Consider the following 55,943-nt stretch of genomic DNA (forward strand, 5'->3'; position numbering starts at 1 on the left):
CGCCGACCCGAACACCGCCTCCTACTGGATCAGCACCGAGCACCTCGCCGACTGGATCGCCACCCGCGGCTACGCCACCAGCTGACCCCACACACCACCCGCACACCAGCACACGCTGAAGGGCCGGACCCCACCACGGGGCCCGGCCCTTCGTCGTGACCTCAGTCGGTGGCGAGGACGGTCAGGATCTGCTCGCCGTACTTGGCGAGTTTGTTCTCGCCGACTCCGCTGACCCGGGACAGGTCGGCCAGCGTGCTGGGCGCGTCGCTGGCGATCTGTCGCAGCGTGGCGTCGTGGAAGATGACGTACGCCGGGACGCCCTGCTCCTTGGCGGTGGTCGCGCGCCAGGCTCGCAGCCGCTCGAACAGTGACGCGGCGGCCGGGGTCAGCTCGGCCACGACGGTGGACGCGCCGCGCGGCTTCGATGAGCGGCTCGATGCCGGCTTCTCCGGCTCGCGGCGCATGGTGACCGTACGGCGGCGAGCGAGGACGTCGGCGCTCGCCTCGGTCAGCGCCAGCGTGCCGTAGTCGCCCTCCACGGCGAGGAGCCCTTCGGCGAGCAGTTGCCGGACCACGCCCCGCCACTCGGCCTCGCTGAGCTCGGAGCCGATGCCGAAGACGGTCAGCGAGTCGTGACCGTACTGGCTGATCTTGTCGTTCTGCTTGCCGAGCAGGATGTCGATGCAGTGCCCGGCGCCGAAGCGCTGGTTGCGTTCGCGGTCGAGGCGAAAGACGGTGGAGAGCAACTTCTGGGCGGCGACGGTGCCGTCCCAGGACTCTGGTGGGGTGAGGCAGGTGTCGCAGTTGCCGCAGGCGGCCGTCGTCGTCTCGCCGAAGTATTCGAGCAGTTGGACCCGCCGGCAGCGAACCGTCTCGCAGAGGGCGAGCATCGCATCCAGGTGGGCGGCCAGGTTCCGGCGGTGGGCGAGGTCCCCGTCGGACGTCTCGATCATCTTGCGTTGCTGGACCACGTCCTGAAGCCCGTACGCCAGCCAGGCGGTGGACGGAAGGCCGTCACGGCCGGCGCGGCCGGTCTCCTGGTAGTAGCCCTCGACGGACTTGGGCAGGTCGAGGTGGGCGACGAACCGGACGTCGGGCTTGTCGATGCCCATGCCGAAGGCGATGGTGGCCACCATGACCAGGCCGTCTTCCCGCAGGAAGCGCTGCTGGTTGCGAGCGCGGGTGCCCGCGTCCAGCCCTGCGTGGTACGGCAGTGCGGCGACCCCGTTGGCGGTGAGGAACTCCGCCGTCTTGTCGACCGAGGCCCGGGACAGGCAGTAGACGATGCCGGCGTCGCCGGGGTGCTCGTCGCGCAGCAGGGTCAGCAACTGCTTGCGGGGCTCCCGCTTGGGCACGATCCGGTACTGGATGTTGGGCCGGTCGAAACTGGCCACGAAGTGCCGGGCGTCGTCGAGTTTGAGCCGGGTCGCGATCTCGGTGCGGGTGGCGCTGGTCGCGGTCGCGGTCAGGGCGATGCGGGGGACCTGCGGCCAGCGTTCGTGCAGCATCGAGAGCGCGAGATAGTCGGGGCGGAAGTCGTGCCCCCACTGGGACACGCAGTGCGCCTCGTCGATCGCGAACAGGGAGATGCGGCCCCGGTCGAGCAGGGCGAGGGTGGATCGGACGCCGAGCGCCTCCGGGGCCAGGTAGAGCAGGTCCAGTTCGCCGGCGACGAAGGCGGCCTCCACCCGCCGCCGCGCGTCCAGGGTCTGGGTCGAGTTGAGGAACCCGGCGCGTACGCCGACCGCGGTGAGGGCGTCCACCTGGTCCTGCATGAGCGCGATCAGTGGGGACACGACGACGGCGACCCCGTCGCGGACCAGGGCCGGGATCTGGTAGCAGAGGGACTTGCCGCCACCGGTGGGCATCAACACCAGCGCGTCGCCGCCGGCGACCACATGGTCGATCACGTCCTGCTGGAAACCGCGGAAGGCGTCGTAGCCGAACACCCGGCGCAGCACCGGCAGCGCGTCCTCGGCCCGCAGGTCGGTGGGAGAAGCCATCCGGGGAGTCTACGAGCCCACCCCGACAGCACCCGCCCGGCGCACCCGGGTCGGGTGGGCCGGACGGGCGACGCGGTCAGCCGGGCTGGCTGGACCGGTTGGCCAGGCCGCGCGGCGGGGCTTCATCCCCACCACGATGTCGACGATCTCGATGTAGCGGGCCTTGTTGCCCATGCGGAAGGCGGTGGCCGCCGCGTTGATCTCCTCGAGGGTGTCGGCCTCGACCATGGTGACCTGGTCGTACTTGCCGTTCACTCCGGTGCAGACGACGTGGGTGAGCTGCTTGGCGAAGCGGCCCAGGTCTCGGGCGTGCTCTGCGGAGATCTCGTGGATGCCCTCGCGACCGAGGGCGAAGTACTCGGGGCTGATTCGCATGAACAGGAAGCCGACGTACTTGTTCTTGTCCGCCAGGTCGTGCATCGCACCCTCCAGATGTCGGTCTGACCTGCGACGATCACGCTGAGCGTATTGACAACTACTGATCGTCATCAAGCGTGCGGGCTGTCGGGAGGACGACCCTCGAAGCGGTCTGCGGCCGCCGCCCGGCCACGGGTGCCGGGTCTCGACCCGGCGGCGGGATAGAGTCGCTGATTGACCAATCGCGGCCGAGGGCGGCCGCGGCGCCACGGCTTGGGGGTACGGGTGAGCGAGGCGCGCACAGCCGGTGACCGGATCGACGGCCCGGATGCCGGTGACGAGCAGATGGCGGCTGAGTCGGAGACCACTCTCGTGGTGGTCACCGGCGTCTCCGGGGGTGGCCGCAGCACGGTGGCCCGGGCGTTGGAGAACGTCGGCTACTACGTCGTGGACAACCTGCCGCAGGCCCTGATGCTGGACATGGCCGAGCTGGCGTTCAAGGCGGGCGGCGCGGCCCGGCGTACCGCAATGGTGCTGGACGTGCGGTCGCGGGCCTTCTCCACCGACCTGGCCGGGGCGATCCGGGAGCTCAAGGAGCGCGGATTCTCGCCCCGGGTGGTCTTCGTCGACGCCGACGACGAGGTGCTGATCCGGCGGTTCGAGAGCGTTCGGCGTTCGCATCCGTTGCAGGGTGACGGGCGGCTGGCCGACGGCATCGCCGTGGAGCGCGGCCTGCTGGAGGAGGCCCGCGACCAGGCCGACGTGATCATCGACACCAGCCACCTGAACGTCAACCAGCTCCGGCGCCGCATCGAGGAGCTGTTCGGCGGCGAGGACGCCCGCCGGCTGCGGGTCACGGTGTTGTCGTTCGGCTTCAAGTACGGCCTGCCACCGGACGCCGATTTCGTGTTGGACGCCCGCTTCCTGCCGAACCCGTACTGGGTTCCGGAGCTGCGTGAGCACACCGGGCGCGAGGAGGCGGTCAGCGCGTACGTGCTGGGTCAGGAGGGCGCGGACGCCTTCGTCGCCTCGTACGCCGACCTGGTCAACGCCACCACGACCGGCTTCGAGCGGGAAGGCAAGCGGTACCTCACGGTCGCCGTGGGCTGCACCGGCGGCAAGCACCGCAGCGTGGCCATCGCCGAGGAGTTGGCCAGCCGACTGCGTCACTCCGGGTTGGCGGCGAACGCCCAGCACCGCGACCTGGGGCGGGAATGACGGCCCGGCGGGTGGTGGCGTTCGGCGGCGGGCACGGCCTGTCCGCCTCGTTGCGTGCGCTGCGCCACTGTGCTCCCGAACTCGACCTCGACATCACCGCGGTGGTCACGGTGGGTGACGACGGCGGCTCCAGTGGCCGGCTGCGGGCCGAGCGGGGTGGCCTGCCGCCGGGAGATCTGCGCCAGGCGCTGGTGGCGTTGGCCGGGGACCACCCGGCCACCCGGCGCAGCGCCGGGCTGTTCCAGCACCGCTTCGCCGCCGTACCGGTGGGCGTACCCGGATCCGGCGCGACCGGCTCGGGCCCGGCGGCGGGCGACGACCCGGACCGGGACGGCGCTGCTCCGCGCGGCACGAACACAGCCCCGCGTGGCACCGACGCGGTCCTGCGCGGCACCGACGGGGCGTCGGCCGGGAACGACGGTCTGACCGGGCACGCGGTGGGCAACCTGGTGCTCTGCGGCCTCATGGAGCTGCTCGGCGACCCGGTGGCCGCGCTGGAGCACGCCGGCGCGATGCTCGGCGCGGTCGGCCGGGTGTTGCCGATGTCGCGCCAACCGGTCGGCATCGAGGCCCGGGTACGCGGTGCCGACCCGGCCGCCCCCGACGAGGTGCGCACTGTGAGTGGCCAGCACCAGGTGGCCGTCACCACGGGGCGGGTCGAGTCGCTGCGTCTCAGCCCGAGCGCCCCACCGGCCTGCGCCGAGGCCATCGAGGCGATCCGGGCGGCCGACTGGTTGATCTTCGGGCCGGGCAGTTGGTACACCAGCGTGCTTCCGCACCTGCTGGTGCCGCAGTTGGCCGACGCGATCGTGTCCACCTCGGCCCGGCGGCTGGTCACGCTGAACCTCGCCGCGGAGAAGGAGACCCTCGGGCTCTCCGTCGCCGACCATCTCGCGGCGCTGCACTGGTACCTGCCCGAGCTCAAGGTGGATCTTGTGCTCGCCGATGCCAAGGCGGTGGGTGACCCCGAACCGGTCGAACGTGCGGCAGAATCGCTGGGTGCCCGCCTGGTCCTCGCCCCCGTCGCCGTTGTCGACGGGACTCCCCGCCATGATCCGGCTGCCCTGGGCGCCGCGCTGGTGCCTGTCCTGGGCGCCGATCGTTAGACACGTACGTAATCTCCGGCGACACGCCGGAACAGGTCCGTGAGGGGACGCACAATGGCGATGACGGCCGCGGTCAAGGACGAGCTGAGTCGGGTCGACGTGCCCAAGCCCTGCTGCCGACGGGCGGAGATGGCCGCGCTGCTGCGCTTCGCTGGCGGGCTGCACATCGTCTCCGGCCGCGTGGTGGTGGAGGCTGAACTGGACACCGGGGCGGTGGCCCGGCGGCTGCGCCGGGAGATCGCCGAGGTCTACGGCTACCCCAGCGAGATCCACGTGCTGGCCTCCGGTGGGCTGCGCAAGGGCAGCCACTTCATCGTGCGGGTGGTCAAGGACGGCGAGGCCCTGGCGCGGCAGACCGGTCTGCTCGACGTGCGGGGTCGCCCCGTGCGCGGGCTGCCCCCGCACGTGGTGGCGGCCAACGTCTGCTGCGCCGTCTCCGCGTGGCGGGGCGCGTTCATGGCCCACGGCTCGCTCACCGAGCCGGGCCGCTCCAGCGCGCTGGAGATCACCTGCCCGGGGCCGGAGTCGGCGTTGGCGCTGGTCGGCGCGGCCCGCCGGATCGGCATCACCGCGAAGAACCGTGAGGTACGCGGGGTGGACCGGGTGGTCGTCAAGGACGGTGACGCGATCGCCGCGCTGCTCACCCGGATCGGCGCGCACTCCAGCGTGCTGGCCTGGGAGGAGCGTCGGGTACGCCGCGAGGTGCGGGCCACCGCCAACCGGCTCGCCAACTTCGACGACGCCAACCTGCGCCGTTCGGCGCGGGCGGCGGTCGCCGCCGCCGCCCGGGTCACCCGTGCGCTGGAGATCCTCGCCGACGAGGCGCCCAACCACCTGACCGACGCCGGTCGGCTGCGCCTGGAGCACCGGCAGGCGTCGCTGGAGGAGTTGGGGGCCCTGGCCGACCCCCCGCTGACCAAGGACGCCATCGCGGGGCGGATCCGCCGGCTCCTGGCGCTGGCCGACAAGCGGGCCCGCGACCTTGGCATCCCGGATACGGAAGCAGCCGTCACGCCCGACATGCTCGTGGTCTGATAGGACGGTGGGGCCGCACGGTGCGCCCGGGAGCACGACCCGGCGCAGCGTGGTCTCGCACGCTCGGATAGGGTCGCTGCGTACGGCAAGGGGGCCGACACCCGGCACTCCTCGTCGTGCCCCACCGCCTCGGGCGGTCAGGTCCTCAGACCGCGCGGCGGGGTGGCCGAGATGAACCGTCGACGGCCGGCTCCAACGGTCGGCGCACACCATTCCCGCCGGCCCGTTGTCTGAAGCCGGCGGACCAGAACGCGAGGAGATGGGACCTGTGACCATCCGGGTTGGCATCAACGGCTTCGGCCGAATCGGCCGTAACTTCTTCCGGGCAGTGCTGGCGTCTGACGCCGACATCGAGGTCGTGGCGGTGAACGACCTGACCGACAACGCCACGCTCGCCCACCTGCTCAAGTACGACAGCATCCTCGGTCGCCTGCCCTACGAGGTCAAGGCCACCGCCGACGAGATCACCGTCGGTGGCAAGACCATCAAGGCGTACGCCGAGAAGGACCCGTCGAAGCTGCCGTGGGGCGAGGTCGGCGCCGACGTCGTCATCGAGTCGACCGGCTTCTTCACCGACGCCACCAAGGCCAAGGCGCACGTCGACGGTGGGGCCAAGAAGGTCATCATCTCCGCCCCGGCGAAGAACGAGGACGTCACCGTCGTCATGGGTGTCAACCACGACACCTACGACCCGGCGAAGCACACCATCATCTCCAACGCCTCGTGCACCACCAACTGCCTCGCCCCGATGGCGAAGGTCCTGCACGACACGTTCGGCATCCAGCACGGTCTGATGACGACGATCCACGCGTACACCCAGGACCAGAACCTCCAGGACGCGCCGCACTCTGACCTGCGTCGCGCCCGGGCCGCCGCGCTGAACATCGTCCCGACCTCGACCGGCGCCGCCAAGGCGATCGGCCTGGTCCTGCCGGACCTCAAGGGCAAGCTCGACGGGTACGCCCTGCGGGTGCCGATCCCGACCGGCTCGGTCACCGACCTCACCGTCAACGTGGGTCGCGAGACCACCGTGGACGATGTCAACGCCGCGCTGAAGGCCGCCGCGGACGGCCCGCTCAAGGGCATCCTGGTCTACAACGAGGACCCGATCGTCTCCACCGACATCGTGACCGACCCGGCGTCGTGCATCTTCGACGCGCCGCTGACCAAGGTCGTCGGCAACCAGGTCAAGGTCGTCGGCTGGTACGACAACGAGTGGGGCTACTCCAACCGCCTGGTCGACCTCGTCAAGCTGGTCGGTTCGTCGCTGTGAGCATCCGGACCCTCGACGACCTGCTCGCCGAGGGGGTGTCGGGTCGGCGCGTGCTGGTGCGCGCCGACCTGAACGTCCCGCTCGACAAGCAGACCGGTGCCATCACAGATGACGGCCGGATCCGCGCGGTGCTGCCGACTCTCGGCGCGCTGGTCGAGGCCGGTGCGAAGGTGGTCGTCTGCTCGCACCTGGGTCGCCCGAAGGGCGCTCCGGACCCGCAGTTCAGCCTGGGTCCGGTCGCCGGGCGGCTCGGTGAGCTGCTCGGCGCGCCGGTGCACTTCGCCACCGACACCGTCGGTGATTCCGCCCGCTCCACCGTCGCCGACCTGGCCGACGGTCAGGTCGCCCTTCTGGAGAACCTGCGTTTCAACGCCGGTGAGACCAGCAAGGACGAGGCCGAGCGGGGCGCCTTCGCCGACCAGCTCGCCGCGTTCGGCGACGCGTACGTGGACGACGCGTTCGGTGCCGTGCACCGCAAGCACGCCAGTGTCTTCGACGTGCCGGCCCGGTTGCCGCACGTCGCGGGCCGGCTGGTGCTGCGTGAGGTCGAGGTGCTCTCCAAGCTCACCGGTGACCCCGAACGCCCGTACGTGGTGGTGCTCGGTGGGTCGAAGGTGTCCGACAAGCTCGCCGTGATCGAGGCTCTGCTGCCGACGGTCGACCGGCTGCTCATCGGTGGCGGGATGTGCTTCACCTTCCTCAAGGCCCAGGGCCTGGAGGTGGGCACCTCGCTGCTGGAGAAGGACATGGTCGACACCTGCCGCAACCTGCTGGAGCGGTCCGGCGGCAAGATCATGCTGCCGGTCGACGTGGTGGTCGCGGACGCGTTCGCTCCGGACGCGGCGCACGACACGGTCCGGGTCGACGGCATCCCGAGCCACCGGCTCGGCCTGGATGTCGGCCCGGAGACGGTGGCCGGCTTCAGCGCCGCGCTGTCCCAGGCGAAGACGATCTTCTGGAACGGCCCGATGGGCGTGTTCGAGATGCCGGCCTTCGCGGCGGGCACCCGGGGGATCGCCGAGGCGATCACCAAGGCCGACGCGTTCAGCGTCGTCGGCGGCGGTGACAGTGCAGCCGCGGTCCGTGCGTTGGGGCTGGACGAGTCGTCCTTCGGGCACATCTCCACCGGTGGTGGCGCCTCCCTGGAATACCTCGAGGGCAAGACCCTCCCCGGCATCGCGGCCCTGGAGAACTGAATGTCGAGCACCACCCGCCGGCCGCTGATGGCCGGCAACTGGAAGATGAACCTCAACCACCTCGAGGCCAACCTGCTGGTGCAGAAGCTGGCGGCGAGCCTCACCGAGAAGCAGCTCACCGACGTCGAGACGGTCGTGCTGCCGCCCTTCACCGACCTGCGCACCGTGCAGACCGCTGTGGACGGGGACAAGCTGCTGATCGGCTACGGCGGGCAGGACCTCTCCCCGCACGCGTCCGGCGCGTACACCGGGGACATCTCCGGGCCGCTGCTGGCCAAGCTCGGCTGCACGTACGTGGTGGTCGGGCACTCCGAGCGGCGGGCCTACCACCACGAGGACGACGTGCTGGTCAACGCCAAGGTCAAGGCGGCGCTGACGCACGGCCTGACGCCGATCCTGTGCGTGGGGGAGGGGCTGGACGTCCGCGAGCAGGGCACCCACGTGGCGCACTGCTCCGACCAGCTCGACGGGGGCCTCGCCGGGCTCACCCCCGAGCAGGTGCGGCAGGTCGTGATCGCGTACGAGCCGGTCTGGGCGATCGGCACGGGCAAGACCGCGACCCCGGACGACGCGCAGGAGGTCTGCGGGGCGGTACGTCAGCGACTGGCGGAACGCTTCGACCAGGAGACCGCCGACCAGGTTCGGGTTCTCTACGGCGGCTCGGTCAAGGCGTCCAACATCGCCTCGATCATGGCCCAACCGGACGTGGACGGGGGCCTGGTGGGGGGCGCCAGCCTGGACGCCGAGGAATTCGCTCAGATCTGCCGGTTCCCGGAGCACCTCGCCCGCTGATCGCTCGGTATCCTTGACACCGCCCGTCCGCCGGTCGGTGCCGCCGTGCCCGATCAGACCGGGCGAGGATCGCTACGAGAGGAACTGACCCCAGCCATGCCGATCTGGTTCGCATACACGTTGATCGTGTTGCTGGTCATCACGAGCATTCTGCTCACCCTGCTGATCCTGCTGCACCGCGGCAAGGGTGGCGGTCTGTCGAGCATGTTCGGCGGTGGCGTCAGCTCCAGCCTCGCCGGCTCCTCGGTCGCGGAGAAGAACCTGGACCGCTACACCGTTCTGGTGAGCGTCGTCTGGTTCGCCGCGATCGTCGGCCTCGGGCTCTGGCTGCGCCTCCAAATGAACAGCGGCGCCTGAGCAGGTTCAGTAAGTCGTACAATCTGCGCGCGGTTCGTCACTCGACGGGCCGCGCGCAGGCTTTTCTCCGCTGCACCGCGTCGCCCGCCGCTCCACCCCCGAAGACGGCGGGTCCCCTCCGACGACAGGAGCGAGCAGCCGTGCCGAATGGCAACGTTATCCGGGGAGCCCGGGTCGGGTCCGCACCGATGCGCCCGGACGAGCGGCACCAACCCGCCCCCCGACAGGACGTCAGCTACTGGTGCCGTAACGACCACCGGGTCGACATCCGGATCGCCGCGGACGTCGAACCGCCACCCCTGTGGGACTGTCCCCGCTGTGGCCTACCCGCCGGTCGGGACGCCCAGAACCCGCCGGGTCGGGTCCGCGCCGAGCCGTACAAGAGCCACCTGGCGTACGTGAAGGAGCGGCGCACCGCCGAGGAGGGGGAGGCCCTGCTCGCCGAGGCGCTCGCCGCCCTACGCCGTCGACGCGGCGAGTAGCGGGCTCCTCCCCGCGCTCAGCGCAGGCTGCGCAGTCGGACGGGTACGTCGGCTGCGGCCGCCCGGTCCAGCAGCCAGCGGGTGCGGTTCACGCCGTGCACGCCGGCCGCCGGCAACTGCACCGGGCCGGCGCCGGCCAACGCCATACCCACCGCGCGAGCCTTGTCGGCGCCGGCGGCCACCAGCCAGACCTCCTCGGCGGTGTTGATCGCCGCCAGGGTGAGGGTGGTCCGCGTCGGCGGCGGCTTGGGGCTGCCCCGCACCGCGCTGACCGGCCGGGTCTCGTAGCCCACCGGGTGCTCGGGGAAGACCGAGGCCACGTGGCCGTCCTCGCCGACGCCCAGCATCAGCACGTCGAAGTGCGGCACTGTGGCGTGCCCGGGTCGGGCGGCGCGGGCCAGCTCCTCCGCGTACGCGGCAGCCGCCGCCTCGGGGTCGTTTCCGGCCGGGCCGTCCGAGGCCGGCATCGCGTGCACCCGGGCCGGATCCAGTGGCACCACGTCCAGCAGGGCCGCCCGGGCCTGCGTCTCGTTGCGGTCCGGGTCACCGGCGGGCAGGAACCTTTCGTCGCCCCACCACACGTCGACCCGGGACCAGTCCACCGCGTCGCGGGCGGGCAGCGTCGCCACCGCCCGGTACACGGCCGCGGCGACCCGACCTCCGGTGAGCACCACCGAGGCTTCGCCCCGGTCGGCCTGGGCGTCGAGCAGCTTCACCAGCAACCGGGCCGCCACGGCCTGCGCCAGCAGGTCGGCGTCGGCGTGGACGGCGACACTCGCCTCACTCATGGTTACGCCTTCGTTTCCCGACCGCGGGGCGGTCGCTGTCGTGCCCGGGGCGGTGTGCCCGAGGTGGTGGGGCGAAAACCCCGGAGATTGCGGGGCAGGGCCGGTGCGTACCGGCCCTGCCCGACGTTGTGCCCCGGCTGGGCTCAGCCCTCGCCGCTCGTGCCGACGTGCGCGGTCACGCCGGCCTCGGCGCGCTGCGCGGTGGCCGGATCCTTCCAGACGTGAACCCGCTGCGCGGGGCGCTGCTCCAGCCCCCGCAGCCCGACCGTCGCGCCCAGCGCCTCCGCGTACACCTGGTCGGCGTCCAGCCGGCGCAGCTCCTCGGCCAGCTCGTCGCCGAGCGGGCGGCGCACCAGCGGCAGGGCCCGGTCGTCCTGGCCCGTCCGCCGGAACACGGCCAGGCTGTCCTCGCGGGTCAGCGTCAGCTGGTCGCCGTTGGCGCAGCTGAGCTGCACCTCCCGCATCCGAGGGAACTCGTTGCTGTCCACCCGGCGTGGGGTGATGCCGAGCCGGCTGGACAGCCAACCGGCCATCAGCGCCGCCGTCGGGTCGGCGGGAGGCGCAACGATGGTCGCCTCGGTGACCTGGGCGCTGGTGGTGTCGAACGCCCCGGCGACCAGGGTGCGCCACGGGGTGATCCGGGTCCACGCCAGGTCGGTGTCGCCCGGGGCGTAGTCCCGGGCACGCTGCCGCAGCGCCTCCACCGGGTCGGCGGCCTGCGCCGAGTCGGTGATCCTCCGGTCGGCAACCACCCCGAGGAAGTCGGTGGCGATCTCCGCCGGTGGCTCACCGTGCCACCAGGTGACAACCGGTACGTCGGGAACGAGCAGCGGCATCACGACCGACTCGGCGTGCAGGGACAGCCGGCCGTACATCCGGGTGACCACCGCCTCGCACGGGCCGAGCCGGCCCCCGACCACGATCTCCGCGTCCAGTCGGTTGCGGTCCCGCTCGATCTCCGAGCGGACCACCACCACGAGGCGACACGGGTGCGCGGCGGCGGCGATCGTCGCTGCGGCCTCCGCCTCCCGGACCCGCTTCTCGTCCACGACCACGATGAGGGTGAGCGCCATGCCGCTGGCCACCCCGCCGGCGCTGCGCCGCTCGGCGGCGAGCGCCTTGACCACCTCGTTGCCGGTGGTGTCCCACAACCCGATCATGCTCTTCTCCAGGCGCGGCCCTCGCGGGCCAGCATCTCGTCGGAGGCCCGGGGGCCCCACTCGCCGGCCCGGTACGGCTCCGGGGTGGTGCCCTCCCAGGCGTGCTCCAGGGGGTCGATCACCTGCCAGCTCTGCTCGACCTCGGCCGCGTCCGGGAACAGGGTGCGGTCGCCGATCAGCACGTCCAGCACCAGACGCTCGTACGCCTCGGGGCTGGACTCGGTGAACGCCTCGCCGTACTGGAAGTCCATCGCGATGTCGCGGACCTCCATGGTCGTGCCCGGCACCTTCGAGCCGAACTTGAGCACCACGCCCTCGTCCGGCTGCACGCGGATGACCAGCTGGTTGTTGCCCAGCGACTCCATGTCGGCGTCGTTGAACGGCAGGTGCGGCGCCTTCTTGAAGATGATGGCGACCTCGGTGACCCGCCGGGGCAGCCGCTTGCCGGCCCGGATGTAGAACGGCACCTCCGCCCAGCGGCGGTTCTGGATGCCCAACCGCACCGCCACGTACGTCTCGGTGGTGGAGCCGGCGGGGACGTCCCGCTCATCCAGGTAACCGACCGCGCGTTCGCCGCCGACCCAGCCCGGGAGGTACTGACCGCGCACGGTGTCCCGGGCGACGTCCTTGGGCAGGGTGATGGCCTTGAGCACCTTCAACTTCTCGGCCCGGATCTCGTCGGCGTCGAAGCTGGTCGGCTCCTCCATCGCCACCAGGGCGAGGAGTTGGAGAAGGTGGTTCTGCAGCACGTCGCGGGCGGTGCCGACGGTGTCGTAGAAGCCGGCGCGGGTGCCGATGCCGACGTCCTCCGCCATGGTGATCTGCACCGAGTCGACGTACTTGGAGTTCCACAGCGGCTCGAACAGGTTGTTGGCGAACCGCAGGGCGAGGATGTTCTGAACCGTCTCCTTGCCCAGGTAGTGGTCGATCCGGAAGACGTCCTGCCGAGTGAACACGTCGTCGACGAGCTCGTTGAGCGCCTTCGCCGAGGGCAGGTCGTTGCCGAACGGCTTCTCCACGACGACCCGGCGCCAACCGCCGGACTTGTCGTTGTCGGCCATCCCGGTGCGGGCCAGCTGCTTGAGCACGACGGGGAACGCGGCCGGCGGGATGGAGAAGTAGAACGCCGCGTTGCCGGTGATGCCGTGGGTCTGACGCAGATCGTCCAGCGTCGAGGCGAGGGTGTCGAAGGCGGCGTCGTCGTCGAACGACCCGCCGACGAACTTGATGTTGCCCGCCAGCCGCGCCCACACCTCGTCCCGCCACGGGGTTCGGGCGTGCTTGCGGGCAGCCTCGCAGGCCAACGTCTCGAAGTCGCCGTCACCCCAGTCGCGGCGCGCGAAACCGAGCACCACGAAGCCCGGCGGCAACAGCCCCCGGTTTGCCAGGTCGTAGACCGCGGGGAGCAGCTTCTTGCGGGCCAGGTCGCCGGTCACCCCGAAGATCACCAGAGCGCAGGGCTCCGGGATCCGGGGTAGCCGGCGGTCCTGCTGGTCGCGCAGCGGGTTCACCGAACCGCCTCCTCGCTCCGCTTCAGTCACGTCGTCCATCCTCACGCCCGTAGATCACCGGCCGTGTCCAGTAGTTGGGCGACACCGGCGGCCCGGTCGGTCAGGTGCAACCGCAGCACCGGCCGCTCCCGACCGGCGAGAGCCTGCCGGTCACCGGCGGCCTGCGCCGCCTGCAACTCACCGAAGGTGTACGGCTTGCCCGGCACCGCCAGGTCCTCGGCGACCGCGCCGGTCACCTGGAGGTAGCTGCCCACCTGCGGGCCGCCCTTGTGGTACTGGCCCGTCGAGTGCAGGAAGCGCGGACCCCAGCCGAAGGTGACCGGTCGACCGCCGGCCTGCGCCAGCAGCGACCGCAGCCGGGCCGTGTCGGCGTCGGCGAACCGGTCGAGGTACGCCATCACCGCGAGGTAACCGTCGTCGCCCAGCCCGTCGAGCAGCCAGCGCAGCACACCGGCCAGGTCCCCGGGGGCGCCCTGCGGGGCGTACACCTCGATCGCGCCCTCGGTGAACGACGGCGTCTCCGCCGGCAGGCCCGAGGCCAGGATCTTGTTGGTGTTCTCCTTGGACTCGGTGACGTTCGGCTGGTTGAACGGGTCGATGCCGAGCACCACGGCGGCCACCGCTGTGGCGTACTCCCAGGCCAGGAACTGCGCGCCCAGCGGGCCGTTCACGGCCACGTCCGGGTTGGCCCCGCCGCCCGGCATGTCACCGGGGGCCAGCGCGCCGCCGTAGCTGACGGTCAGCACGTCCGCGCCGGTGGCGCCGGGGCTCTGCGGAGACTCCACGACCACCGGGAGGATGCCCACCCCGGCCTTGCCGGTCGACTCGGCGATCAACTGCTCGGCCCAGTCGCCGAGCCCGTCGATGCCGGTGCCGTCGGAGATCAGGGCGACCTTGTCCCGGGCCAGCGTGGCCGCGGCGCCCAGGGCGGCGCCCAACGCCAGCGCCGGGTTGTTCTGGTCCGCGCCGAGCGACGTGGCCAGCGCGTCGGCCTGGTCGAGCAGTTCCGCGACCTCGACCCCGGCCAGCGCCGAGGGCACCAGACCGAACGCGGTGAGCGCCGAGTACCGGCCGCCGACGTTCGGGTCGGCGATCACGGTGAACGCGCCCATTTCGACCGCGGTGGCCTCCAGTGGCGAACCCGGGTCGGTGACGATGACGAAGTGTCGGCCGGCCTCCGCCTCGGTCATCCCGGCGTCCAGGAACGCCTGCCAGTACGCTCGCCGGTGGCTGTCGGTCTCCACCGTCGAACCGGACTTGCTGGCCACCACCACGACGGTGCGCTCCAGCCGGTCACCGAGTGCCGCCCGGACCTGGCCCGGGTCGGTGGTGTCCAGCACGGTCAACGGGCGACCCAGCGTCCGGGTGATCACCTCGGGCGCGAGCGACGAGCCGCCCATGCCGGCTAGCACCACGTGATCCAGGTCGGCCAGCTCCGCGGTCAGCTCGGCCAACTGGACGAGCAGTTCACGGCTGCGCCGGTGGGTGTCCACCCAGCCCAGCCGGATCTTCGCCTCGGCCTCGGCGTCCGGACCCCACAGGCTCGCGTCCTTGCCCGCCAGCTTGCCCGGGACGCCGGCCTTGACCAGCGCGTCCCGGGTTGAGGCGGGCGCGGCCTTGTCGACCGCGTCCGCGCCGTACACAGCGAGCCCGGCGGCTGCCTCCACCGGCCCTGAAAGTAGATCGCTCATGCCGTCACTCCGCTTCGCTGCGTGCCGTCATGAGGCACCTTGGCACTGAGCTTGCTGATTCGCTCGCTGCGCTCGCTCATGCGCCACCGGCCTTCTCGGCGGCCTTGGCGTTGCCCTTGGCCGCCTTGTTCGGGGCACCCTTGCCCTTGGCCGCCGCCTCCAGGGACTTGCGAACCCCGTCGAGCAGCTCCTGCCAGCTGGCCTCGAACTTCTCCACGCCCTCGCGCTCCAGGGTGACGATCACGTCGTCCATGTCCACCCCGACCGACTCCAGGTCGGCGAAGACCTTCCGGGCCGCGTCGTAGGCGCCGGTGATGGTGTCGCCACGGGTCTCGCCGTGATCGGCGTACGCGTGGATGACCGACTCCGGCATGGTGTTGACCGTGCCGGGAGCGATCAGCTCCTCGACGTAGATGACGTCCCGGTAGTCCGGGTTCTTCGTCGAGGTGGACGCCCACAGCGGCCGCTGCGGGTGCGCACCGGCGGCGGCGAGCGCCTTCCAACGGTCGGAGGAGAAGACCTCGGCGTAGCGCTCGTACGCCAACTGGGCGTTGGCGATAGCGGCCTTGCCCTTGAGGGCCTTCGCCTGGTCGGAGCCGACCTTCTCGAGCCTCTTGTCGACCTCGGAGTCGACCCGGGAGACGAAGAACGACGCGACCGAGCCGATTTTGGACAGGTCGTGGCCGTTCGCCTTGGCCTGCTCCAGACCGGACAGGAACGCCTCCATGACCGCCGAGTAGCGGTCCAGACCGAAGATCAACGTGACGTTGACGCTGATCCCCTCGGCCAGCGTGTCGGTGATCGCCGACAGGCCCTCCTCGGTGGCCGGGATCTTGATGTAGAGGTTGGGCCGGTCGACCAGCCACCACAGGGCCTTCGCCTCGGCCACCGTCCGGTCGCTGTCGTGCGCCACGCGGGGGTCCACCTCGATGGAGACCCGGCCGTCGACACCGTCGCTGCCGTCGTACGACGGGCGCATCACGTCGCAGGCCCATCGCACGTCGTACGTGGTGAGCATGCGCACCGACTCCTCGACCTCGACGCCACGGGTGGCGAGGTCGTGCAGCTGCCAGTTGTACTCGTCGGCGTCGCTCAGCGCCTTGGCGAAGATCGTCGGGTTGGTGGTGACGCCGGCCACGTGCTTCTCGCGGCGGAGCTGGTCCAGCCCGCCGGAGCTCAGTCGTACCCGGGAAAGGTCGTCGAGCCAGACCGCCACGCCCGCGGCGGTCAGCTCATTCAGCTTGTCGGTCATGCCGTCCACGCTCCCTCAGTTGCCGGTCGTGAAACCGGTGATGTCGCCCACCCGGGCCAGCGAGGCGTGTGCCGCCGCCACGATCCGGTCACCGGTGAACCCGAACTGCTCGAAGAGCACGGTGTGCGGGGCACTCGCGCCGTAGTGCTCCAGGCTCACGCTCTCGCCCAGGTCACCGACGATCCCGCGCCAGGACATCGCGATGCCCGCTTCCACGCTCACCCGTGCCTTTACCCCGCGCGGGAGCACCGACTCCCGATATGCCTCGTCCTGCTCGTAGAACCACTCCTGGCAGGGCATCGAGACGACCCGGGTCGGGGTGCCGTCGGCCTCCAGCCGCTCCCGGGCGGTCAGGCAGAGCTGCACCTCGGAACCGGTGCCGACGATGATCACCTGAGGCTTGCCGTTGGACGCCTCGGCCAGCACGTACCCGCCCTTGGCCACGCCCTCGGCGCTGCCCAGGACGTCGCGGTCCAGGGTCGGCAGCGGCTGACGGCTCAGCGCCAGCGCGGTGGGCCGGTCGGTGTGCTCCAGCGCCTGCCGCCAGGCCCAGGCGGTCTCGTTGGCGTCCGCCGGACGGACCACGTCCAGGCCCGGGATGGCGCGCAGCGCGGTCAGGTGCTCCACCGGCTGGTGGGTCGGGCCGTCCTCGCCCAGACCGATCGAGTCGTGCGTCCAGACGTAGGTCACCGGAAGCTTCATCAACGCGGCCAGCCGCACCGACGGACGCATGTAGTCGCTGAAGACCAGGAACGTGCCGCCGTACGGGCGGGTGCCGCCGTGCAGGGCGATGCCGTTGAGGATCGCGCCCATGGCGTGCTCACGGATGCCGAAGTGCAGCGTGCGGCCGTACTCGTGGCCGGGGAAATCCTTGGTGGCGTGCGCGGCCGGGATGAACGACGGCTCGCCCTTCATTGTGGTGTTGTTGCTCTCGGCCAGGTCGGCCGAGCCACCCCACAGCTCCGGGAGCACCGGCGCGAGCGCCTCCAGCACCTTGCCGGAGGCGGCCCGGGTGGCCACCCCCTTGGCGTCCGCGGGGAAGACCGGCAACGCGTCGGTCCAGCCGTCGGGGAGTACGCGACCAGCCAACCGCTCGTAGAGCGCGGTGCGCTCCGGGTTGGCCTTCTTCCAGGCGTCGAACGCGGTGGTCCACTCCTGCTCGGCGGCGTCGCCGCGGCCCATCACCGTGCGGGCGTGGCTGAGCACCTCCTCGTCGACCTGGAAGGTCTGCTCCGGGTCGAAGTCGAGGATCCGCTTGGTGGCCTTCACCTCGTCGGCGCCGAGCGCCGAGCCGTGGATCTTGCCGGTGTTCTGCTTGTTGGGCGCGGGCCAGCCGATGATGGTGCGCAGCGCGATGAAGGAGGGGCGGGCGGTCTCCGCCCGGGCCGCCACCAGCGCCGCGTACAGCGCCTCGGCGTCCTCGTGGTAGTCGCCCTGGTCGGCGTCGCCGCTGCGCCAGTCGACGGTCTGCACGTGCCAGCCGTACGCCTCGTAGCGCGCGGCCACGTCCTCGCTCTTGGCGATCCGGGTGTCGTCCTCGATGGAGATCTCGTTGTCGTCGTAGATCACCGTGAGGTTGCCCAGCTGCTGGTGCCCGGCGAGGGCGCTGGCCTCGTGGCTGATGCCCTCCTCGATGTCACCGTCGGAGACGATGCACCAGATGTTGTGGTCGAAGACCGATGCGCCGAGCTCGGCCTCAGGGTCGAACAGGCCGCGCTCGCGGCGGGCCGCCATGGCCATGCCGACCGCGTTGCCCAGACCCTGCCCGAGCGGGCCGGTGGTGGTTTCCACGCCCGGCGTGTGCCCGTGCTCGGGGTGCCCCGGCGTCTGCGAGCCCCACTGCCGCAGCGACTTGAGGTCGTCCAGGCTCAGCGGGTAACCGGAGAGGAACAGCTGGATGTAGAGCGTCAGGCTGGAGTGCCCGGCGGAGAGCACGAACCGGTCGCGGCCGGGCCAGTTCGGGTCGGCCGGGTTGTGCCGCATGACGCGGTTGAAGAGGAGGTACGCCGCGGGCGCGAGGCTCATCGCGGTGCCCGGGTGACCGTTGCCGGATTTCTCTACGGCGTCCATGGCCAGCACGCGGACGGTGTCTACGGCCCGGCGATCGAGGTCGGACCAGTTGAGTGCGGAGTGCTCGGGTCGTTTAACAGCCACGATGGTTGTGCTCCTCGGCAGATGGGCGGAACCCTCACCGATGACCTTATCGAGCGTCCCTAAACGTGCGCCCGGGGATCTGCGCATGGTGTGCGCCACGTGACCATCCGGATGCTCCGTTCAACCCGGTGGTGTGACGGCCCGCACCGTTGTCGGGTCGGCCGGGCAGCCAAAACGACGACGCGTAGTGTGTGGGGCGGTATGCGGACCCCAGCGGTCCCGACCGATCCGATCTCCCCCGTGCCGATGCCGGAAGGTGGCAATCCGTGAGCATGATCACCGAGCGCCCCGCGAGCAACCCGGCCGGGCCACACCCGGCGCGGGCGGCCGAGGGCCCGGTGGCCCGGCGGGACGTACGCGCGGTCCTCTCGGCGTACGTGGCGCTCACCAAGCCGCGGATCGTCGAGTTGCTGCTGGTCACCACCATCCCGGCGATGATGCTCGCCGAGGGCGGGCTGCCGTCGCTGTGGCTGATGGCCGTCGTGCTGATCGGTGGCTCGCTCGCCGCCGGCGCGGCAAGCGTCCTCAACTGCTACATCGACCGCGACATCGACCAGCTGATGCGGCGCACCAAGCGTCGGCCGCTGCCGGCGCACACCGTGTCGCCGCGAAGCGCGCTGATCTTCGGTCTGGTGCTGGCGGCGGTGTCGGTGGCCCTGATGGCGGCGTTCACCAACCTGCTCGCCGCGGGGCTGACCCTCGCCGCGATCGCCTACTACGACCTCGTCTACACCCTGTGGCTCAAGCGCTCCACCCCGACGAACACCTTCTGGGGCGGCGCCTGCGGGGCGGCGCCGGTGCTGATCGGGTGGGCGGCAGTGACCGGCTCGCTGGCGCCGGCCGCCTGGGGGCTCTTCGCGGTGGTCTTCTTCTGGCAGATGCCGCACTTCTACCCGCTCGCCATGAAGTACAAGGACGACTACGCCCGGGCCGGCATCCCGATGCTCCCGGTGGTGGCCTCGATCCGCCGGGTGAACGCCGAGATCCTGATCTTCGCGTGGCTCACCGTGCTCACCTCCCTGGCCGTCTGGCCGCTGGGGCTCAGCGCGATCTACGGGGTGCCGACACTGGTGGTGGGTGCCATCTTCGTGGTCGAGGCACACCGGCTCTGCCGGCGCGCGACGCGCGGCGAGGCGGTCAAACCGATGCGGCTGTTCCACTGGTCGACGACGTACCTGACGATCGTCTTCGTGGCCGTCGCGCTCGACGCGCTGATCTGACCCGTCCCGCACGGCCCGGCTCCGCGCCCTTCGCGTCCAAGGCAGTGGCCTCCGCCCGCCGTCTTCACTGGCTGTCGGCTTTCCTGGGCACCGGGGCTCCCTTGGCACCGGGGCTCCCTTGCGCGCTGCGGCTCGGCGGCCCTCGCGTCGTCCGTCAGATGTCGCGCCGTGGCCCTGCCTGGCGGCGAATGGCGCCGACGATCTACTGACTAATCATGGACGTGGATGAGTTGTCCGGGTTTAATGTCACATCAGTGTAACTTTCAGCATGAGTCGGATCGGCTCAACCTGGGTTGGTTCGGAGGCGATTTCCCGACGTGGTTTGAGCGCAAAAGTCGGTAAATAAACGGACAGTTAACCTGTGGTCGCCCTTAAACCTGTAGGTAATTGGCATCACAAAAGGTTCATGGTTCTCGCCCCACGGGGTGCAACTCTGCTTAGGCTTCGCGTCATGGCAGATGGTTCCGATACGACGCTGACGGCCGAGCAGACCGCCGGCGAGCAGGCGCCCCAGGGCCTGGTCGCGGGCCTCAAGGCGTTCGCGGCCGGACACGGCGGCGCGAAGGCGGTCATCGAGTACGTCGGCAAGCGTGGCGCGCGGATCGTCCTGGTGGGTTCCGACGGCGAGTGGGGCGACCAGTTCGCCGACGACACCGTCACCGCCCGGGAGGCGTGCGCCAAGGCGGGAGTCACCGTCGAGAACGCCTGGGAGCGTGAACTGATGGACCAGATGCGTCCGAGCAACGACCTCTGGCGGTCGATGGCCCGGCGCACGATGGCCCGCTGAATAGACAGCTGAATTGACCACATATCACCAGTCGACCCGGGGGGAACCCCGGGTCGCTCTCGTCACCTGCTCAGACCTGGCCGACCTCGACCCGGACGACCAACTGGTCCTGGCCCCACTCGCCGCCCGTGGCGTCGCCGTCCAGACCGTCGTCTGGGACGACCCCGACGTCGACTGGTCGTCCTACGACCTGGTCGTGCTCCGCTCACCCTGGGACTACGCGCTACGCCGCGACGAGTTCGTGTCCTGGGCGACCACCGTGCCGAGGCTGGTCAACCCGCCGGACGTGGTCCGCTGGAACACCGACAAGCGCTACCTCACCGAACTGAGCGCCGCCGGGGTGCCAACCGTGCCGACGTCGTGGATCGAGCCGGGGGAGAGCTGGCAGCTGCCCGCCGAGACCGGCGAGTACGTGCTCAAGCCCGCGGTCAGCGCCGGGAGCCAGGACACCGGCCGGTACGACCTGGCCGACCCGGAGCACCGGGACCTGGCCGCCGCACACGTTCGCCGGCTCTCCGAGGCCGGCCGGGTCACCATGGTCCAGCCGTACCTGCGGGCCGTGGACACCGAGGGCGAGACGGCCCTGCTCTTCCTGGCCGGCCCCGAGGGGCTCGCGTTCAGCCATGCGATCCGCAAGGGTCCGATGCTGTCCGGGCCGGACCTCGGCCCGGACGGGCTCTACAAGGCCGAAGAAATCACCGCCCGCACCGCCCGCCCTGAACAGCTGGCGGTGGCCGAGCAGACCCTCGTGACGGTGCCCGGCGGCACCGGCCAGCTGCTCTACGCCCGGGTCGACCTGATCCCCGGCCCAGACGGCGAGCCGGTCCTGGTCGAACTGGAGCTGACCGAGCCGTCACTCTTCATCGGGTACGCGGACGGCGCCCCCGACCGCCTCGCCACCGCGATTACGACCCACCTGGCCCGCACCGCCTGACCCCACCACAACAAACAACCCCAACGGCCGCCCGCGCCGCTGTGCGTCCGTGCTGCCGTGCGCCCGCGCCGCTGTGCGTCCGTGCTGCCGCCAGCAAGATCGCGCAACATTCTGGTTGTAGTGGCTTCCTGGCGTTCCGTGGCCACTACATCCTGGTTCGAGTGCGATCCTGGTGGCCGTGGGCGGCCAAACCCGGGTCCGGGTCTCCTCGTGGGCGGGATTCGTTGTCAAGATCCGCGTAACATCAGGGATGTTGCTGCCTCCCGCGTGTCGGAGCCAGCAACATCGGGGGAGTTGCGCAGATCTTGGCGCGGGGCGCGGGGCGCGGGGCGCGGGGCGCGGGGCGCGGGGCGCGGGGCGCGGGGCGCGGGGCGCGGGGCGCGGGGCGCGGGGCGCGGGGCGGTCAGGCGGTGACTGGTACCGGGGCGGCGGCGTCGGCCGGGGTGGCCTGGGGGGCCGACGTGACCGCGCGGCGTTCCCGGGTGGACCACTGCACCGACAGGGCGGCCAGCAGCACCAGGCAGGAGCCGAGCATGTGCGCGCCGACCAGGATCGCCGGCACGTGGGTGAAGTACTGCACGAAGCCGATCAGGCCCTGACCCAACTCCACGGCGACCAGGATGATCGCGGTGCGGGTGGCTCGCTGCGCACTGACGGCGCGGAACGCGAAGATCAGCGCCACCGACAGCCCGATCAGCAGGAAGACCCCGTCCGCGTGCACCTGCGAGATCGTCTCCGGGTCGAGCCCGTTGCGGGCGGCGCCGTGGTCGCCGGCGTGCGGGCCGCTGCCGGTGACCCAGGTGCCGACGACCAGCACGGCGACGGTGACGCCGGTGGTGACCCGGGCCAGCGCGCGCAGCGGTGCGGGCACCACGGCCACGGTCGGGCCGTCGGGGTCGCCGATGCGTCGCCAGAGGGCGTACGCGGCGGCGATCACGGCCATCGAGGCCAGGAAGTGCAGCCCGACCACCCACGGGTTGAGGTTGGTCAGCACGGTGATGCCACCGATCACCGCCTGGGCGGGGATGCCCAGGAAGACCGCCACGGCCAGTGCGAGGAGCCCGGGTCGGCGGGGTCGGTGGGCCAGTACGGCCAGTACGGTGGCCAGCGCGATCAGACCCACCGCGAAGGTCAGCATGCGGTTGCCGAACTCGATCACCCCGTACACGCCCATTTCCGGCGTGGTGACGTAGGAATCGTCGGTGCACCGGGGCCAGGTGGGGCAGCCGAGGCCCGAGGCGGTCAACCGGACGGCCCCGCCGGTGACGACGATGCCCACGTTCGCGATGATCGAGGCGAGCGCGAGGCGGCGCAGCAGGATGCCGGAGACCGGACGGACGATTCGGTTCACGGCGCAAATCCTACGCACCGTAGTGATCGAGGTTCGTCCGACTCCGTCGGCTCGGTGGTTCGGATCACCGGGGCCCGGGTTTGCGACCCTCCGGGTAATTACGTAACGTTGGCGTTGTGAAAAACGCGGCGGCGCTCTCCGGGCACCAACCGACGGCCGTGCCGGCCCTCGGTACGTCCGCCTCCGCGCCTGCCGTGACCACGTCGGCCGAGCTCGCCGGGCCGGCGGCGGCTGAGGTCTCCACCCGGGATCGGGTCACCCAGTTGCTGCTGGAGCAGGGTGCCACCACCGCCGCGCAGCTTGGCGCGGCGCTCGGGCTCAGCCCGGCGGCGATCCGCCGGCACCTGGACGCGATGCTCGCGGACGGTGACGTGTACGCCCGCGAGCAGACCGTGCAGGGCAGTCGCGGTCGGGGTCGCCCGGCCAAGGTGTTCCTGTTGACCGAGGCCGCCCGGGTCCGTTGTGGCACACACCACTACGACAACATGGCCACCGCCGCGCTGCGCTGGATCGCCCGCAGCGGTGGCTCGGGCGCGGTCGAGGCGTTCGCCACCGAGCAGGTGTCCGCCCTCGAATCACGTTGTCGGACGGCCATGGAGGACGCCGGCGACGACCCTCTGGCCCGAGCCGAGGCACTCGCCGCCGCGCTCACCGCCGAGGGTTACGCTGCCAACGCGTCCACGATCGCCTCCGGCGGCCAGCTGTGTCAGCACCACTGCCCGGTGGCGCACGTGGCCGCCGAGTTTCCCCAGCTGTGCGAGGCCGAGACCGCGGTTATCTCCCGTCTGGTCGGCACCCACGTGCAGCGTCTGGCCACCATCGCGCACGGCGACGGGGTGTGCACCACGCACATCCCGACCCAGTCGGGCCGCGCTCAATCCGGTAATCCCGTAACCACTGTGAGGACAGATAGATGACCGAGCAGATCGTCCAGCCCCTGACCCAGGAAGAGCAGCTCGCCGCCCTGGGCCGGTACGAGTACGGCTGGTCCGACCCGGACGCCGCCGGGGCGGTCGCCCAGCGCGGCATCAACGAGGCGGTGGTGCGGGACATCTCGGCCAAGAAGAACGAGCCGGCGTGGATGCTCGACCTGCGGCTGAAGGGCCTGCGGCTGTTCGGCCGTAAGCCGATGCCGGCCTGGGGCGCGGACCTCAGCGGGATCGACTTCGACAACATCAAGTACTTCGTGCGGTCGACCGAGAAGCAGGCCACCAGCTGGGAGGACCTGCCCGAGGACATCAAGAACACCTACGACCGGCTGGGCATCCCGGAGGCGGAGAAGCAGCGGCTGGTCGCCGGTGTCGCGGCGCAGTACGAGTCGGAGGTCGTCTACCACAAGATCCGCGAGGACCTTGAGGAGCAGGGCGTTCTCTTCCTGGACACCGACACGGCGCTGCGCGAGCACGAGGACGTCTTCAAGGAGTACTTCGGCACGGTGATTCCGGTCGGCGACAACAAGTTCGCCGCCCTGAACACCTCGGTGTGGTCCGGTGGCTCGTTCATCTACGTGCCGAAGGGCGTGCAGGTCGAGATCCCGCTGCAGGCCTACTTCCGGATCAACACGGAGAACATGGGCCAGTTCGAGCGGACGCTGATCATCGTCGACGAGGGTGCGTACGTGCACTACGTCGAGGGCTGCACCGCGCCGCTCTACTCCTCCGACTCGTTGCACAGCGCGGTCGTGGAGATCATCGTCAAGAAGAACGCGCGCTGCCGCTACACGACCATCCAGAACTGGTCGAACAACGTCTACAACCTGGTCACCAAGCGCGCCGTCTGCCACGAGGGCGCGACCATGGAGTGGGTCGACGGCAACATCGGCTCCAAGGTGACCATGAAGTACCCGGCGGTCTACATGACCGGCGAGCACGCCAAGGGCGAGGTGCTCTCGGTGGCGATGGCCGGCGAGGGTCAGCACCAGGACGCCGGCGCCAAGATGGTGCACGCCGCGCCGCACACCTCCTCGACCATCGTGTCGAAGTCGATCGCCCGCGGCGGCGGCCGCACCTCGTACCGGGGTCTGGTGCAGGTGCTGGAGGGTTCGCACCACAGCCGGAGCACTGTCAAGTGCGACGCGCTGCTGGTCGACACGATCTCCCGCTCGGACACCTACCCGTACGTCGACATCCGTGAGGACGACGTGTCGATGGGGCACGAGGCGACCGTCTCCAAGATCAGCGACGACCAGCTCTTCTACCTGATGAGCCGGGGCCTGAGCGAGGACGAGGCGATGGCCATGATCGTGCGCGGCTTCATCGAGCCGATCGCCAAGGAGCTCCCGATGGAGTACGCCCTGGAGCTCAACCGTCTGATCGAGCTTCAGATGGAGGGCGCGGTCGGCTGACGCCGCCCGCCCTACCGAGCACCTGACACCGTCGTCGTAGAACAGACCAAGGAAGAAATGACTACCCAGGCTTCCGCGCCGCCGCCCAGCACCAAGTCGCAGGCGCTGCGCTCGTACGACGTCGCCGACTTCCCGGCCCTCACCGGCCTGGAGGAGGAGTGGCGCTTCACCCCGCTCAAGCGCCTCCGCGGCCTGACCAGTGACGCGCCGGCCGCGACCGGTGCGGTCCGACACGAGTACGGCGACCTGCCCGAGGGCGTCGCCATCACCCGGGTCGGCCGTGACGACGAGCGGGTCGGCAGCGTGCTGACCCCGGTCGACCGGGTCAGCGCGCTGGCCTACGGTGCCGCCGCGGACGCCCTGCTGCTGCGGGTGGCCCCCGACGTGGTGCTCGGTGAGGCGGTGCGGCTGCGGGTGGTCGGCGAGGGCGTCGAGCAGCTGGCGTTCGGTCACACCTTCGTCGAGGTGGGCCGGTTCGCCGAGGCGACACTGGTGTTGGAGCACGTCGGCTCGGCCACCCTGGCCGACAACGTCGAGGTGGCCGTGGCCGACGGCGCGAAGCTGACGCTGGTCACGGTCGCCGACTGGGCCGACGACGCGGTCCAGGCCCAGCACCTGAAGATCAAGCTGGGCCGGGACGCCAAGGTCATCCACATCCAGGTGTCCCTGGGTGGCGACCTGGTCCGGCAGTTCACCAGCGTGGAATACACCGGGCGCGGCGGCGAGGCCGAGCTGTACGGCGTCTACTTCGCCGACTCCGGCCAGCACCTGGAGCACCGGCAGCTGGTCGACCACAGCATCCCGGACTGCCGCAGCTACGTCGGCTACCGGGGCGCTTTGCAGGGCGAGAGCGCGCACACCGTCTGGGTGGGCGACGTGCTCATCCGGGCCGAGGCGACCGGCACCGACACGTACGAGATCAACCGGAACCTGCTGCTCACCGACGGCGCACGGGCGGACTCCGTACCCAATCTGGAGATCGAGACCGGCGAGATCTCCGGCGCCGGCCACGCCAGCGCGACCGGCCGCTTCGATGACGAGCAGTTGTTCTACCTGATGGCCCGGGGCATTCCGGAGAGTGAGGCCCGCCGGCTGGTGGTGCGTGGATTCTTCGCCGAGCTGATCAACAAGATCCCGGTGGAGTCGCTGCGTGAGAGCCTCGGCGACGCGATCGAGGCCCGGCTGACCAAGGCGGGCGCTTGATGATCCGCATCTGCTCCACCGAGGACGTGCCGAAGGGCACCGCGATCAGCGCGGACGTCGACGGCACGCCGATCGCCCTGGTGCACGGCGAGGACGGCGGCTTCTACGCCGCGTACGACGAGTGCTCGCACGCCTCGGTCGCGCTCTCCGAGGGTGAGGTCGATGGCTGCACGCTCGAGTGCTGGCTGCACGGCTCGCGCTTCGACCTGCGCACCGGCGAGCCGACCGGCCTGCCCGCCACCGAACCCGTCCCCGTCTACCCCGTCGAAGTTCGCGACGGCGACATCTACCTCAGCCTGACGCCGAGTAATGGAGTGACCCGATAATGAGCACCCTGGAGATCCGCGACCTGAAGGTGTCGGTCAAGCTGCCCGAGGGTGAGCTCAAGCCGATCCTGGCCGGCGTCGACCTGACCGTGAAGTCGGGCGAGACCCACGCGATCATGGGCCCGAACGGCTCCGGCAAGTCCACCCTGGCGTACTCGATCGCCGGTCACCCCAAGTACGAGATCACCGGCGGCACGGTGACTCTCGACGGCGAGGACGTGCTGGCCATGACGGTCGACGAGCGCGCCCGCGCCGGCCTCTTCCTGGCCATGCAGTACCCGGTCGAGGTGCCCGGCGTCTCGGTGGCGAACTTCCTGCGGACCGCGAAGACCGCCATCGACGGCGAGGCACCGAAGCTCCGTACCTGGGGTGGCGAGCTGCGCGGCGCGATGGAACGCCTCCAGATGGACCCGGCGTTCGCCCAGCGCAACGTCAACGAGGGCTTCTCCGGTGGTGAGAAGAAGCGGCACGAGATCGTCCAGCTGGAGCTGCTCAAGCCGAAGATCGCGATCCTCGACGAGACCGACTCCGGTCTCGACGTGGACGCGCTGCGCGTGGTCAGCGAGGGCGTCAACCGGGTCCGCGACACCGGCGACACCGGCGTGCTGCTGATCACCCACTACACCCGGATCCTGCGCTACATCAAGCCGGACTTCGTGCATGTCTTCGTGGCCGGCCGGATCGTCGAGCAGGGCGGCCCGGAGCTGGCCGACAAGCTCGAGGCCGAGGGCTACGAGCGGTACGCCGCCGGGGCCGGCACGGCCAAGGCCTGAGCGGGAGAGGCGCTGCCGAGATGACCAGCATCGCGATCCCCTCGGGGATGCCGCAGCACGACGACGTGCCGCGTTTCGACGTGGCCCGGGTGCGCGCCGACTTCCCGATCCTCGGTCGGGAAATCAACGGGCACCCGCTGGTCTACCTCGACAGCGCCAACACCTCGCACAAACCCCGCCAGGTGCTCGACGTGCTCGACGAGCACTACGCGCGGCACAACGCCAACGTGTCGCGCTCGGTGCACACCCTGGGCACCGAGGCCACCGAGGCGTACGAGGGGGCGCGGGCGAAGGTTGCCGCGTTCATCAACGCGCCCAGCGTCGACGAGGTGGTGTTCACGAAGAACTCCACCGAGGCGATCAACATCGTGGCGTACGCCTTCTCGAACGCCTCGCTGCGCCCGGACGCCGACAGCCGTTTCCGGCTCGGTCCGGGCGACGAGGTGGTGATCTCCGAGATGGAGCACCACTCGAACATCGTCCCGTGGCAGCTGCTCTGCGAGCGGACCGGCGCGACCCTGCGCTGGTTCCCGGTCACCGACCAGGGGCGGCTGGACGAGTCGGGCCTGGAGGATCTGGTCACCGAACGGACGAAGATCGTCTCGCTGGTGCACATGTCCAACATCCTCGGCACTGTCAACGCCACCTCCCGGATCACCGCGCGGGTCCGCGAGGTGGGTGCGCTGCTGTTGCTGGACTGCTCGCAGTCGGTGCCGCACCTGCCCATCGATGTGGTCGACCTGGACGCCGACTACATCGTCTTCACCGGCCACAAGATGTGCGGTCCGACCGGCATCGGTGTGCTCTGGGGTCGGGGTGAGCTGCTGGCGGCCATGCCGCCGGTCTTCGGCGGCGGCTCGATGATCGAGACGGTCACCATGGCCCGCTCGACCTTCGCCGCGCCGCCGGCCCGCTTCGAGGCGGGCACCCCGCCGATCGCCGAGGCGGTCGCGCTCGGTGCGGCGGTCGATTACCTGACCGGCATCGGGATGCGGGCCATCCAGTGGCACGAGAAGGAGCTGACGGCGTACGCGCTGGACGCTCTCGGCTCGGTGCCCGACCTGCGGATCTTCGGTCCGACCGTGCCGGTGGGCCGGGGTGGCACCATCTCGTTCGCGTTGGGTGACGTGCACCCGCACGACGTGGGTCAGGTGCTCGACTCGCTCGGCGTGCAGGTGCGGGTGGGCCACCACTGTGCCAAGCCGGTGTGCAGCCGGTTCGGCGTTCCGGCCATGACCCGGGCCTCGTTCTACCTCTACACCACCACCGAGGAGATCGACGCTCTGGTGGCCGGTCTGGAGCAGGTGCGGAAGGTGTTCGACTGATGCAGCTCGACCAGCTCTACCAGGAGATCATCCTGGACCACTACAAGCGCCCGCACGGGCGTGGCCTGCGCGATGCCGACGACCCGGGTGACCAGGTCGCGGAGGCGCACCACGTCAACCCCACCTGCGGTGACGAGGTCACCGTCCGGGTGGCCACCGACGGCACGGTGCTGCACGACATCTCGTACGACGGGATGGGCTGCTCGATCAGCCAGGCCTCGGCGAGTGTGCTGCACGAGTTGCTGCGGGGTCGGGGTGCTGGGGAAGCATTCGAGGTGCACGAGGCGTTCGTGGAGTTGATGTCCGGACGTGGCCAGGTCACGCCGGACGAGGACGTGCTCGGTGACGGGGTTGCTTTCGCGGGTGTGGCCCGTTACCCCGCCCGGGTCAAGTGCGCGCTGCTGCCGTGGATGGCGTTCAAGGACGCCGCGGCACGCGCCGGTGTGGGCGTGAGCCCGGAGGTGAAGGCGTGAGCGAGCGTCAGCGAGCGAATGACACGGTGGTGCCTTGCGGCACCACACAGCGATGCGGAGGGACGGCATGAGCGAGCGTCAGCGAGCGAATCAGTGGTTCAGCGCGTTGGTGCCTCATGGCGTCACGGAGCGAAGCGGAGAGACGGCATGAGCGAGAACACCGCTACTGAGGCGACGCCGGAGGCCGGTGACACCGCAGTGGGCCCGCAGACCGACGCCGCGACGACCGATGGCACCGGTGACGCCGCCGCTCCCGCGGGCGGCGTCAGCAAGGCCATGATCGCCGACATCGAGGAGGCGATGAAGGACGTCGTCGACCCGGAGCTCGGCATCAACGTGGTCGACCTGGGCCTCGTGTACGGCGTCCACGTCGACGACGAGAACGTCGCCACCCTGGACATGACGCTCACCTCGGCGGCCTGCCCGCTGACCGACGTCATCGAGGACCAGACCCGGCAGGCCCTGACCACCGGCCCCGGCGGCGGCCTGGTCAACGACATCCGGATCAACTGGGTGTGGCTCCCGCCGTGGGGCCCGGACAAGATCACTGACGAGGGTCGGGACCAGCTCCGCTCCCTCGGCTTCAACGTCTGACCGATCCACTTCGTCGAGCGCGGTACCCGTCCGGGTACCGCGCTCGACGCGTTTCAAGGCCGCCCGAAACTAGTGGAACGGATCGTTCCGGTCTGCTAAGCTGAATTCAGCGAACGGAGCGGAACGTTCCACTCCAAGGGCGAGTGGGGAAGCTCGCAGGGGACCGGCGGAGAGGGGCAGGACGATGAGCGAGATGGCAGCGGCGCAGTGGCGGATCGTGCTCGAGCAGGCGCACGAGGCGCTTCGGACGACCGTCGAGGGGGTTCCGGCCGACGCCTGGGAGCGGCCCACCCCGTGCGAGCGGTGGAACGTCACGCAGGTGCTTCAGCACGCGGCCGGCGATCAGCTCGCTTTTGCGGCGGCGATCGACGGCGGGCCGGGGCCGGCGGAGGACCCGTTCGCACCCTCCGGTCGGATTGACGGCGACAAGCTGGCCGACCTGCGCGCTGCCCTCGACGCGTCCGCCCGGGCCTGGAAGAGCATCGCCGACGACGCCCCGGAGGTGCCCACGCCGCTGCCTCAGGGCAAGCTGCCGGCCGAGGTCGGCGCCGTAGCGTGCGCCCTCGATGCGGCGGTGCACGCCTGGGACATCGCGGTGGCCACCGGCCAGCCGTCCCCGCTCGGCGCCGAACTGGCCCGGCCCCTGCTGGTGGCGGCCCGGCAGATCGTCGAGCCGCTGCGGGCCTACGGCGCGTACGCCCCGGCGATCGACCCCGCTCAGGAGGCCGACGAGGTCGTCGCCCTGCTCTCGTACCTCGGTCGCGACCCCCGGCTGACCGCCTGAAGTTCGGCTCTGCCCGGTCGGCCGACCCCGAACAACCCAAGATCGCGCTCGATCATCGATGTAGTGGCCTCGGTGCGCCGCCGAGGCCACTACATCCTGCTTCGAGCACGATCATGGCGCGGGGCGCGGGGCGCGGGGCGCGAGGCGCGAGGCGCGAGGCGCTGGGAAAATCGGTGGCGAGGGCGCGGGTCCGGCGTGGAGGATGCGCGTGTGATTGAGGCGTACCCGAAGCAGGTTCCTGTCCGTGCGGCCACTGCCGTGCGTCGACAGCGGCCGCTCCGGGGACGAACCTCGAGCCGCCACCGACGTCCATGACCGGGGCGTTCCTCGCCGGTCTCGTGGCCGGCTACGGCGTCGCCATTCCGGTCGGCGCGATCGCGATTCTCATTCTGGGGCTCACCGCCCGTACCTCGTTTCGGGTGGGTGCGGCCGCAGCGCTCGCGGTGGCGACGGCCGACGGGCTCTATGCGGTGGTGGCCGTGCTCGGCGGCGCCGGCCTGGCCGGAATCATCGCGCCGGTCGCCGGGCCACTGAGGGTGGTCGCCGCCGTGGTCCTGCTGGGTCTCGCCGGGCACGGCCTGTTGCGGACGTGGTCCGCGCACCGCTCGCAGCGGCCGCCGACGGCACGCGACGGTGGCGGCATGAGCACTCCGGGGCGGGCCTACGCGGCGCTGCTCGGGTTGACCCTGCTGAACCCGATGACGGTGCTCTACTTCACCGCGCTGGTGCTCGGCCGCCGGGACGCGGCCGACTCGGGCGTGGTCCCGGTGGCGCTCTTCGTGGCCGGGGTGTTCCTGGCGTCGGCGAGTTGGCAACTGGTCATCGCCGGCGGTGGCACTGTGGTCGGCCGGGCGCTGACCGGGCCGCGTGGCCGGCTGATCACCGGCCTGGTCTCCAGCGCGCTGATCGCCGCGCTGGCGGTGGCCGCGCTACTGCCAGGCTGAACGGTCACGGCAACCATCCGACGGGCGAGCCACCCGACCCGGCGCCCGACCGCGCCGGGTCGGCGGTGTCGCCCATTGGTCCGGGCCGGGCCCGGGGCCGCCCGGGGGCCCGGATGGGTCCGCTGTGCCGTACGGTCGGGCGATGACCAGTCGACCCGCAGCCGGCGGAGGCCGGTGGGTCGAGGTCGACCCGGCCCGCGTCGGCCGCTGGGTCGAGGGCTTCGCCGACCGGCACGGCCCGCCCACCACCAGCGCCCAGGAGTACGGCCTACTGCTCGCCGCCCCGGACGGGGCAACCGCTGAGCTGTACGCCCCACCGGGTGCGCCGGCCGGCGTGGATGTGGCCGGGTTCGTGGCCTCCGCCGTCACGCCCCGCCGGATCGGCCTGCTGCTGGCCCGCAAGGGCGCGGTGGCGCTCGGGGTGGCCGAGGGCGCCGACCTCGTGGTCTCCAAGGTGGACACCCGGTACGTGCAGGGACGCACCGCTGCGGGGGGATGGTCGCAGCACCGGTTCGCCCGCCGGCGTGACAACCAGGCGAAGGCTGCGCTGGGTGACGCGGCGGACCTGGCCGTACGGCTGCTGTTGCCGCAGGCGGCGACGCTCGCCGCGCTGGTCTGCGGCGGTGACCGGCGGGCGGTGGACGGAGTGCTGGCCGACCGGCGGTTGGCCCCGCTCGTGCCGTTGCGGGCGGAGCGGCTGCTCGACGTGCCGGAGCCTCGGCACGCGGTGCTGGTGGCGGCGGTGGGTGCGGCCCGGGCGGTACGGATCCTGGTGCGCGACCCCGACTGACCTCGGCCCTCACTGGCGGCGTCGGCGGGGAGACGATCGCCACGCGAAACGGGGTTCGCGGCGTGCTGCCCGGCTGGCCGCCGGAGGATGGGTGCGTGGAGTTTCTGGTTGACATGGTGACGACGGTGCCGCAGGGAACATCGGAGGACGGCGTCGCCGACATGCGCGCGCGCGAGGCGGCGCGTTCGGCCGAGCTGTCGGCCCAGGGCAGTCTCCTGCGGCTGTGGCGGCCGCCGTTGGCGCCGGGGGAGTGGCGTACGTGGGGGCTGTTCCAGGCCGCCGACGCCGATGAGCTGGAAGCCGTGCTCGCGTCGATGCCGCTGCGCGCCTGGCGGCGCGAGACCGTGACGCCGTTGACGCCGCACCCGAACGATCCGGGTCAGCCGCCTCGCTGAGCGTGCGAGGGCACGCCGGCTCGACAGGCACGCCATGGGGGACGTCCGTCCAGCAGGGAGATCATCATGTCCGAGGCGCAGATTCTGCGTACCGTCCTCGACCGGTGGAAATCGGCTGTCGACGCCCACGAGCCCGATCGGGTCGCGGCGTGCTTCACCGACGACGCGATCTTTCAGGGGTTGCAGCCGTACACGGTCGGTCCTGCCGGCGTCGCCGCGTACTACGCCGGACAGCCGCTCGGCCTGACCGCCGCGTACGACATCCGGGAGATCCGCCGTCTCGCCGACGACGTGGTCCTCGGCTACCTGGAGGTGGAGTTCGGCTTCACCGACCGGCCGGCCCTGACGGTCAACCTCGGCGTGCTCCTGCGGCGGGTCGACGACACCTGGTTCATCGGCCACTACCAGGTCTCGCGGCTGACCTGACGCGGGGAGCTTCGGCAGGAATGACGATCGTGGCAGGCCCGCCGAGGGGCCTGCCACGATCTCGGAGCGGATGTCAGAGCTGGTCGGTGCCGAAGGTGTCGCAGGTCTTCGGGTCGCCGCGGTCGTAGCCCTGGTTGAACCAGCGCTTGCGCTGCTCGGACGTGCCGTGGGTGAACTGGTCGGGGTTGACCCGCCCGCCGGAGCGCTCCTGGATGCTGTCGTCGCCGATCGCCTCGGCGGCGTCGATGGCCTGGCTGATGTCGGCCTCGGTGATCGATTTGAACAGCGGCTGCTGGCCGGTCTTGTCCTTGCTCTCGGTGGCGTGCCTGGCCCAGGCGCCGGCGTAGCAGTCGGCCTGGAGCTCCAACCGCACGGAGGCCGAGCGAGGCCCGCTCTGGTCGCCCTGGCCGGCCTTCGCGTTGGTGCCGAGCAGGTTCTGGACGTGGTGGCCGTACTCGTGGGCGAGCACGTACGGCTGGGCGAACTCACCCTTGGCACCGAACCGGGAGGCCAGCTCGTCGTAGAAGCTCAGGTCGATGTACACCTTCCGGTCTGCGGGGCAGTAGAACGGGCCGACACCCGAGTCGGCCTGCCCGCAGCCGGTGTTCACGGCCGCCTGGAAGAAGTTCGTAGTGGTGACCTCGTAGTCGCTTCTGCCCAGTTCGGGGTACGCCTTCTTCCAGTAGTCCTGGATGCTGTTGACGTAGAGCAGGTTGCGGCAGCGCGCGTCGTCGAGACGGTCGGGGTTTGTCGTGCCGCACACCTGATCCAGGTCACCGCCCCCGGCCTGGCCGCCGTCATCGCCGTTGGTCATGGCGTTGAGACCGAACCCGCCGCCGAGCAGGGCGACGAGAACTGCCACCACGATGCCGATGATGCCGCCTCGGCCGCCGCCTCCGGGGATGGGGATGCCGAAGCCGCCGCCCGACCCGCCGCTACCCCGGCCCAGGTCGTTGGCCTGGGAGGTGTCGAGCTCGGCCCGCTCGTTGAGTTCCATGCGTGACCCCGATCGCCGTATGCCGGTGTGTGTCGTTTGTGTGTCGTTTCGTCTCTTTAGTGCCGGACGGGTCCGGACAGGCGTTCCGATACCCGATGATCTTGGTCGGTAATCCGGGCGGGCCGTCCTGCGGCGCCCGGTACACTTGTCAGGTGCTGCGCTGCGAAGGCTGAACCGCCCCGCGCCGTCGGGCCCCTTGAGCCCGCCGGCCGTTTCGCGTGCCCCGAGTCAGCCTTCCAACCCCGAGAGCGAGCCCGCAAACATGATCACTGCCACCGGCCTGGAACTGCGTGCCGGTTCCCGGATCCTGCTGTCCGACACCACCCTGCGCGTGCAGCCCGGTGATCGGATCGGCCTGGTCGGTCGCAACGGCGCCGGCAAGACCACCACGCTGAAGGTGCTCGCCGGCGAGGGGCAGCCGTACGGCGGCCAGATCGACCAGCGCAGCGCCATCGGCTACCTGCCACAGGACCCGCGCACGGGTGACCTGGAGGTCACCGGCCGCGACCGGGTGCTCTCCGCCCGCGGCCTGGACGTGCTGATGGCGCAGATGCAGGAGGTCGAGGCCCGCCTCGCCGAAGACGCCAACGACAAGCTGGTCCGTCGGTACGGCGCGCTGGAGGACCAGTTCGCCGCCCTCGGCGGGTACGCGGCCGAGGCCGAGGCCGCGCGGATCTGCGCCAACCTCGGCCTACCGGACCGGGCACTCGCGCAGACCATCGGCACCCTCTCCGGTGGTCAGCGTCGCCGCATCGAGCTGGCCCGGATCCTGTTCCGCGACGCGGGCGAGAACGGCGGCGGCATCCTGCTGCTCGACGAGCCCACCAACCACCTCGACGCCGACTCGATCACCTGGTTGCGGGGCTTTCTCGCCAACCACAAGGGCGGCCTGATCGTGATCTCACACGACGGCGCGCTGCTGGAGTCGGTGGTCAACAAGGTCTGGTTCCTCGACGCCACCCGGTCGGTCATCGACGTGTACAACCTGGGTTGGAAGGCGTACCTGGAGGCGCGCGAGACCGACGAGCGACGCCGCCGTCGGGAGCGGGCCAACGCGGAGAAGAAGGCCGGCGCGCTGATGGCGCAGGCCGACAAGATGCGGGCCAAGGCCACCAAGACCGTGGCCGCGCAGAACATGGCCCGCCGTGCCGAGAAGCTGATCTCCGGCCTGGAGGAGGTGCGGGTCGCCGACCGGGTGGCCAAGGTGCGTTTCCCCAGCCCCGCGCCGTGCGGCAAGACCCCGCTCACGGCGACCGGCCTCTCCAAGTCGTACGGCTCGCTGGAGATCTTCACCGACGTGAACGTGGCGGTGGACCGGGGCTCCCGGGTGGCCATCCTCGGGCTCAACGGCGCCGGCAAGACGACCCTGCTGCGGATGCTCGGCGGGCTGCTCAGCCCGGACACCGGCGAGGTGCACGCGGGGCACGGCCTGCGGCTGGGCTACTACGCCCAGGAGCACGAGACGCTGGACGTGGAGCGGACGGTGCTGGAGAACATGCGCGCCGCCGCCGTCGAGCAGTCCGACACCGACCTGCGCAAGATCCTTGGCGCGTTCCTCTTCTCCGGTGACGACGTGAACAAGCCGGCCGGCGTGCTCTCCGGCGGCGAGAAGACCCGGCTGGCCCTGTCCACTCTGGTCTGTTCCGGCGCCAACGTGCTGTTGCTCGACGAGCCGACGAACAACCTCGACCCGGTCAGCCGTGAGCAGGTGCTGGACGCCATCGCCAACTACCCAGGCGCGATCGTCCTGGTCACCCACGACCCGGGTGCGGTGCTGGCGCTCAAGCCGGACCGGGCCATCCTGCTGCCCGACGGCGACGAGGACGCGTGGAGCGACGACCTGCTCGAACTGGTCGAGCTGGCCTGACCGAGGCTGCTCGGCCGGCTCTCAGCCGAGCAGGTCGACCAGTCGGCCGAGCACACCGGAGCTGACCAGGATCACCAGCCCGATGGCGATGAAGATCGTCGGCACCAGCCAGGCGCCGGCGCGCTCGACCAGCCGCACCACCCTCCGGTGCCCGCCCAGCCAGGCCCCGGCCACGCACCAGAGCGCGATCAGCAGCACGAAAACCAGCAGGAACGCGGCGCTGTCGGCCACACCGAGGGCCCGGAAGACGGGTACGTAGACCGCGACGTTGTCGGCGCCGTTCGCGATCGTCACCCCGGCCACGCCGAGCGCCCCGGTGACGACCGCCGGTGCCTCTTCGTCGACCGAACTCCGCAGCGCGCGTACGCCGAGCGCGATCGGCAGCAGGCCGAGCAGACCCGTCCACGGGTCGGGCACCACCAGGAGTCCACCCGCGATCACCGCGCTGGCCAACGCGAGCGCGCCGATGCCGAGGTATTGCCCGGCGACGATCTCCCAGGTGCGGGGTTGGCCGGTGGTGCGGGCCGCGACGAAGAACAGCGTCAGGATGACGATGTCGTCGATGTCGGTGGCGGCGAAGACCACGGCCGCCGCGCCGGCGGTGCTCAACAGGTCGATCACGACCGAAGGCTACGGGCCGCCGGCAGCCGCCAGCTCCCGGCGGTGCTACGCCAGGACGCTGCGGCGGGCCGGATCGCCAGGATCACTCTATCGGGAAGCTGACATTGCATAGCGTGTCGGTTGGCGAAGAGTTGATATCTGGCGCATGATCGTTCGAGGCGGTCTAATAGGTGGGACCGTATCCGAACCGCACAGTCTGGGACGTGAGGACACAGCATGGCAGCCACTGGCACAGCCACCAGCACTGAGAAGGGTCGCCGGATCATCGGAGCCGAGCGTCAGACGCTCGCCAAGGACCTGGTAAAGCGGTACACCTCGGGGGAGAGCATCCGCGCGTTGGCGGCCTCGACCGGCCGTTCCTACGGGTTCATCCACCGAGTGCTCACCGAGTCCGGCGTGCAGCTGCGTCAGCGCGGTGGCGCCCGGCGCCGCAAGAAGGCGTGACCCGCCCCTCAGCGTCGTCCACCAGCGCCGCGCCCCGGGACGTCCGGTGACCGCCGAGGCGACCGGGGTTCGGCTGACTTGCGACGGGCCGGTCGCCACGGTGACGTTGTGCCGGCCCGACGTGCTCAATGCCCAGACGCCCGCGATGTGGCAGGCGATGAGCGACTTCTCCCGCGACCTTCCCGGCGACGTGCGGGTGGTGGTGGTCCGCGGCGAGGGTCGCGCGTTCTCGGCCGGCCTCGATCTCGCGGTGGCGGGCGCCTCCGGCCCGGGGTCCTTCGCTGAGCTGGCCACGCTGCCCGAGCAGGAGTGCGCCGAGCGCATCGCGGAGTTCCAGGCCGGTTTCACCTGGCTGCACCGGCCGGATGTCGTCTCCGTCGCGGCCGTACAGGGCCACGCGATCGGTGCCGGCTTCCAGCTCGCGCTCGCCTGTGACCTGCGGGTGCTCTCCGCGGACGCGAAGCTGTCGATGGCCGAGGTGACCCTCGGTCTGGTGCCCGACCTGGCCGGCACGAAACGCCTCGTCGAGTTGGTCGGATATTCGCGGGCGTTGGAGATCTGTGCGACCGGCCGCCGGTTGGACGCCGCCGAGGCGGACCGGATCGGGCTCGCCACCCTTGTCGTACCCCCGACCGAGCTGGACGACGCGGTGCGGGACCTGACCGCCGGCCTGCTCTCCGGGGCCCGCGACGCGGTGGTGGAGATCAAGGCGTTGCTCGCCGGTGCCGGCGGACGGTCGCACGCCGACCAGCAGCGCGCCGAGCGGGAGGCGCAGGCCCGTCGGCTACGTGACCTTGCCGGCAGGGGAGAATAGGTAAGGACCGCACGGGAAGATCCGGGTTACGACCGAGGTTGTCACACTCGTCGGGAGAATTGACCTGACGGTGCGGTCTGCCCGGCAACCCGGAGGTGAGCGATGTCCAACCCGATGTCCGGCGGTGGCATGGCCGGGTGGAGCATGCTCCGGTCGATGCGCAACAGCGACGAGGTCTCCACCCATCGGCTCAAGCGCGGGGTGGCCCGCCGCATCGTCGCCTTCGCCCAGCCCTACCGGCGCGACATCATCGTCTTCCTGGCCACCGTGGTGTTGGCCGCCATCATCGGCGTGGCCACTCCGGTGCTCGCCGGTGACGTGATCAACGCGATCAACCGGGGCGGCACCGAGGCCGGCCGGCTCGTGGTGCGGCTGGCCCTGTTCATCGCCGCGCTGGCGGTCGCCGACGCGCTGCTGTCGCTGGCCCAACGGTGGTATTCCGCCCGCATCGGCGAGGGCATCATCTTCAACCTGCGCACCCGGGTCTACGACCACGTGCAGCGGATGCCGTTGCAGTTCTTCACCCGTACCCAGACCGGCGCACTGGTCAGCAGGCTCAACAACGACGTGCTCGGCGCCCAGCGGGCGTTCACCTCCACCCTGTCCGGTGTGGTCAGCAACGTCATCCAGTTGGTGCTCACCGCGGCGGTGATGTTCACCCTCTCCTGGCAGATCACCGCGCTGTCACTGGTGCTGCTGCCGATCTTCATCATTCCGGCCCGCCGGGTCGGTCGGCGGTTGGCGGACATCACCCGCGAGGCGTACAACCTCGACGCCAAGATGAACGCGACCATGACCGAGCGGTTCGGGGTGGCCGGAGCGCTGCTGGTGAAGCTCTTCGGTCAGCCCGAGATCGAGGCCCGCAGGTTCGCCGACCGGGCCGAGCGGGTCCGCGACATCGGCATCCAGTCCGCGATGTATTCCCGCACGTTTTTCGTGGCGATGCTGCTGGTCGCCTCACTGGCGCAGGCGCTGACCTACGGTCTCGGCGGCTGGCTCGCGGTCACCGGCGGCGTCAGCGCCGGCACGGTGGTGACGCTCGCGCTGCTGCTCACCCGCCTGTACGGACCGCTCACGGCACTTTCCAACGTCCGGGTGGACGTGATGAGCGCGCTGGTCTCCTTCGACCGGGTCTTCGAGGTGCTCGACCTCGAGCCGGGCATCGTGGAGAAGCCCGACGCGGTGCCGGTGCCCCGGGGCGCCGGTCGGGTCGACTTCCGCGACGTGCGCTTCCGCTACCCGAGCGCCGCCGAGATCTCCCTCGCCTCCCTGGAGGAGGTCGCCACCCTCGACCGGACCGTCAACGAGCCGGTGCTCAAGGGGGTCTCGTTCAGCGTCGAGCCGGGGCAGATGGTCGCGCTGGTCGGCCCGTCCGGGGCGGGCAAGTCGACGCTGTCGATGCTCATCTCCCGCATCTACGACGTCACCGACGGCCAGGTGCTGGTCGGCGGGGTGGACGTACGCGACGCGACGCTCGCCTCGCTGCGCGACGAGATCGGTGTGGTCACGCAGGATTCGCACCTGTTCCACGAGACGATCGCCGAGAACCTGCGCTACGCCAAGCCGGACGCCACCGACGACGAGATCTGGGCCGCCCTGGCCGGTGCCCAGGTGGCCGATCTGGTCCGGTCGCTCCCCGACGGTCTGGACACCACAGTGGGGGAGCGCGGCTACCGGTTCTCCGGCGGCGAGAAGCAGCGCATCGCGATCGCGCGGCTGCTGCTCAAGGCACCGTCGATCGTGATCCTCGACGAGGCGACCGCCCACCTGGATTCGGAGAGCGAGGCGGCGGTGCAGCGGGCCCTGTCGGTGGCGCTGGCCGGGCGTACCGCCCTGGTGATCGCGCACCGGCTTTCCACAGTGCGCGACGCCGACCAGATCCTGGTCCTGGACGGTGGGCGGATCGTCGAGCGGGGTCGGCACGAGGAGTTGGTCGCGGTCGGTGGGCTCTACGCCGAGCTGTATCGGACCCAGTTCGCGGTCGCCGACTCGCCCACCCCGTTCGTCGACGCGACCGGGCCCGAGCCGGTGGTCATGCCGCTGGGCACCTACCGCGCCGACGAGGTGCTGCCGCCTGCTGCCGCCAACTGACGTCTGCGCCGAGTTGATCATTGGTCGGGTGGTTCGGCGGGCCGACGGTCCGGTAGGTGGGTCGCCGTTCGCAACTCGGCGAACGCCAGGCCCAGGGTGACCGGGGTGAAGTGCGCGTTCAGGCCGCTGGGGTTGGGCAGCACCCACAGCCGGGCGCCGGCCAGCGACTCCGGCTGCGGCCCGAAGGTGGCCTTCGGCCGCTGAAAACCGATCCGGTACGCGGTCACCCCCACCACGGCCACCCAGCGCGGCCGGCACCGGGCCACCTTGTCGGTCAGGATCGCCGCGCCGTCGAGGAGTTCCTCAGTGCTCAGCTCGTCCGCGCGGGCGCTGGCCCGGGCGGCCATGTTGGTGATGCCGAGCCCGAGCGCGGGCAGTTCGTCCTGTTCGCTGGGGTGCAGCAGCCGGGGGGTGAACCCGCCCCGGTGCAGGGCGGGCCAGAACCGGTTGCCGGGTCGAGCGAAGTGCCAGCCCGTCGCCGCCGACCACAGGCCCGGGTTGATGCCGACGAAGAGCACCGTCAGCCCCGGCGCGAGCACGTCGGGAATGGTCCGGTCCGCAGCCGCCGCCAGGTCCGCCCGGGTGGGCCGGGCCGTCCCGGGCGGCGTCACGGCACGGCCGGGTCGGGCTCCGTCGGGGGTCACAGCCCGCGCAGCGCGCCGCCGTCGACCGGCACTGTGATCCCGGTGAGGTAGCTCGCGGCGGGGGAGAGCACGAACGCGGCCACCCGGCCGAACTCGGCCGGGTCGCCGACGCGGCGCAGCGGGATGCCGGCCTCCGCCTCGGCGCGGGCCCGCTCCGGGTCGCCGGTCGCGCCGAACAGCTCCCGGTTGCGATCGGTCATGATCCGGCCGGGCAACAGGCCGAGCACCCGGACCCCACGCGGGCCGTAGTCGTCGGCGATGTCCTTGGCCGCCCCGACCAGGCCGGGCCGCAGACCGTTGGAGATACCGAGACCGGGCACCGGGCCACGCGCCGAGGTGGAGAGCACCAGCCCGATCGCGCCGCCCTCGGGCAGGGCGTTGGCGACAGTGCGTACGGCGCGGATGGTGCCCAGGAAGACGGTCTCGAAGGAGAGCCGCCACTGCTCATCGGTGATCGCTGCGGCGTTGCCCGCCGGTGGGCCGCCGACCGAGATCAGCGCGCCGTCGAGCCGGCCGAAATGCTCCTGGGCGGCGGCGACGAGCTGCGCCGGGGTCTCCGGGTCGGCCAGGTCGGCGGTCAGCCCGACGGCGTGCTCCGGGCCACCCAGCTGCTGTGCGGCGGCGGCCACCGCGTCCGGGTCCCGGGCCGAGAGCACCACCCGCGCACCGTCGGCGACCAGGCACTGCGCGGTCGCGTAACCCAGGCCGCGGGAGGCACCGGTGAGGACGTACACGCGGTCGGTCAGTCCGAGATCCATAACTCCGATCCTGCCGCATCCGGTATCCCGTCGCCAGCACGGGTGGACACCCGTGGGGCGGGGCGCAGCAGGCGTACCCGGCCGGCGATCTGCACCGCGACGGCCCCGCCGGCGCGGCCCACCGCCGGCACCCGGCGCGGACGCGGCGCCCGAACCCCGTCGTAGCGCAGGCGTGCCTCCCGGACGGCCAACTCCTCGGCGGCCACCGGGGGGAGCGCCCGCTGGTCGTGCAGCGCCCGGGCCAGGTCCCAACCGTCGCGCAGCGATCCGGCGGTGGGTCGCCGGGCGGCCCAGTCGGCGAAGGTGGTCGACCACCTGGCACCGAGGCTGGCGGCGAGCAATGGCCAGTGCCGGGCCACCTCGCCGGCCCGCTTGCGCAGCAGCGCCCTGCGGGTGGCGGCCAGCGGTCCCGGCGCGAACCCCGTCGGTGGCTCACCCCCGGCGACCAGCGCCGCGACCAGTTCGGCCTGCCGCGCGGCCAGCCCGGCGCGCGGCGTCGGCGCGGAGCCGCCCTCGGGTGCGCCGCTCATGTCACGGCCGGGAAGCCCGCGACGGAGGCCAGGGCGTCCAGTTCGGCGCGGAGTTCGGCGGCCGGCGGATAGTGGCCGTCGCGCTCCAGCAGCAGCGCCGGCGGTCGCCGCCGGGCGCAGAGCGCGCCGACCAGCTCCAGCACCGCCGCCGGAACCGGGTCGGTGTGGGTGTCGTGGTAGAAACCGCCGTGCTCCGCGCCGCCGGCCACGTGGGCGTACGCGACCCGCTCCAGCGGCAGACGGTCCAGCAACGCCAGCGGGTCGGCGCCCCGGTTGCGGGCGTTGGCGTGCACGTTCGCCACGTCCAGCAGCAGCAGTGCCCCGGTCCGGTCGAGGATCTCGGTCAGGAAGTCCGCCTCGGTCAACTCGTCGTCGGGCCAGTCGAGCAACGCGGCGATCGGCTCCAGCGCGATCGGCACCGGAAGCTCGGCCTGTGCCCGCGCCACGTTGGCGCAGACCGCGTCGACGGCTTCCCGGCTGCGCGGCAGCGGCAGCAGGTGGCCGGCCTCCAGACCGCCGGCCCGGACGAACGCGATGTGCTCGCTGACCAGCGGGGCGTCCAGGCGTTGCGCCACCGCGGCCAGGTGGGCGACCCGGGCCGGGTCGACCGGCTCGGCGCCGCCGAGGGAGAGCCGCACCCCGTGCGGTACGACGGTCACCGCGCGGTCCCGTAGCTGCGTCAGACCGGGCGGGAGCGGCCCGGAGTCGGGCACCCCCTCGGCCACCACCTCGACGAAGCGCAGGCCGGGCAGCTCTGCCACGAAGCCGGCGATTTCCGGACGCCAGCCGATGCCGACCCCGGACGGGCCGGTCATCCGCCGCACCCCCCGCCCCCGCACCCGCCGCCACCGCCGCAGGAGCTGCCGCCGTCCCCACCGGAGCTGTCGCCGCCGCCGGACGACCCGTCGGAGCCGCCCGTCCAGCCGCTGCCGGAGGCCGCCTGGCGCTGAATCTCGGCCTGCTCGGCGAAGCCCGGGTCGAGTGCCCAGAGCGTGGCGGTGCCGTACAGGGCCACGCCCATCGCCGCGCCGGCCGCTCCGTAGGTGGCGTAGGCCGGCGTGGAGCCCGGCGCGAGGTGGGTGTGTTCGCGGCGCACACCGCGTAGCGCGGCTCGACCGGCCCGGGTGAGCACGGGCGCCCGGCGCAGCACCAGCGTGACGATCAGAAGCGTGGCCAGGGTCAGCAGCAGGTAGCCGACCGGGTGACCGTTGAACAGGCCGGAGACCAGCCGGAGCACGCCGAGGCCCAGCAGGGCGATCAGGATGGTGGTCCAGAAGCGGGCACGGGCGCGCTGCGCGTCGTCGGTGAGCAGCCCGCGCTGCTCCAGGCCGTACCGGATCTGGTGCAGCGCGACGCGTACGCGCTCGTCCCGCGGCAGGTCCCCGACACGCGAGTGCTGGTGCGCGGCCCAGTGGATGGCCTGCTCCAGTGGGGTTAGCCCGCTGGGCGCGGCGCCGGTGGTGGTCAGCCGGCGGTCCGGTCGTACGCCGATCGCCCCGCTGCCGCGCAGCCCGCCCAGCGCCGCGTGCACCGCGAGTTGGGGACCACCATTGAGGTAGGCGACCTGCTGCGGTCCGAGTGGCTCGGCGGTCATGGCAACCATCGATCCGGCTGCGAGACGGACCCGGTGATACACCGCGATCGCCACCACCACGGCGACCGCCACGAGGTAGTACCGGAGGAAGGTCGGGCCGGAGATGCCCCAGGTGTCGCCGGACGCGGCGTGGACGTTCATCGACTGCTCCTGTCACCGGAGGGATCGGCGGCCCCATTGTGGAGCAGCCTCGCCACGGGCGTCCGACCGGTGTGCGCGCGGTCAGTGGCGGCGGACCGCCTCCTCGACGAGGTCGAGCACCGGGCCCAGGTCACCGGCCGGTCGGCCCATGGCCAGGTGCAGCACCAGGCCGTCGTAGGCCAGCTCCAGGAACTGGGCCAGGACGTCGATCGGTACGTCCTCGCGCAGCACCCCGGCGTCGCGCTGGCGGGCCAGCCGGTCCCGGGTCGCCTCCGCGATGGCGGCGGACCGCTCCGCCCAGCGCCGGGCGAACGCCGGGTCGGTGCGCAGCCGCCGGGAGACCTCCAGTTGGCTGCCCAGCCAGCCGGTGGTGTCCGGCGAGACGGCGCGGGCGAGCAGATCGCGCATCACCTGCACCAGACCGTTGCGGGCGACCGTCTCGACCATTGCCGCGGCATCGTCCTCGGCGACGGCGAGGAAGAGTGAGTCCTTGTCGCGGAAGTGGTGGAAAATCGCGCCACGGGAGAGGCCGGTGGCTTCTTCGAGGCGGCGTACGGTCGCCCCCTCGTAGCCGAGCCGGGCGAAACACGCCCGGGCCGCGGCGAGGATCTCCTGCCGGCGAGCGTCGAGCTGGTCCTGGCTTACTCTGGGCACACGTCGATCGTTGCAGGTCACCCCGGGGCATGCAAACCGTACGTACGGCTTGGGATGTCGCCGATTACCATCGCCCGGTGACCCAGCCCCGCACCCTGCCCAGCTCCCCGCTGACCGTGGCCACCGTCCAGGCCACCCCCACGCCGGGCGACGTCGCCGGCAACGCGGTCATGGCCGCCGACCTGGTCCGCCGAGCCGGCGAGCGGGGTGCCCGGGTGGCCGTCCTGCCGGAGCTGTTCCTCTGCGCGTACCACCCGCCGGTCCTCGCCGCCGACCCGGCCGGCACGGACGTCGCGGCCGATCCGGCCGGGACGGTCGCGGATCCCCGGCTCGACCCGCTGCGGGCGGCGGCACGTGAGGCCGGCGTCACCGCGCTGGTCGGCGCGGCCGTTCGGCACCCGGACGGTCGGCGGACGATCGCGGCGCTGGTGGTGGACCGGACCGGCGAGGTGCGGGTCGGGTACGACAAGCAGCAGTTGTGGGGCGACGAACGGGAGCTGTTCACCCCCGGCGATCGGGGTGCCACGCTGCTCGTCGACGACTGGCGGCTCGGGCTGGGCATCTGCTACGACGGCTGTTTCCCCGAGCACGGCCGGGCCGCCGCCCTCGACGGCGCACACGCCTACCTGTGCCCCAGCGGATACCTGGCCGGCTCCGAGCACCGCCGAGATCTGTACTACGCCGCACGTGCCCTGGACAACACCATGTTCGTGGTCTTCGCCAACGCGGTCGGCGGCGTCGACCCGTGGCGGTTCAACGGCGGCGCGGCCATCTACGACCCCGAGGGGCGGGTGCTGGCTCGCGGGGCAGACGACGGCACGGCGGTGCTGGTGGCGACGCTGGATCCCGCCGTGCTCGCGGCCACCCGGGCGGCCCACTCGATGCTCGTCGATCGGCTGCCGGACCAGGGCGGCGCGCGGCTGTCGATGCCTGGCTGAGCCCTTCGTCAGCTCGATAGCCGCCGCATCTGTTGGCGGACACGTCGGTCCCGTAGGGTGCCCGAGTGCCACTGCTCCTGCTGGACCTGGACAACACCCTGCTGGATCGGGCCGGGCCGTTCCGCCGCTGGGGTGAGCGCTTCCTGGACAGCATCGGCGCGCCCCACACCGACATCGACTGGCTGATCTCGATCGACGCCGACGGTCTGACCGACCGCTGGGACCTCGCCGACGCCATCCGGGACCGCTACGAGCTGCGCATTCCCTCGATCGACCTGGTCGAGGAGCTGCACGACGGGGTGGTGGCGCAGACCCGGCTCGACCCGCTGACCGCCTGCGCGCTGCGGATCGCCGACGACGCCGGCTGGGTGCCGGTGGTGGTCTGCAACGGCAGCGTACGCGTCGAGGACGCCAAGATTCGCCAGACCGGGCTGGACCAGTACGTCGCGGACTGGGTGATCTCCGAGGAGGCCGGGGTCAGCAAGCCAAACCCGAGAATCTTCGCGCTCGCCGCCCAGCGGGTCCGGATGCCGCTGCGGGGGGCGTGGGTGATCGGTGACAGCCCGGAGGCGGACATCGGCGGAGCCGCCGCCGTCGGGCTGCCCAGCGTCTGGCTGCACCGGGGGCGCACCTGGTCGGACGTCCGGTTCGCGCCGAGCCGCACGGTGGACGGGTTGATCGCCGCGGTCGCCACCGTCCTGGCTCGCTGAGGGTTTCCGCGCTGGTGGCAGTGCGTCCGAGCGGCCGTTGGGGTGGCGGCTCGGTAATTCGGTTGACCGGTCGACGTGGTGGTACGAGCATTGTCCGCGCATGGTGCATCCCGGGCGAGTGCCCGGTCGAGGAGAGGGGGTCGGTCATGGCCGTCTTTTCAGGTCGCTTCCAGCTGCCTATCTCAGCCTCGACCAAGGGAACCTCACCACAGTGCGCGATCATGACCTTCCGGCGCTCGAGCGCCGAAGCCGCGGCAAGAGCCGCTTCGACGACGACGAACCGCAGTTTCTGAAACGCGGGCGGCCCACCGAGCCGCTCGCAGACCCGGACAGCGAGCCCGACCCGGACACCGGCGAGCGCTGGTCGTCCTGGGACGACGCCGTGCACGGGCCACACCCACACCCCGCCTGGCTGGTCACCGAGTTGGCCGCCAAGGACACCGAGCTGGGTGTGTTGAAGACCGGCAAGGAGGCGGACGTCCACCTGGTCCGTCGCGCCGTGCCGGACACCGACCGGTCCTGCCTGCTCGCTGTGAAACGCTACCGCGATCCCGAGCACCGGTTGTTCCACCGCGATGCCGGCTACCTGGAGGGCCGTCGGGTGCGCCGGTCCCGGGAGAACCGGGCGATGGCCGGCCGGACGGCGTTCGGCCGGCAGATGATCGCCGGGCAGTGGGCGGCGGCCGAGTTCGCCGCGCTGAGCCGGCTGTGGGAGATCGGTGCCGGGCACGACCGGATCGCCGTGCCGTACCCGGTGCAGTTGCGGGGCACCGAGCTGATGCTGGAGTTCGTCGGTGACGCCGAGTCGGGGGAGGCGGCACCCCGACTGGCCCAGTTGCGACCCGGCCCGACCGAGCTGCGTGACCTGTGGGCCCAACTGGTGGAGGCGCTGCGGGTGCTGGCGCGGGCCGGCTACGCGCACGGCGACCTGTCGCCGTACAACCTGCTCGTGCACCAGGGTCGGCTGGTCGTGATCGACCTGCCGCAGGTGGTCGACGTGGTGGCGAACCCACAGGGGCCGGAGTTCCTGGCCCGCGATGTGCGGGTGGTCGGCGCCTGGTTCGCGGCCCGGGGTCTGCCCGCCGAGCAGGTGGACCCTGGCCTGTTGACCGGAGAACTGCTGCACGAGGCGGGCCTGCGCTGATCGGAGCGGGTCGGGCGGCCAGACCGCCCGACCCGCCACGTCGGCTATTGCAGGTAGCGCTCCACCTCGGGCTTGGGGCGTTCGCCCTGGGCGTCCGGGTCGCCGTGGGTCTCCCGGGCGGCCCGTCGGCGGCGCAGCAGGTCCCAGCACTGGTCGAGGGACTCCTCCAGGGCGCGCAGTCGCTCGCTGGCCTCGCCCTCGGTGCCCGACTCGTGGGCCTGGGCGTCGGCACGCAACTTGTGTTCCTCGTCGACCAGTTCGGAAATCCGGTTCAGGATGGTCTTGTCGTCCATGCCACAGAGCCTGGCACAGGGTGCCGGGCATTGCCCGGATTCGGGGGTACCGGTGCGTCCCGGGTCACCGACCCGCACCGGCCAGCCCGACGCCGTCGGTCCGGTGCCGAGGCCGCAGCCAGGTCGGCGGCACGCGCCCGTTCCGCCCATCGCACTGGACCGTGCCTGAGTATCCATTCAGGAATCGAGTAGGACGAGAACATCGACGAGTGTGCGTGCACTTAGATGGAAATTGCGCCGTCCGCAAGTCTGGAGGTGCCCCTCGATTGGTGAGATGCTTCCGTCGGCCCAGAAGGTGAAAGTTTCATCAACCCGCCCGACCGAAGTGGACCGCTGCGGTCGCCGGGACGACGAGGAGACGTGGTTCGATGTCGCAGGTGTCCGAGGCGCGCCCCGCCACTGTCAGTACCGAGCCCCGGACAATCCCGTTACGACGCGCTCTGCCGGCACTGGTCCGCGATCCGCTGGGCGCGCTCGTCGACTTCGCGCAGGACGCCGACGGCGACGTCGTCCGGCTCAACCTCGGCTCGTTCCGCCCCTATCTGGTCAGCCATCCTGAGCACCTGCAACGCGTCCTGCGGGACAACGTTGCCAACTACACCCGGGACGGCGACGGGTTGCTCTGGCGGCCTGTCCGCCGGATCGTCGGTGACGCCATCCTGGTCGCCGAGGGTGAGATCTGGGAATCCAGCCGAAGCGCGCTGCAACCGTTGTTCACCGCCAAGCGGGCCGAGACGCTCGTCGACAAGATGGCCGAGGCGATCAACGAGGCGGTCGACGAGTGGCTCGAACCAGCCCTCGCCGGGCGCCCGATCGACGGCGGCGCAGAGCTGACCCAGATCGTCCTGCGCACCACCATGCGGGTGCTCTTCGCCGACCGGATCTCCGTCCCCGACGCCCTGCGGATCAGCGCCGCGCTGGACACCGTCACCACTGCGATGCTCCCCCGACTGCTGATGCCCGCCGTGCCGTACGCGGTGCCGATGCCCGGCGACCGGCGCTTCCGCGACGCGGTGCGCACCATCGACGAGGTGGTGCTGCCGATCATCCGGGAGGCCCGGGCCCGTCCCACCGACGGCGACGACATCATCTCCACGCTCTGCCGGCCGCGCGCCGACGGCAGCGAACCCGACGAGTACGCCATCCGCGGCGACGTGGTCGCGATGTTCTCCACCGCCACCGAGACCACCATCGCCCTGCTCTCCTGGCTCTGGCCGGTGCTGTCGTCCCGGCCCGACGTGGCCGAGCGGATGACCGACGAGATCGAGCGGGTGGTCGGCGCCGAACGGGTCGGCCGCGAGCACCTGCCCCAGCTGCGCTACGGCCGGATGGTGCTCGACGAGATGCTGCGGCTCTACCCGGCCGGCTGGATGATCCCGCGCACCGCGGTCGGCGACGACGTGCTGGGCGGGGTGCGGATCAAGGCAGGCGGCACCGTGCTGGTCAGCCCGTACGTCACCCAGCGGATGTCGACGTTCTGGACCGATCCGGCGCTCTTCGACCCGGAGCGGTTCGCGCCGGAGCTGCCCCGGCGGCGCTACCGCTACTCCTACTTCCCGTTCGGCGGGGGCCCGCACCAGTGCCTCGGGCAGTACCTGTTCCTGCTGGAGGCCCAGCTCATCGTCAGCACCGTGCTGAGCCGCTATCGCTTCCGGCTACGCGAACCGGTCGACCTCACCCCTCGGATGGGCGCTTCCCTGCAACCGAAGCAGCGCGCCGAGCTCATCCTCACCCCGGTCGAGCGCCCGGTCGCATCGTGACGGAGACCCCGCGACCGGCTCGGGCCGGTCAGGACGCGGTCGCCGAGCAGGGCCGGGTGTGCGCACTCGCCGTCCGGGGCGTACGCGACCTGCAGGATGTCACCGCCGCCCATCCCGAGCTGTTCGACGCCGCGCCGTTCGACGCGGCGCTGCTCAGCTCGGTGGCCACCGCCATCGCCTTCACCGCGCCGTGGCACACCGCCGCGGAGCTGCGGATCACCACCCGTACTCTGCTCTGGGTCTTCGCCGCCGACTGGCACGTCGACTACCTCGCGCGGTCCGTCGACGACGTGCGGGAGGTGGTGACCGACTGCCTCGCGGTGGCCGACGGCGCCGCGCCACCACCGGGGCGCCACCTGGCCCGGCTGCTGGCCGACCTGCGCGACGAGCTGACCACCGTCCCGGCGTTCGTCCGGCTGCGGCCGATCTGGCGTGACGAGCTGGCCCGGATGCTCGCGGCAGTGGCGCGGGAGTGGGACTGGAAGCACCTGCCGACCGACCCGACCACCGGGCGGCGTCTGCCGGACCTGGACCGCTACCTGGACAACGCCGACAACCTCGCCTGCTCCTTCGTCAACGTCACCCACTGGATCGCCACCGGCGACGAGAAGACCCTCGCCCAGCTGACCGACCTGCTGGACGCTGGTCGTGGCGTGCAGCGCGTACTGCGGTTGGTCAACGACCTGGCCACCCACGGCCGGGACTCCGAGTGGGGTGACCTGAACGCCCTGCTGCTGGTCGACGACCCGGCGCAGGTGCACGACCGGCTGGCCGAGCTGACCGCCCGGTCCCGGGGGGACCTGGCCGCCCTCGCCGAGCGGTGCCCCCGCCAGGCGGACTACCTCAACCGGCAGATCTCCTTCACCGGCGGCTTCTACCAACTGTCAGACTTCTGGGGGGCACGCGATGAGTGACGGCGCCACCCGGGTGTTCGCCGACGAGGCGCCCGCCGCCGACCCGGTCGCCGACGCCGCCCGCGAGCTGATCGCCGGCCTGGCGCTGCGGCCGTGGGGGCAGGTCGCCCCCTCGGTGTACGAGAGCGGCCGGCTCGTCGCCGGTGCGGCCTGGCTGCCGGGACACCAACAGCGGATCGGTTTCCTGCTGCGCGAGCAGCGCCCGGACGGCGCGTGGGGCCCACCCGAGGGGTACGCCCTGGTGCCCACGCTCAGCGCCACCGACGCTCTGCTCGCGGCACTGGCCGACGGCGGATGGGCCGGGGCGGACCTGCTCGCCCCGGTGGCACGCGGACTGGACGCGCTCACCGGCCGGCTGCTCGCCACGCACTCGCGGGCGTTGCCGGACACCCCGGCGCTGGATCTCATCGTCCCCGCGCTTGTCGAGTCGATCAACGGCCGGTTGGCCCGGCTGGATTGGGCGACCGCCGAGCGGCTGCCCCGCCCGCCGCTGGCGCTGCCCGCGGGCCTCGGGTCCGACCGGCTCCGCGCGGTCCGCGCCGCGGTGGCCGCCGGGGCGGCGCTGCCGACGAAGCTGGCCCACTTCTACGAGGTGCTGGACGCGACACCGGCCGACGCCGGACCGACCCTGACCGCCGTCGGCGCGTCACCCGCAGCGACCGCCGCCTGGCTGACTGCGGCCGGTCCGGCCGCCGGCCCCGCCGCGCACGCCTTCCTGCGGGAGTTGATCCGCGAGGCTGACGGGCCGGTGCCCTGCCCGACCCCGATCACCGTGTTCGAGCGGGCCTGGGTGCTCAGCGGGTTGCGCCGCGCCGGTGTCGCGGTCAATCCGCCAGCGACAGTGCTGGGTACCCTGGCCGCCGCCACCGGCGCCGAGGGCATTGCCACCGGCGAGGGCCTGCCGACGGACGCCGACACCACCTCGGTCACGCTGGACGCGCTGGCCCGGCTCGGCCGCCGCGCCGACCCGGCCAGCCTGTGGGCGTACGAGACGGCGGACGGCTTCTGTACCTGGCCGGGGAGCGAGGACGGCTTCTCGGTCACCACCAACGCGCACGTGCTGGACGCGTTCGGCCAGTACGTGGCCACACACCCCGGCGCGGACGCCCGGTACCACCGGACGGTCGAGCGGCTTAGCGTCGTGCTGCCGGCACACCAGATCGCCGACGGCCCCTGGCAGGACCGGTGGCACGCCTCGCCGTACTACGCCACCGCCTGCTGCGTGCTGGCGCTGGCCGAGTTCGGGCGGGGTGCGGCCGCCGCCGAGGCGGTGGACCGGGCGGCCGGCTGGGTGCTGAACAGCCAGCGCGCTGACGGTTCGTGGGGGCGGTGGGACGGCACCGCCGAGGAGACCGCGTACGCCCTCCAGGTGCTGCTGACGGTGCCGACGACAGTGCCACGGGTCGACGACGCGGTGGCCCGTGGGCACGCCTACCTGCACGAATCCGCCGGCCGGAGGCACCCTCCACTGTGGTACGGCAAGGAGCTGTACTGTCCGACCATCATCGTTCGCGCCACGGTGCTCGCCGCCTGCCGGCTGGCCGGCATCCGTGCTTCCGGCGTGGACCGATCGGTGGTGGATTGCGGTTACCAGTCAACAAAAACAGCAACTTGAGGGGTTGTGTCGACACTGCTAGCGTACGCAGAGCCTCAGCCCCGGACGCCCCGCTGCGGTGGGACGTCGCCCCCTCTGATCACCCGTTGATGAGCTGAGTCAACGCCCGGCCTGGGACGGTTCAATGCGTTCTCGCGGTACGAGTATCCGCACCAAGGTTGTCGCCCTGCTGCTCTCCCTGGTCGCCCTCTGGATGTTCGCGGCCTGGGTGACCCTGCGGGACGGCTTCAACCTGCTCGGTGTCCAGTTGCTCAACAGCAAGGTCTACACACCGAGTGAGCCGCTGTTGCAGGAGCTCCAGGTGGAGCGGCGGTTGACCCAGGCGTACCTGAGCAACCCCGACGCGGCGCAGCGGACGGCGCTCGAGGCCGAGCAGCGCAAGACCGCGGAGCTGGCTGCCGACTTCGCCGCCTCGGTGCGCAACTGGCAGGTCGACATCGCCGGCAGTTCCGCACTGGACACCCAGCTCGGTATGACGATCGCCCAGGTCAACGCGTTGGAGCAGACCCGCGCGGAGGTGCTGGACCGCAAGATCGACCGGATCGCCGCCGCTGAGGCGTACACCGGCGCGATCGAGTCGATCTTCCAGATCTACGACGTGACGGGCAGCCTGGACGACAAGCAGATCGCCGGCGAGGCGGCGGCCCTGATCCAGCTCAACCGGATGAAGGAGCTGATCTCCCAGGAGGACGCGCTGCTCAGCGGCCTCTTCGGCAACGGTCGGATGAGCGGCGCCGAGTACGCCCGCTACGTCGCGCTGGTCGGCTCGGAGCGGTTCCTCGGTGAGGAGACCCGGGTCCGGCTCGCCGACGCCGACCAGCGCCGTTACCAGCAGCTCGTCGAGGGCGAGGCGTTCACCCGGCTGCGTGCCGTGCAGGACAGCATCATTCGCGAGGGTCGGCCGTCGACCCAGCTGCCGGTCGGCGCCGAGCAGTGGCGGGGCACTGTCGAGCCGGCGCTGGCGGCGGTGAACGACGCCGTGACCGCCGGCGGCGAGGGCATCGTGGATCGGGCCACCGGCGTGGCCGTGATGGTCGTCGTCCGACTGGTGCTCGCCACCGGCCTGGGTCTGCTCGCCGTCATCGCCTCCGTCGTGGTCTCGATCACCACCGCGCGGAACCTGCTGCGCCAGCTGGACCGGCTGCGGGAGGCCGCCTGGCAGCTCGCCGACGAGCGGCTGCCCCGGGTGGTGGAGCGGCTCGGGCGCGGCGAGGAGGTCGACGTGGCCACCGAGGCGCCCCCGTTGGAGTTCGGCACCGACGAGATTGGCCAGGTCGGCAAGGCGTTCAACGCCGTCCAGGAGACCGCGCTGCGGACCGCCGTCGAGCAGGCCGACCTACGTCGCAACGTCCGCGAGGTCTTCCTGAGCCTGGCCCGACGCACGCAGGCGCTCGTCCACCGCCAGCTCACCCTGCTCGACGCCATGGAGCGCCGCGAACACGACGCGGAGGAGCTGGAGGACCTGTTCCGGGTCGACCACCTGGCCACCCGGATGCGGCGCAACGCGGAAAACCTGATCGTGCTCTCCGGCTCCACCCCCGGTCGGGCCTGGCGGCGCAACGTCCCCATGGTCGACGTGGTGCGGGGCGCCGTGGCCGAGGTGGAGGACTACACCCGGGTCAACGTGCTGCCGCTCGGGCCGGTCTCGCTCGCCGGCCGCGCGGTCGGCGACGTCATCCACCTGCTCGCCGAGCTGATCGAGAACGGCCTGTCGTTCTCCCCACCACACACGACCGTCGAGGTCCGCGGCCAACTGGTCTCCAACGGGTTCGCCATCGAGATCGAGGACCGGGGCCTCGGCATGAGCGAGGAGGACCTGGCCGCCGCGAACCACCGCATCGTCGACCAGTCCGAGTTGAACCTCGCCAACGCCGCCCGCCTCGGGCTCTACGTGGTGAGCCGGCTGACCGAACGGCACGGCGTGCGGGTACGGCTCAAGGAGTCCGCGTACGGCGGCACCACAGCGGTCGTGCTGATCCCGCTGGAGCTGGTCACCGAGGCCGACGCCTCCCCGGAGGACTCCGGCTCGTTCCGGGCCGGCTCGGCCATCCCGATGCCGTCGGCGCCCGCCACGGACAGCGGCCGTCCGGCGTCCCTCGCACCGGTCGCGCTCGCCGCGCCGACGACCCTCGCGTCGGAGGTGGCGGTGACCTCGGCGGCGCCGATGCCGGCCGACACCACCGCGCCGACGACGGACGAGGGGGCCGAGGCGGACACCGTTCTCCCCACCCGGCAGCGGACCACCCCGGCAACCGGCACCCCCGACCTGCCCACCCGCGCCCGACGCGGCCCGGCCCAGCCAGCCCTGGAAGCCCCGACCGTGCCCACCGGCCTGCCCGCCGTCGACCGCACCCGCCCGGAGGCCCTCGACGGAGAGCCGGTCCCGGCCGGCGACGGTGGCCCGGTGCCCGCCCGCGCCGAGGCGGAACGGACCGGCTCCGGCCTGCCCGTCCGGGTCCGACAGGCGAACATCGTTCCCGAGTTGCGAGACGACCCGGCGGTGTCCGAAACCGACGACGAGGATGTGGTGCGCCCACCGGAGCAGGTGCGCCGGATGATGAGCTCCTACCAGACCGGTACCCGGCGTGGACGGACCGACGCGGCTCGGCTGCTCGGCGGCGCCTCCGGCGCCCCGGCGGCGACGCCGTCCGAGCCGACCGACGAGGATCCACAAGCGACCTGACCGAGCGCCGACGACGCGGGTCCCCGCGCGGTGTGACGGTCAAGCCCCAGACGAACAACGGCGCACAGCCGGGCGAGAAGAGGACGACGAAGTGACCCAGAAGACGGCTTCGAGCGCCGACCTGACGTGGTTGCTGGATGACCTGGTGGGCCGGGTGAAGCAGGCCGAACACGCGGTCGCGCTCTCCACCGACGGCCTCATGATGGCCTCCTCCCAGGGGTTGAGCCGGGACGACGGCGAGCACCTCGCAGCGATGGCGGCCGGCATCCAGAGCCTCGCCCGAGGCGCCGGCAAGCGTTTCGGTGGTGGGCAGGTGCAGCAGACCATCATCGAGATGCAGTCGTCGTTCCTGTTCGTCACCGCGGCCGGCCGCAACGCCTGCCTGGCGGTACTGGCCAGCGAGGACGCCGACGTCGGCCTGATCGCCTACGAGATGGCGATGCTGGTCACCCGCGTCGGCAAGTACGTCGCATCGCCGTCGCGCGGCACTGATCAGCAGGTCGGCGAGAGGTAGCGGCGATGACCGTCCAGGGGGAGTCCGCAGACCATCAGTGGGTGGATGACCACGCGGGTCCGGTGGTGCGTCCGTACGCGATGACGCGTGGTCGGGCCCGCCCGGTCACCGGCACGTTCGACCTGATCTCCCTGGTCACGGCGACCCGAGCCGAGGTCACGCCCGAGGTCGGTCTCGGTCCCGAGCATTTGGCGATCGTCGGGCTGTGCCAGCGCATACAGTCCGTCGCCGAGATCGCCGCCCATCTCGACCTGCCGGTGGGCACCATCCGGGTGCTTCTCGGTGATCTGGCGGCCCGCAGCCTGGTGCAGGTCCGCGAGCCGCAGACCACGGCCGGTCTTCCCGACAACAGCATCTTCGAGGCGGTAATCAATGGACTACGGGCACTCTGACCGGCCGGCGGGAGCGACGCCACTGCCCACCGCGATCAAGATCCTGGTCGCGGGCGGCTTCGGCGTGGGCAAGACGACCATGGTTGGCGCGGTCAGCGAAACCCGGCCGTTGCGCACCGAGGAGGTGCTGACGGAGACGGGGGTCGGCATCGACGACCTGTCCGGGGTGGAGGGCAAGACCACCACCACCGTGGCCATGGACTTCGGCCGGATCACCATCAGCGACGACCTGGTGCTGTACCTGTTCGGCACGCCGGGGCAGGACCGGTTCTGGTTCGTCTGGGACGAGCTGGCGCTGGGGGCGATCGGCGCTGTGGTGCTGGCCGACACCCGCCGGCTCGCCGACTGCTTCCCCTCGATCGACTACTTCGAGGGTCGGGGCACCCCCTTCGTGGTGGCGGTGAACTGCTTCCAGGACGCCCGCAAGTACCGGCTCGACGAGGTGCAGGCCGCGCTGAACCTGGACCCGGGTGTGCCGGTCCTGCTCTGCGACGCCCGGCAGCGTGAGTCCAGCAAGGAGGTGCTCGTCACGCTGATGGAGCACGCCATGAAGACCCGCGAGGCCCGCCGCCGCGCCGCCAGCGGAGACTGATCAGAAGTTTTTCGGGGAGGGTGTCCGGAACGCCGCCGGCCGATCGTCATGCTGGCGACACCCCGAGAAACCAGGGAGCGACCAGATGAAGTACATGATGTTCGTGTGCAGCGACACCGAGCCGGACACCGACCCCACCGAGCTTCCCGACATCGAGAAGTGGGTGGCGGAGAACGACTCTCGGGGCCG

57 protein-coding genes and 1 pseudogene (1 of these 58 running past the window's edge) are annotated in these 55,943 nt (G+C 71.4%); 40 read left to right on the forward strand and 18 right to left on the reverse strand.

Annotated features, from left to right (window positions below):
• Positions 1-85 (forward strand): annotated as a pseudogene (locus ACIA47_RS31585) (phytochelatin synthase); the annotation flags it as partial.
• Between the two features lie 76 nt (positions 86-161).
• Here the strand turns inward: ACIA47_RS31585 and recQ are convergent.
• Positions 162-2,003, reverse strand: coding sequence for a DNA helicase RecQ (recQ, locus tag ACIA47_RS31590; protein ID WP_396712031.1), 1,842 nt, complete (start codon positions 2,001-2,003; stop codon positions 162-164).
• A 9-nt stretch (positions 2,004-2,012) separates the two neighbouring features.
• Positions 2,013-2,423, reverse strand: a complete 411-nt coding sequence (locus ACIA47_RS31595) for a hypothetical protein (protein ID WP_396712033.1) — start codon at positions 2,421-2,423, stop codon at positions 2,013-2,015.
• Between the two features lie 282 nt (positions 2,424-2,705).
• Here ACIA47_RS31595 and rapZ point away from each other — a divergent pair, with 282 nt between their 5' ends.
• From rapZ to ACIA47_RS31635, 8 genes are all read left to right on the forward strand, one after another.
• A complete protein-coding gene (gene rapZ, locus ACIA47_RS31600) occupies positions 2,706-3,578 on the forward strand; it encodes an RNase adapter RapZ (RefSeq protein WP_396712115.1) in 873 nt (290 codons plus the stop codon).
• Positions 3,575-4,684, forward strand: a complete 1,110-nt coding sequence (locus ACIA47_RS31605; RefSeq protein WP_396712035.1) for a 2-phospho-L-lactate transferase CofD family protein — start codon at positions 3,575-3,577, stop codon at positions 4,682-4,684. Before rapZ ends, ACIA47_RS31605 begins: the two co-directional genes overlap by 4 nt.
• Positions 4,685-4,738: 54 nt before the next feature.
• A complete protein-coding gene (whiA, locus tag ACIA47_RS31610) occupies positions 4,739-5,719 on the forward strand; it encodes a DNA-binding protein WhiA (protein ID WP_030337350.1) in 981 nt (326 codons plus the stop codon).
• Positions 5,720-5,987: 268 nt separating this feature from the next.
• Positions 5,988-6,992, forward strand: coding sequence for a type I glyceraldehyde-3-phosphate dehydrogenase (gene gap, locus ACIA47_RS31615; RefSeq protein ID WP_396712038.1), 1,005 nt, complete (start codon positions 5,988-5,990; stop codon positions 6,990-6,992).
• A complete protein-coding gene (locus ACIA47_RS31620; protein WP_088949252.1) occupies positions 6,989-8,188 on the forward strand; it encodes a phosphoglycerate kinase in 1,200 nt (399 codons plus the stop codon). The genes gap and ACIA47_RS31620 overlap by 4 nt, the downstream gene beginning before the upstream one ends.
• Positions 8,189-8,980 (forward strand): triose-phosphate isomerase, encoded by a 792-nt coding sequence (tpiA, locus tag ACIA47_RS31625; RefSeq protein ID WP_396712040.1) that lies wholly within the window; start codon positions 8,189-8,191, stop codon positions 8,978-8,980.
• 96 nt (positions 8,981-9,076) lie between these two features.
• On the forward strand, positions 9,077-9,337 hold the full coding sequence (gene secG / locus ACIA47_RS31630) for a preprotein translocase subunit SecG (protein WP_030337344.1): 261 nt from the start codon (positions 9,077-9,079) through the stop codon (positions 9,335-9,337).
• A gap of 140 nt (positions 9,338-9,477) precedes the next feature.
• Entirely contained in the window at positions 9,478-9,819 is a 342-nt protein-coding gene (locus tag ACIA47_RS31635) for an RNA polymerase-binding protein RbpA (protein WP_091403668.1), read from the forward strand.
• Positions 9,820-9,836: 17 nt separating this feature from the next.
• Here the strand turns inward: ACIA47_RS31635 and pgl are convergent, their stop codons facing one another.
• The 6 genes from pgl to tkt all read right to left on the reverse strand — a co-directional run bounded on the left by pgl (position 9,837) and on the right by tkt (position 18,375).
• Positions 9,837-10,607, reverse strand: a complete 771-nt coding sequence (pgl, locus tag ACIA47_RS31640) for a 6-phosphogluconolactonase (protein WP_396712042.1) — start codon at positions 10,605-10,607, stop codon at positions 9,837-9,839.
• A 143-nt stretch (positions 10,608-10,750) separates the two neighbouring features.
• The gene (locus tag ACIA47_RS31645) at positions 10,751-11,767 is read right to left on the reverse strand and encodes a glucose-6-phosphate dehydrogenase assembly protein OpcA (protein ID WP_396712044.1); all 1,017 of its coding nucleotides are present in this window, start codon (positions 11,765-11,767) and stop codon (positions 10,751-10,753) included.
• Positions 11,764-13,317, reverse strand: coding sequence for a glucose-6-phosphate dehydrogenase (gene zwf / locus ACIA47_RS31650; RefSeq protein WP_203126123.1), 1,554 nt, complete (start codon positions 13,315-13,317; stop codon positions 11,764-11,766). Before zwf ends, ACIA47_RS31645 begins: the two co-directional genes overlap by 4 nt.
• 2 nt (positions 13,318-13,319) lie before the next feature.
• Entirely contained in the window at positions 13,320-14,969 is a 1,650-nt protein-coding gene (locus ACIA47_RS31655; protein ID WP_396712047.1) for a glucose-6-phosphate isomerase, read from the reverse strand.
• Between the two features lie 76 nt (positions 14,970-15,045).
• Positions 15,046-16,221, reverse strand: coding sequence for a transaldolase (gene tal / locus ACIA47_RS31660; protein ID WP_203126122.1), 1,176 nt, complete (start codon positions 16,219-16,221; stop codon positions 15,046-15,048).
• Between the two features lie 15 nt (positions 16,222-16,236).
• Positions 16,237-18,375, reverse strand: coding sequence for a transketolase (gene tkt / locus ACIA47_RS31665; RefSeq protein WP_350865686.1), 2,139 nt, complete (start codon positions 18,373-18,375; stop codon positions 16,237-16,239).
• A 266-nt stretch (positions 18,376-18,641) separates the two neighbouring features.
• On the opposite strand from tkt, the gene ACIA47_RS31670 reads away from it, so the two are divergent.
• From ACIA47_RS31670 to ACIA47_RS31680, 3 genes are all read left to right on the forward strand, one after another.
• Positions 18,642-19,595, forward strand: coding sequence for a heme o synthase (locus ACIA47_RS31670; RefSeq protein ID WP_396712050.1), 954 nt, complete (start codon positions 18,642-18,644; stop codon positions 19,593-19,595).
• A gap of 451 nt (positions 19,596-20,046) precedes the next feature.
• The gene (locus ACIA47_RS31675; protein WP_091403682.1) at positions 20,047-20,382 is read left to right on the forward strand and encodes a hypothetical protein; all 336 of its coding nucleotides are present in this window, start codon (positions 20,047-20,049) and stop codon (positions 20,380-20,382) included.
• A 13-nt stretch (positions 20,383-20,395) separates the two neighbouring features.
• Positions 20,396-21,316, forward strand: a complete 921-nt coding sequence (locus tag ACIA47_RS31680) for a RimK family alpha-L-glutamate ligase (RefSeq protein ID WP_396712054.1) — start codon at positions 20,396-20,398, stop codon at positions 21,314-21,316.
• A gap of 403 nt (positions 21,317-21,719) precedes the next feature.
• On the opposite strand, the gene ACIA47_RS31685 is transcribed toward ACIA47_RS31680, so the two are convergent.
• On the reverse strand, positions 21,720-22,685 hold the full coding sequence (locus ACIA47_RS31685; protein ID WP_396712056.1) for a heme A synthase: 966 nt from the start codon (positions 22,683-22,685) through the stop codon (positions 21,720-21,722).
• Positions 22,686-22,783: 98 nt separating this feature from the next.
• On the opposite strand from ACIA47_RS31685, the gene ACIA47_RS31690 reads away from it, so the two are divergent.
• From ACIA47_RS31690 to ACIA47_RS31750, 13 genes are all read left to right on the forward strand, one after another.
• A complete protein-coding gene (locus ACIA47_RS31690) occupies positions 22,784-23,584 on the forward strand; it encodes a helix-turn-helix transcriptional regulator (protein WP_396712059.1) in 801 nt (266 codons plus the stop codon).
• Entirely contained in the window at positions 23,581-25,011 is a 1,431-nt protein-coding gene (gene sufB / locus ACIA47_RS31695; RefSeq protein ID WP_109820752.1) for a Fe-S cluster assembly protein SufB, read from the forward strand. The genes ACIA47_RS31690 and sufB overlap by 4 nt, the downstream gene beginning before the upstream one ends.
• Before the next feature lie 57 nt (positions 25,012-25,068).
• Positions 25,069-26,214, forward strand: coding sequence for a Fe-S cluster assembly protein SufD (gene sufD / locus ACIA47_RS31700; RefSeq protein ID WP_396712062.1), 1,146 nt, complete (start codon positions 25,069-25,071; stop codon positions 26,212-26,214).
• Positions 26,214-26,540, forward strand: a complete 327-nt coding sequence (locus tag ACIA47_RS31705; RefSeq protein WP_091403693.1) for a non-heme iron oxygenase ferredoxin subunit — start codon at positions 26,214-26,216, stop codon at positions 26,538-26,540. Before sufD ends, ACIA47_RS31705 begins: the two co-directional genes overlap by 1 nt.
• Positions 26,540-27,313, forward strand: coding sequence for a Fe-S cluster assembly ATPase SufC (gene sufC / locus ACIA47_RS31710; protein WP_007462702.1), 774 nt, complete (start codon positions 26,540-26,542; stop codon positions 27,311-27,313). Before ACIA47_RS31705 ends, sufC begins: the two co-directional genes overlap by 1 nt.
• A gap of 20 nt (positions 27,314-27,333) precedes the next feature.
• Positions 27,334-28,638 (forward strand): cysteine desulfurase, encoded by a 1,305-nt coding sequence (locus tag ACIA47_RS31715; RefSeq protein WP_396712064.1) that lies wholly within the window; start codon positions 27,334-27,336, stop codon positions 28,636-28,638.
• Positions 28,638-29,111: a Fe-S cluster assembly sulfur transfer protein SufU gene (sufU, locus tag ACIA47_RS31720; protein ID WP_091403700.1), complete on the forward strand. Its 474-nt coding sequence runs from the start codon at positions 28,638-28,640 to the stop codon at positions 29,109-29,111. The genes ACIA47_RS31715 and sufU overlap by 1 nt, the downstream gene beginning before the upstream one ends.
• 147 nt (positions 29,112-29,258) lie before the next feature.
• On the forward strand, positions 29,259-29,705 hold the full coding sequence (locus ACIA47_RS31725; protein ID WP_396712066.1) for a metal-sulfur cluster assembly factor: 447 nt from the start codon (positions 29,259-29,261) through the stop codon (positions 29,703-29,705).
• A 184-nt stretch (positions 29,706-29,889) separates the two neighbouring features.
• The gene (locus ACIA47_RS31730; RefSeq protein ID WP_396712068.1) at positions 29,890-30,489 is read left to right on the forward strand and encodes a TIGR03086 family metal-binding protein; all 600 of its coding nucleotides are present in this window, start codon (positions 29,890-29,892) and stop codon (positions 30,487-30,489) included.
• Between the two features lie 311 nt (positions 30,490-30,800).
• Entirely contained in the window at positions 30,801-31,433 is a 633-nt protein-coding gene (locus tag ACIA47_RS31735; RefSeq protein WP_396712070.1) for a LysE family transporter, read from the forward strand.
• 142 nt (positions 31,434-31,575) lie between these two features.
• Complete coding sequence (locus ACIA47_RS31740; protein WP_396712072.1) at positions 31,576-32,223, forward strand: acVLRF1 family peptidyl-tRNA hydrolase; 648 nt, start codon at positions 31,576-31,578, stop codon at positions 32,221-32,223.
• Positions 32,224-32,318: 95 nt separating this feature from the next.
• Positions 32,319-32,618 carry a muconolactone Delta-isomerase family protein gene (locus ACIA47_RS31745; protein ID WP_396712074.1) on the forward strand — a complete coding sequence of 100 codons (300 nt, stop codon included), beginning with the start codon at positions 32,319-32,321 and terminating at the stop codon, positions 32,616-32,618.
• Between the two features lie 66 nt (positions 32,619-32,684).
• On the forward strand, positions 32,685-33,044 hold the full coding sequence (locus tag ACIA47_RS31750; RefSeq protein ID WP_396712076.1) for a YybH family protein: 360 nt from the start codon (positions 32,685-32,687) through the stop codon (positions 33,042-33,044).
• A gap of 73 nt (positions 33,045-33,117) precedes the next feature.
• Here ACIA47_RS31750 and ACIA47_RS31755 read toward each other — a convergent pair whose 3' ends face one another.
• A complete protein-coding gene (locus ACIA47_RS31755) occupies positions 33,118-34,041 on the reverse strand; it encodes a neutral zinc metallopeptidase (protein ID WP_396712078.1) in 924 nt (307 codons plus the stop codon).
• Between the two features lie 262 nt (positions 34,042-34,303).
• Here ACIA47_RS31755 and ACIA47_RS31760 point away from each other — a divergent pair, with 262 nt between their 5' ends.
• Positions 34,304-35,908, forward strand: coding sequence for an ABC-F family ATP-binding cassette domain-containing protein (locus ACIA47_RS31760; protein ID WP_091403713.1), 1,605 nt, complete (start codon positions 34,304-34,306; stop codon positions 35,906-35,908).
• 21 nt (positions 35,909-35,929) lie between these two features.
• Here the strand turns inward: ACIA47_RS31760 and ACIA47_RS31765 are convergent, their stop codons facing one another.
• Positions 35,930-36,529, reverse strand: a complete 600-nt coding sequence (locus ACIA47_RS31765) for a cadmium resistance transporter (protein ID WP_396712080.1) — start codon at positions 36,527-36,529, stop codon at positions 35,930-35,932.
• A gap of 216 nt (positions 36,530-36,745) precedes the next feature.
• Between ACIA47_RS31765 and ACIA47_RS31770 the strand changes: the two genes are divergently transcribed.
• The 3 genes from ACIA47_RS31770 (at position 36,746) to ACIA47_RS31780 (ending at position 39,878) form a co-directional block, all read left to right on the forward strand.
• Complete coding sequence (locus tag ACIA47_RS31770) at positions 36,746-36,973, forward strand: helix-turn-helix domain-containing protein (protein WP_074312753.1); 228 nt, start codon at positions 36,746-36,748, stop codon at positions 36,971-36,973.
• A 46-nt stretch (positions 36,974-37,019) separates the two neighbouring features.
• Positions 37,020-37,787 carry an enoyl-CoA hydratase/isomerase family protein gene (locus ACIA47_RS31775; protein ID WP_396712083.1) on the forward strand — a complete coding sequence of 256 codons (768 nt, stop codon included), beginning with the start codon at positions 37,020-37,022 and terminating at the stop codon, positions 37,785-37,787.
• A 114-nt stretch (positions 37,788-37,901) separates the two neighbouring features.
• Positions 37,902-39,878, forward strand: coding sequence for an ABC transporter ATP-binding protein (locus ACIA47_RS31780; protein WP_396712118.1), 1,977 nt, complete (start codon positions 37,902-37,904; stop codon positions 39,876-39,878).
• Positions 39,879-39,895: 17 nt separating this feature from the next.
• Here ACIA47_RS31780 and mug read toward each other — a convergent pair whose 3' ends face one another.
• The 6 genes from mug to ACIA47_RS31810 all read right to left on the reverse strand — a co-directional run bounded on the left by mug (position 39,896) and on the right by ACIA47_RS31810 (position 44,199).
• The gene (gene mug, locus ACIA47_RS31785; protein ID WP_396712085.1) at positions 39,896-40,522 is read right to left on the reverse strand and encodes a G/U mismatch-specific DNA glycosylase; all 627 of its coding nucleotides are present in this window, start codon (positions 40,520-40,522) and stop codon (positions 39,896-39,898) included.
• Positions 40,519-41,280, reverse strand: a complete 762-nt coding sequence (locus tag ACIA47_RS31790) for an SDR family oxidoreductase (RefSeq protein WP_396712087.1) — start codon at positions 41,278-41,280, stop codon at positions 40,519-40,521. The genes mug and ACIA47_RS31790 overlap by 4 nt, the downstream gene beginning before the upstream one ends.
• On the reverse strand, positions 41,265-41,810 hold the full coding sequence (locus tag ACIA47_RS31795) for a hypothetical protein (protein WP_396712089.1): 546 nt from the start codon (positions 41,808-41,810) through the stop codon (positions 41,265-41,267). The genes ACIA47_RS31790 and ACIA47_RS31795 overlap by 16 nt, the downstream gene beginning before the upstream one ends.
• Positions 41,807-42,625 (reverse strand): DUF692 domain-containing protein, encoded by an 819-nt coding sequence (locus ACIA47_RS31800; RefSeq protein WP_396712090.1) that lies wholly within the window; start codon positions 42,623-42,625, stop codon positions 41,807-41,809. Before ACIA47_RS31800 ends, ACIA47_RS31795 begins: the two co-directional genes overlap by 4 nt.
• Positions 42,622-43,545: a TIGR04222 domain-containing membrane protein gene (locus ACIA47_RS31805; RefSeq protein ID WP_396712092.1), complete on the reverse strand. Its 924-nt coding sequence runs from the start codon at positions 43,543-43,545 to the stop codon at positions 42,622-42,624. The genes ACIA47_RS31800 and ACIA47_RS31805 overlap by 4 nt, the downstream gene beginning before the upstream one ends.
• Positions 43,546-43,626: 81 nt before the next feature.
• On the reverse strand, positions 43,627-44,199 hold the full coding sequence (locus ACIA47_RS31810; RefSeq protein ID WP_091403732.1) for a TetR/AcrR family transcriptional regulator: 573 nt from the start codon (positions 44,197-44,199) through the stop codon (positions 43,627-43,629).
• A gap of 77 nt (positions 44,200-44,276) precedes the next feature.
• Here ACIA47_RS31810 and ACIA47_RS31815 point away from each other — a divergent pair, with 77 nt between their 5' ends.
• The 3 genes from ACIA47_RS31815 to ACIA47_RS31825 all read left to right on the forward strand — a co-directional run bounded on the left by ACIA47_RS31815 (position 44,277) and on the right by ACIA47_RS31825 (position 46,991).
• Positions 44,277-45,137, forward strand: coding sequence for a carbon-nitrogen hydrolase family protein (locus tag ACIA47_RS31815; protein ID WP_396712095.1), 861 nt, complete (start codon positions 44,277-44,279; stop codon positions 45,135-45,137).
• Positions 45,138-45,202: 65 nt separating this feature from the next.
• The gene (locus ACIA47_RS31820) at positions 45,203-45,847 is read left to right on the forward strand and encodes an HAD family hydrolase (protein WP_357768554.1); all 645 of its coding nucleotides are present in this window, start codon (positions 45,203-45,205) and stop codon (positions 45,845-45,847) included.
• 211 nt (positions 45,848-46,058) lie between these two features.
• Positions 46,059-46,991, forward strand: coding sequence for an RIO1 family regulatory kinase/ATPase (locus ACIA47_RS31825; protein WP_357010409.1), 933 nt, complete (start codon positions 46,059-46,061; stop codon positions 46,989-46,991).
• Between the two features lie 44 nt (positions 46,992-47,035).
• On the opposite strand, the gene ACIA47_RS31830 is transcribed toward ACIA47_RS31825, so the two are convergent.
• Positions 47,036-47,284, reverse strand: a complete 249-nt coding sequence (locus ACIA47_RS31830) for a DUF2630 family protein (RefSeq protein WP_091403743.1) — start codon at positions 47,282-47,284, stop codon at positions 47,036-47,038.
• A 422-nt stretch (positions 47,285-47,706) separates the two neighbouring features.
• Between ACIA47_RS31830 and ACIA47_RS31835 the strand changes: the two genes are divergently transcribed.
• From ACIA47_RS31835 to ACIA47_RS31870, 8 genes are all read left to right on the forward strand, one after another.
• On the forward strand, positions 47,707-49,044 hold the full coding sequence (locus tag ACIA47_RS31835; protein ID WP_396712120.1) for a cytochrome P450: 1,338 nt from the start codon (positions 47,707-47,709) through the stop codon (positions 49,042-49,044).
• Positions 49,041-49,958, forward strand: coding sequence for a terpene synthase family protein (locus ACIA47_RS31840; RefSeq protein WP_396712098.1), 918 nt, complete (start codon positions 49,041-49,043; stop codon positions 49,956-49,958). The genes ACIA47_RS31835 and ACIA47_RS31840 overlap by 4 nt, the downstream gene beginning before the upstream one ends.
• Positions 49,951-51,573 carry a prenyltransferase gene (locus ACIA47_RS31845; protein WP_396712100.1) on the forward strand — a complete coding sequence of 541 codons (1,623 nt, stop codon included), beginning with the start codon at positions 49,951-49,953 and terminating at the stop codon, positions 51,571-51,573. Before ACIA47_RS31840 ends, ACIA47_RS31845 begins: the two co-directional genes overlap by 8 nt.
• Before the next feature lie 124 nt (positions 51,574-51,697).
• A complete protein-coding gene (locus tag ACIA47_RS31850) occupies positions 51,698-54,256 on the forward strand; it encodes a nitrate- and nitrite sensing domain-containing protein (RefSeq protein WP_396712101.1) in 2,559 nt (852 codons plus the stop codon).
• A 91-nt stretch (positions 54,257-54,347) separates the two neighbouring features.
• Positions 54,348-54,770: a roadblock/LC7 domain-containing protein gene (locus ACIA47_RS31855; protein ID WP_203125012.1), complete on the forward strand. Its 423-nt coding sequence runs from the start codon at positions 54,348-54,350 to the stop codon at positions 54,768-54,770.
• A 5-nt stretch (positions 54,771-54,775) separates the two neighbouring features.
• On the forward strand, positions 54,776-55,162 hold the full coding sequence (locus ACIA47_RS31860; RefSeq protein WP_203125011.1) for a DUF742 domain-containing protein: 387 nt from the start codon (positions 54,776-54,778) through the stop codon (positions 55,160-55,162).
• On the forward strand, positions 55,143-55,754 hold the full coding sequence (locus tag ACIA47_RS31865; RefSeq protein WP_112588672.1) for an ATP/GTP-binding protein: 612 nt from the start codon (positions 55,143-55,145) through the stop codon (positions 55,752-55,754). Before ACIA47_RS31860 ends, ACIA47_RS31865 begins: the two co-directional genes overlap by 20 nt.
• Before the next feature lie 85 nt (positions 55,755-55,839).
• A protein-coding gene (locus tag ACIA47_RS31870; protein ID WP_203125009.1) for a YciI family protein crosses the window boundary here: on the forward strand, positions 55,840-55,943 show its beginning. Its footprint extends 232 nt past the window's final position; the window shows 104 of its 336 coding nt (coding positions 1-104); its start codon is at positions 55,840-55,842; its stop codon lies off the right edge, out of view.

The organism is Micromonospora sp. NPDC051227 (genome assembly GCF_044455385.1).
Taxonomy (GTDB): Bacteria; Actinomycetota; Actinomycetes; order Mycobacteriales; family Micromonosporaceae; genus Micromonospora.

Coding starts and splice junctions, on each gene's coding strand:
- tal (WP_203126122.1), bottom strand. CDS start 16,221: ATGACCGACAAGCTGAATGAGCTGACCGCCGCGGGCGTGGCGGTCTGG.
- ACIA47_RS31830 (WP_091403743.1), bottom strand. CDS start 47,284: ATGGACGACAAGACCATCCTGAACCGGATTTCCGAACTGGTCGACGAG.
- ACIA47_RS31770 (WP_074312753.1), top strand. CDS start 36,746: ATGGCAGCCACTGGCACAGCCACCAGCACTGAGAAGGGTCGCCGGATC.
- tpiA (WP_396712040.1), top strand. CDS start 8,189: ATGTCGAGCACCACCCGCCGGCCGCTGATGGCCGGCAACTGGAAGATG.
- ACIA47_RS31850 (WP_396712101.1), top strand. CDS start 51,698: ATGCGTTCTCGCGGTACGAGTATCCGCACCAAGGTTGTCGCCCTGCTG.
- ACIA47_RS31645 (WP_396712044.1), bottom strand. CDS start 11,767: ATGATCGGGTTGTGGGACACCACCGGCAACGAGGTGGTCAAGGCGCTC.
- ACIA47_RS31790 (WP_396712087.1), bottom strand. CDS start 41,280: ATGGATCTCGGACTGACCGACCGCGTGTACGTCCTCACCGGTGCCTCC.
- ACIA47_RS31865 (WP_112588672.1), top strand. CDS start 55,143: ATGGACTACGGGCACTCTGACCGGCCGGCGGGAGCGACGCCACTGCCC.
- sufB (WP_109820752.1), top strand. CDS start 23,581: ATGACCGAGCAGATCGTCCAGCCCCTGACCCAGGAAGAGCAGCTCGCC.
- ACIA47_RS31805 (WP_396712092.1), bottom strand. CDS start 43,545: ATGAACGTCCACGCCGCGTCCGGCGACACCTGGGGCATCTCCGGCCCG.
- ACIA47_RS31860 (WP_203125011.1), top strand. CDS start 54,776: ATGACCGTCCAGGGGGAGTCCGCAGACCATCAGTGGGTGGATGACCAC.
- sufC (WP_007462702.1), top strand. CDS start 26,540: ATGAGCACCCTGGAGATCCGCGACCTGAAGGTGTCGGTCAAGCTGCCC.
- zwf (WP_203126123.1), bottom strand. CDS start 13,317: ATGGACGACGTGACTGAAGCGGAGCGAGGAGGCGGTTCGGTGAACCCG.
- pgl (WP_396712042.1), bottom strand. CDS start 10,607: ATGAGTGAGGCGAGTGTCGCCGTCCACGCCGACGCCGACCTGCTGGCG.
- whiA (WP_030337350.1), top strand. CDS start 4,739: ATGGCGATGACGGCCGCGGTCAAGGACGAGCTGAGTCGGGTCGACGTG.
- ACIA47_RS31755 (WP_396712078.1), bottom strand. CDS start 34,041: ATGGAACTCAACGAGCGGGCCGAGCTCGACACCTCCCAGGCCAACGAC.
- ACIA47_RS31750 (WP_396712076.1), top strand. CDS start 32,685: ATGTCCGAGGCGCAGATTCTGCGTACCGTCCTCGACCGGTGGAAATCG.
- sufD (WP_396712062.1), top strand. CDS start 25,069: ATGACTACCCAGGCTTCCGCGCCGCCGCCCAGCACCAAGTCGCAGGCG.
- recQ (WP_396712031.1), bottom strand. CDS start 2,003: ATGGCTTCTCCCACCGACCTGCGGGCCGAGGACGCGCTGCCGGTGCTG.
- sufU (WP_091403700.1), top strand. CDS start 28,638: ATGCAGCTCGACCAGCTCTACCAGGAGATCATCCTGGACCACTACAAG.
- ACIA47_RS31800 (WP_396712090.1), bottom strand. CDS start 42,625: ATGACCGGCCCGTCCGGGGTCGGCATCGGCTGGCGTCCGGAAATCGCC.
- ACIA47_RS31845 (WP_396712100.1), top strand. CDS start 49,951: ATGAGTGACGGCGCCACCCGGGTGTTCGCCGACGAGGCGCCCGCCGCC.
- ACIA47_RS31780 (WP_396712118.1), top strand. CDS start 37,902: ATGTCCGGCGGTGGCATGGCCGGGTGGAGCATGCTCCGGTCGATGCGC.
- secG (WP_030337344.1), top strand. CDS start 9,077: ATGCCGATCTGGTTCGCATACACGTTGATCGTGTTGCTGGTCATCACG.
- ACIA47_RS31735 (WP_396712070.1), top strand. CDS start 30,801: ATGACCGGGGCGTTCCTCGCCGGTCTCGTGGCCGGCTACGGCGTCGCC.
- ACIA47_RS31605 (WP_396712035.1), top strand. CDS start 3,575: ATGACGGCCCGGCGGGTGGTGGCGTTCGGCGGCGGGCACGGCCTGTCC.
- ACIA47_RS31730 (WP_396712068.1), top strand. CDS start 29,890: ATGAGCGAGATGGCAGCGGCGCAGTGGCGGATCGTGCTCGAGCAGGCG.
- ACIA47_RS31725 (WP_396712066.1), top strand. CDS start 29,259: ATGAGCGAGAACACCGCTACTGAGGCGACGCCGGAGGCCGGTGACACC.
- ACIA47_RS31655 (WP_396712047.1), bottom strand. CDS start 14,969: ATGAGCGATCTACTTTCAGGGCCGGTGGAGGCAGCCGCCGGGCTCGCT.
- ACIA47_RS31740 (WP_396712072.1), top strand. CDS start 31,576: ATGACCAGTCGACCCGCAGCCGGCGGAGGCCGGTGGGTCGAGGTCGAC.
- ACIA47_RS31760 (WP_091403713.1), top strand. CDS start 34,304: ATGATCACTGCCACCGGCCTGGAACTGCGTGCCGGTTCCCGGATCCTG.
- ACIA47_RS31705 (WP_091403693.1), top strand. CDS start 26,214: ATGATCCGCATCTGCTCCACCGAGGACGTGCCGAAGGGCACCGCGATC.
- ACIA47_RS31715 (WP_396712064.1), top strand. CDS start 27,334: ATGACCAGCATCGCGATCCCCTCGGGGATGCCGCAGCACGACGACGTG.
- ACIA47_RS31595 (WP_396712033.1), bottom strand. CDS start 2,423: ATGCACGACCTGGCGGACAAGAACAAGTACGTCGGCTTCCTGTTCATG.
- rapZ (WP_396712115.1), top strand. CDS start 2,706: ATGGCGGCTGAGTCGGAGACCACTCTCGTGGTGGTCACCGGCGTCTCC.
- ACIA47_RS31675 (WP_091403682.1), top strand. CDS start 20,047: ATGGCAGATGGTTCCGATACGACGCTGACGGCCGAGCAGACCGCCGGC.
- ACIA47_RS31795 (WP_396712089.1), bottom strand. CDS start 41,810: ATGAGCGGCGCACCCGAGGGCGGCTCCGCGCCGACGCCGCGCGCCGGG.